Below are 57,671 nucleotides of genomic sequence, written 5' to 3'. Positions count from 1 at the left end.
AACACTCGGCGCCGCAATGCGGCTACTGCACTCCCGGTATACTCATGTCAGCTAAAGCGCTGCTTAATCGCAATCCCCACCCAACCGAACACGAAGTGCGCGAGGCTATAGCTGGCAACCTTTGCCGCTGCACAGGATATGTCAATTACGTCAAGGCAATTTTAGACGCTGCTGAAAATCAATAAAGAAAGGGATGGGAACATTGAGCGAAAAACATTCCTATGTAGGGAAAAGCCTTCAGAGAACTGATGTACTGGATAAGGTGACCGGGCGCGGCAAATTTGCCGGCGATCTCAAATTTTCAAACATGCTGTATGGAAAACTTATTCGCAGCACCCATGCCCACGCGCGAATTTTAAATATCGACACATCCGAAGCGGAAAAACTGCCTGGTGTAAAGGCCATTATTACTGCCAAAGACGTGCCCTCGATAAAATTCGGACTCAGCCCAGCACGCTATGACGAAACTATATTTTGCACCGACACAGTCAAATTTTATGGTGATAAAATAGGCGCTGTGTGTGCGGTTGACGAAGATACAGTATATGAAGCACTCAAGTTGATTAAAGTCGAATACGAAGTGCTGCCGGCCGTATTTACTCCCGCTGAGGCGGCAGAAGAAAGCGCTCCGCAAATATTCGAAGAATATCCGCGTAACCTCAACACAGAAATTCATCAGCATTTCGGTGATTGCGACAAAGCACAGGAAGAAGCCTATTACGTGCGCACCGACCGCTTCCAGGGACAGCGCACGATACACGGCGTTATCGAACCACACTGTACGATTGCCTACTGGGAAGGGAAAAGAGTAATTATTCATGCAGCCCACCAGTCAGTACACTATATGCAGCATCACCTGGCCCGGATTTTTGGAATGAAAGAAGGCGACATTCGCGTAATCACCCCCTTTGTGGGCGGCGGTTTCGGCGGTAAACTAGATGTCAGCGGCCTGGATGTTTCAGCCGTTATCCTTTCCAAAATGACCGGCCAGCCGGTCAAAATGTCTTATGACCTGGAAGAAGTATGGTTAAACGGCCGAGGCCGCCACGGCATGGATATGGAATACACCACCGGTGTAACTAAAGAAGGAAAAATCCTATTCGTGAAAAATGAAATTATCCTGGACGGCGGTGCATACTCCGGTCTGGGTGTAGCCTCGTCTTACTATGCGGGAGCCCTGCTGACCGTATTATATGATTTCGATAACTACAAGTTTGACGCATACCGGTACGTAACCAACCTGCCGCCCTGCGGGGCACAAAGAGGACACGGGCAGCCGCACCCGCGCTACGCTTTTGAAAGCCACCTGGATCACATCGCCGAAGATATCGGTATAGACCCGATCGAGATGCGTATAATTAATGCCCGCAAATCCGGTGATGTAACACCAAACGGATACGAATTAAAGTCATATTTCTTGAAAGAAGCAAATGAACTGGCTCGGGACGCCTCCGGTTGGAAAGACAAGAAAGGTAAAATGGCCAAGGGCAGAGGCATTGGCGTCGGCAACGGCGGTTTCGTTTCCGGAGCCGGTTTCTGTCAGTACCGGACCGACCTGCCGCACTCGATAGGCATGATCAAAGTGTATGACGACGGGACCCATGCGATCGTATATTCCAATGCAGTCGATATTGGTCAGGGCAGCGACACGGTGCTTAGACAGATGGCCGCTGAGGGGATGGGTTATCCATTTGACGACATCACAATCGTGTCCCATGACACCGACCTGGCTACCCTTGATTTTGGCGCTTACGCAAGCCGGCAGACCTTGATGGCCGGTTGGGCGGTAAAAAGAGCGGGAGAAGATGTCAAGAAAAAGATTCTTGAGATGGCGGCGGAAATGATGATAGTCAAGGAGGACGGCGGTTACCGCTCTGGCAAGTTGATGCCGGAAGAACTGGATTGCAGGGAAGGCATCGTATTTATGAAGCAGGAACCGGCTCTTAGATTAACCTTTGCTGAAGTGGCACGTGCTTACTTTGTGAAAAACGGCTTATTGATCGGACGCGGCTACTACCACCCCGGCAAACTGGGCGGCGCGCACAAAGGGGCGGCGGTGGGCACATCCCCGGCTTACAGCAGCGCGACCCAGATTTCTGAAGTGATTGTTGATGAAGAAACCGGTCTGGTAAAAGTTCTCAATACGTGGGACGTGCACGACAGCGGCGTCGCAATCAACCCGAATTTACTGCATGGCCAGGTGCACGGCGCCTTTGCCATGGGCATTGGTGAGACCCTCTGGGAAATAGTAACATTTGATAAAAATGGAAAACTCCTCAACGGAAACTATGCTGAATACCGGCTGCCGACCGCACTGGATATGCCGCCGGTGCATTCATTGCTTTTGGATACTTTCGAACCCAACGGGCCTTACGGAGCGAAAGAAGTTGGCGAGGGCGCCACAACTCCGACCCTGGGTTGTATTGCCAACGCTGTATACGACGCCACAAAAGTCCGGGTATCCAGCCTGCCGCTTACTCCGGAGAAGGTCTGGCGTGCCATGAAGGAAAAAAGAGAACGGGAAAAATAATCCGGGCACCTGCGCTTTTGACGGTATTTGATAGCCAAAGGCGGACATGCCGGCGGAGAAACACCCTGAAAAAGAGCCTTACCAGATCTGAAAGGTTGAAGAACTATGCCTAAAAATGATAACATTTCGGCAATTGTCCTTGCTGCGGGGTATTCTTCACGGATGGGGAATTTTAAGCCTTTGTTGCAATTAGGGCCTTATAGAGCTATAGAACACGCCGTCCTGTGTTTTCAACGGGCGGGGATAGGTGACGTAAGGGTGGTGGTAGGCTTCCGGGCGGAAGATGTCGAGGAGATAGTCAAACCGCTGGGTACTGGTGTTGTTTTTAATCCTGATTTTCCGCTTGGGATGTTCTCCTCCATCCAGGCCGGAGTCAGGACCCTTGAGCCGAGTGTACAGGCTTTCTTTATGTTGCCGGTGGACATTCCGCTAGTTACGCGTACAACAGTTGAGAAAATACTGGATTGCGGCCGTCCGTATCAGCATGGTGTTATTTACCCCGTTTTCAACGGTAGGCGGGGCCATCCTCCTCTTATAACGACAAGATATAAGGATGAGATCATGAGCGGCATTGATCAGGGCGGCTTGCGGGGAATACTGGCCTTGCATGAGCACGAAGCTTTTAATATAGAGGTGGATGATGAGACTGTATTGCTGAATATGAACACGCCGGAAGATTATTATAACCTGCTAAGTTATCTTTAAATGAGGTAATTTATAACAAAACTGCAGGGGGCTTTAAAATGAATCAAAAAGAAATTGATGAAATCAATAAAACTATACCTTTCGTAGATGCGAAAATATTATGGAAAAAAGATTATGGGTGGACATCGCAATATTGGGAAAAAATGCATAAAACGGGCTGGAGAATGGTTCAATCAAAAGAAGATCCGGAAATTATTATTATTCAAGATGAAAATGGGACAAATTTGTTTTCCGCTCATGACAGGATAACTTTGCTGCAGCTATTGCTTAATTGCTTTAGTAAAGCGTGAAGAAACCGGTGGCGGAGATTCTAGCGTCAATTCCATAGTCGCAAAAAAGGCTGTGACGGCCATAATATTTTTATGAACATTAAAAACCGATCACCAGTTGCGTCAAAACTGACTTATGTTTGTTGACTGCAACGGCAAATATAATGACTGGCGTTGAATAAGCATCTGCCCCATTTCGCAGTGGCAGAGGACTTCTTCGGCGCCATCTTTTATTGCATAGCAGTTGACCTCCCTAATGTAAGTATATTTTTAGACAGGTGTCTTTTGTAGGTGGCGCTTCCAAAGATATTGACATGCCAGACGATTATCTGTCAGCCAACCGGTTCTAATTCATTTTTGCCGCGCGTTAGAAAAAAGGTTTATGCAGCCGGCAGGAGAATTTTTAATGTATATAAAATTAATGTATATAAAATTATGAATAGAGAACACGCATATTATTGAATATGTGTTTTAGCAAAAATGAATTGGGAAGGACAGGAAAATTTGAGCGATTCCAGACCTATCGGCTTATTTGATTCCGGATTGGGAGGACTTACCGTATCAAGGGAAATATTCAACCTGATGCCTGATGAATCAATAGTTTACTTCGGGGATACTCTGCATGCGCCTTATGGATCACGCAGAACACAGGAATTAATTAATTTTGCCGATCAAATAATTGCTTTTCTGGTAAGTTGTAATGTGAAATATATTGTCTTTGCCTGCAATACTAATTCTTCGCTTTCTCTTCGGGTTATGAGAAAAAGGTATTCAGTTCCCATGAAAGGCTTGATTGAACCGGGAGCGAAACTGGCTGTAAGCTCCACTGTGAATAAAAGAGTCGGAATTATCGCAACGGAGGCGACTGTAAACAGCCGCGCATACCAGCGTGCAATCAATTCATTGAATCCGTCTGTTTCTGTTTTTGCCCAGGCTGCTCCGCTTCTGGTGCCTCTGGTAGAGGCCGGGATGCCGGAAACCCGGGAGGCGTTTGAAGCTGTATGTGAATATACGGAACCATTAAAATCAGCTGATATAGATACTTTAATCCTTGGCTGTACTCATTATCCGTTTCTTTACGAACATTTCCGGAAATGCCTTGGTCCTGAAATTATTTTTGTTGATCCCGCCGCTGCAACAGTTCTAGAATCAAAGGAAGATATGGACAGTCTAAATATGTTAAAAAGATCATCGAAAGGTAATCCCAGTCACCGTTATTTTGTGAGCGGGGACCCTTCCGATTTTGCTTTTAAAGCTGAAAAACTGGGATGCGGCCGGATTAATGCTGAACGTGCAGTACTGGATAAGAGCTGAAGGTGATTGCTGGCGCCGATGAACAGAGGTAAAATAGGGATTACAACAACCATACCTGTTGAAATTGTTTATGCCGCCGGATATGTTCCGGTTGATCTGAACAACCTGTTTATAAATGATCCTGATGCCTTAGCGCTTGTCGAACAGGCTGAAATAGCGGGGTATCCGCGTAATACCTGCGCATGGATAAAAGGCCTTTACAGTATCGCGTTAAAACACAAGGATATACGGACAGTTATTGCAGTTACCCAGGGTGATTGCAGCAACACACATGCCCTTATGGAAACACTCCAATTGGAAGGTGTAAAAGTTGTCCCTTTTGCATATCCTTTTGACCGTGACAGGGATCTTTTAAAACTGCAGATAGAGAAACTGATGTCCTTTTTTGGAGTAAATGATCAGCAGGTTAATCCGGTTCGCGAAAAGCTCAATAAAATCAGGCGTAAGGTATGGAGAATCGATCAACTTTCATTTACCGAAAATTTGATCAGCGGCTGGAGCAACCATTATTATCAGGTCAGCTGCAGCGATTTTAAAAGCGATCCTGAAACATTCGAAAAGGAACTGGATAATTTTTTAGCGGATTTGGAGGGGGCAGTTCTGCAAAAGCCCGGAATCAGGCTGGGTTATGCCGGTGTGCCGCCGATAATGGATGATTTGTACAGCTACGTGGAGGAAAAGGGCGCCCGAGTTGTTTTTAACGAAACACAGCGTCAGTTTACGATGCCGTTTGAAACACAAGATTTGGTTGAACAATATCGTTTATATACTTACCCGTACGGTATTTTTTTTCGTTTGCAGGACATTCTGCAGCAGATCGAAAAACGTAAATTAGACGGCCTTATCCATTATGCCCAGGGTTTTTGTTTCAGACAGATAGAAGACATGATCATCAGAAAAAAAATAAATATTCCGGTGCTTACCCTGGAAGGGGACAAGCCCAATCATTTGGATGCGCGGACACGGACGAGAATCGACGCCTTTTTAGAAATGATCGGCCAGTCTAAATAATATATAATGAATAAAGGGGAGGAATGCATGTGAAAAAAGTTGTCTTAGCGTACTCCGGTGGTCTCGATACTTCTATAATTATTCCATGGCTTAAAGAAAATTATAATTGTCAGGTAATCGCCATGGTTGCCGACCTGGGGCAAGGCGACGAGCTTGACCGGATCGAGGAAAAGGCGGTTAAGAGCGGCGCCAGCAAAGTTTATGTCCAGGATGCAAGAAAGAGATTTATCGAGGAATATATTTTCCCGGCCCTAAAAGCCGGAGCAATATATGAAGGCAGATACCTTTTGGGCACTTCCCTGGCCCGTCCTTTAATCGCCCAACTGCTGGTGGAAGTGGCCGAAAAGGAAGGGGCCGAAGCGATTGCCCACGGCGCAACCGGCAAGGGCAACGATCAGGTCCGCTTTGAACTGGGCGTTAAAGCGTTAAACCCGCGTTTAAAGATAATTGCGCCCTGGCGTGAATGGAATATAACCTCCAGGGATGAAGCGATAGATTACGCCAACGCAAGAGGCATTCCCGTGCCCGTAACGAAGGAGCGGCCATACAGCATGGATCGCAACCTCTTGCACCTCAGCCATGAGGGAGGACTTCTTGAGGATCCGGCCAATGAAATGCCTGATGATGTCCTGATGCTTACTGTGCAGCCGGAAAAAGCGCCCGATAATCCCACCTATCTGGAAATCAATTTCGAACGCGGAGTGCCCAAAAAGGTCGACGGTATAGAGCTTGATCCCGTTTCTCTGTTTGAAAGATTAAACCTGATCGGCGGCGCCAACGGAGTTGGCGTGGTTGATATGGTAGAGAACCGTCTGGTAGGAATTAAATCACGCGGCGTCTATGAAACGCCGGGCGGAACATTGCTTTTTATTGCGCACAGAGAGTTGGAAAGCCTTTGCCTGGACAGGACGACCATGCATTTTAAAGAAATAGTGGCTTCGAGATACTCCGATCTGGTTTATGAAGGGGTATGGTTCGCGCCTTTAAAAGAAGCCCTGGACGCCTTTGTGGAAGATACTCAAAAGACAGTTACCGGAACGGTGCGCCTTAAATTGTATAAAGGCAGCTGTACACCGGCGGGGTCTTCTTCGCCTTATTCATTGTACGATCCGGAACTGGCCACTTTCGGGAGCGATCAAGTTTATAACCAGGCGGACGCCACCGGATTTATCAATATTTTCGGTCTGCCTTTAAAAGTAAGGGCGCTGATGGAGGAGAAAGCTGGCTTGAAGAGTGGGAAGAAATAAGAAAATTCTTGTTGTGTTCGGCACCAGGCCGGAAGCAATTAAAATGGCGCCGCTGATCAAAGAACTGGCCCGCTATCCTGAAGAGATCACCTGTCTTGTCGCTGTAACGGCCCAGCACCGGGAAATGCTTGATCAGGTACTTGATCTTTTTGTCATCCGGCCGGATTACGATTTGAATATCATGAAATCCGGACAAAGCCTTTTTGAGATTACCTGCAGGGCTCTTTCCGGTCTGCGGGAAATATTAAATAAAGAGCGCCCGGACCTGACGCTTGTTCACGGAGATACAACAACCACCTTTGTTTCAGCGCTTGCAGCCTATTATTTGCAGATACCTGTAGGGCATGTAGAAGCAGGCCTTCGTACGGGGGATAAATATGCCCCCTTTCCGGAAGAGATTAACAGACGGCTTACTGCGGGAATAGCCGACTTGCATTTTGCGCCGACCAGCCTGGCCAGGGACAACCTTTTAAAAGAGGGCGTCAGCAGGGAAAAAATTTTCGTTACCGGAAATACTGTAATTGATGCGCTCTTTTTAACGTTAAAGGACAACTATCGTTTTAATAATAGTGCTTTAAACGGCATAGACTATAAAAACCGCAGAATAATACTTGTGACCACTCACCGGCGTGAGAATTTTGGCGGGCCAATGAAATCGGTCTACAGAGCGCTTAATACAATTGTTGATTCTTACCAGGACGTTGAGTTTATCTTTCCGGTACACAGGAACCCGATTGTTAGAAACGCCGTTGACGAATTGTTAAGCGGCCTTGATCGCGTGCACCTGGTTGATCCGCTTGAGTATGAACCATTTATTAACCTGATGAGCCGCAGTTACCTTGTGCTTACTGATTCAGGCGGGCTTCAGGAGGAGGCCCCGGCTCTGGGCAAACCGGTGCTGGTCTTAAGAGATGTTACGGAAAGACCCGAGGCTGTATGGGCGGGAACAGTACGTATAATCGGTACGCAATATGAAAAGGTTGTTTCCGAGGTCCGGCAGTTACTGGATGATCAACAGCATTACAAGAGGATGTCCGAGGCGGTAAATCCATATGGGGATGGGAAGGCTTCAGAACGCATCTGCCAGGCTATACTTTACTATTATGGATATAACAAGAAGCCTTTCTCCGAATACTGCGCCCGGTAAAATTTTAAAGCAAAAATTTTAGGTCTTTATGCAGGATTTGCGTATTACCCGTAGAAAATAATATAATTGTAATTGTGCAGGTATGTATTTATAGAATGAAAGAAAAAAAACGCCCTAAAGAGGGACAGGTTGCTCTAAACGACAAAAATAACGAATCAACAAAAAAGACATTTAACATAATAAGAATTTATGCGCTGGCTTCAACCCTGGGTTTTCAGGTCGCAGCGCCGATCGTGATTGGGATATTGGGTGGTCAATATCTTGACAGCAAATTGGGAACAGGGCCGTGGCTGATGATTGTATGCCTGTTCCTGGGGTTGGCGGCAAGTATAACCGGTCTCTTAAGGCTTGTAGAGAATATATTCGGGGAGGAGAAAAAGGAATGAGGGATCTGCCTTTTGAGCAACTGGCAGGCAGTACTCTAAAGGTTTGCGCATTCTTGCTTATTCCCTGTGGAATTCTTTTATCATTAAATTACGCGCCAAATGTAGCCTGGGGCTTGCTTATCGGGATCGGCACAGGCATGTGGAATACATATTTTATGGCCAGAAGATCAAAATTAATCGATCCCGGTGACGATTATTTTAAATTAAAGCTGCAGAAAAGTTTACTGACGGGTGTTTTAATCCGTCTTTTAACTATTTTGGCAATGTTTTGTTTGGCATATAGAATTTCGCCGGTAACGGCAATTGCCGCCAGCGCGGGTATGATCGCGGTCTGGGGCATTTTTACTGTTATTGCAGCCGGGGCTATGGCCAAACAGGCTAAAAAAGATTTACAGGTTTACAAACATAACTAATCTAAGTAGTCAGAGGAGATTTAGTTGTTGCAATAAACGCTGACTGCTTATATAGTTGTTAAGAATAAATAATTAATCTTTAGACAAAGGGGGTGATAATTGAGAATGTTGGAACATACTGAACATGCTTTAAATTTCTGGGGATTTCAGCCCGCCGGGTCCTGGCATTGGGGAATGATTGGCAATTTTTCAATTGATGTTAACCCAAAAACACTTATTGTAACATGGCTGACAATGATCTTGGTAGCTCTCTTTACCGTTGCTGCAACGCGTAATTTATCCTTAAAAAAGCCGAATGGAATACAAACAATTTTTGAAATGTACTATGATTTCGTTATCGGCCTTGTCAAGGAGCAAATTAGTGACCCTGCAAAAGTAACTGCATTTATGAGTATCCCGCTGACGTTTTTTATTTTTATTCTATTTTCCAATTTACTGGGGTTAATTCCCACACTTACGTCACCCACAGCTGATTTAAACACAACTGTGGCGTTTGCTTTAACTACGTTTATTATTTTTGAATTTCTTGGTATCTATTACCAAAAGGGAAAGTTCTTTAAACATTTTCTACAGCCATTTGTGTTTTTCCTGCCCATCAACATTATGGAGGATGTATCAAAACCAATCACCCTGTCCTTCCGTCTCTACGGAAACATTTTTGCGGGTGAAATGTTACTCCTCGTCATCATGACAATGATGCCGCCAATTATTAATTGGTGCGGCGGTTTTATTCTTCCGGTAATCTGGTTGGCTTACAGTATTTTTGTAGGCGGGATTCAGGCTTTTATTTTTACTATCTTAAGTACGGTTTATGTGGCTCAAAAAGTCAGTGATTCAGGCCACTAAAAATTTCAGGTCTTACAGAAAGGAGGGAGAGAGATGGAAGTAGGAGCAGGTGCTGCCATTGGAGCTGCTATAGCAGTAGGATTAGGCGCATTAGGCGCAGGAATTGGTGACGGTCTGGCAACATTCGCAGCCGTGTCGGGTATTGCCCGTCAGCCGGAAGCGCAGGGCAAACTTATGACGACCATGTTTATCGGTATCGGTCTTGTTGAAGCTATTCCTATCATTGGTGTGGTTATTGCCTTCATGCTTTTTGGTAAAGTTGGCGCCTAATTATTTATGCAACTAACAGGGAACGGCATAGCGGGCGTTTAATATCCTGCTATTGCCTTCCGTTTGTTAGGAATGTTCCTCAAGAAAGCAAAGGGGGGAGAATACTTGTTAGAGTTTAACACCACCCTTTTAGTCCAGATTGTCAACTTCATAATTCTGCTTATATTTTTGAGACTGGTTGCCTTTAAACCTATAGCCGGATTGCTTAAAGCCCGTCAGGAGCTTATAGCTAACAATATTGCTACGTCTGAAGAGCAAAGAAAAGAGGCGGAGGAACTGCATGAGCAGTACCTGGCAGAAATGCGGAAAGCCCGTGAAGAAGCGCAGGCTATAATTGCCCAGGCTACAAAAGTAAGCGAGGGCCAGGCTCAGGAAATCATCGCGGCAGCGAAGGAAGAGGCTAACAGGGTAAAGGACGGCGCTCTAAAGGAAATAGAGCGGGAAAAGGAAAAAGCCGTTCGCGAATTAAAAGATCAGGTTGCAGTGTTGTCTGTCATGGTAGCCGGGAAAATTATCGGAAAAACTATGACAGCCGATATACAGCATGATATGGTAGAACAGTTCATCAGGGAGGCAGGGGATCTGCCGTGCTAGAAGGAGCTGTTGGTTCCAGGTATGCCGGAGCTCTGTTTGAGATTGCAGAGCGGGACGGCAATATAGACAAGCTGGAACAGGAACTGGATAATATTCGGGATACAATTAAGGGTTCACGTGATTTGGAAAAAGTCATGTTTTACTCACAGGTTGATCCCAGTGAAAAAAAAGCTATTCTGAAAAGCATCTTTAAAGACCAAATCTCCGGTATAACATTTAACTTTTTATTTCTTTTAATAGATCGGCAGAGAGAGACCTTTTTGAATAGCATAGTATCAACTTTTAAAGGACTGGCCTACAAAGCCCGCAATACGGAGCAGGTTCAGGTCACAAGCGCAGTTGAGCTGAACGGAAAAGAAAAGGCGGACCTTGAAAAGTCCCTTGAAAAACTCACCGGGAAAAAAGTCCAGTCCAGCTATAGCGTGGATCCCCTTTTGATCGGCGGAGTGATGGTAAGAATAGGGGACAGAATAATAGACGGAAGCGTCCGCAATAAATTGGCTAGCGTAAGAGAGCACTTAAGACAAATCAGCTAAAAGGGATTGAGGTGAAAAGAGCAAATGAACTTGCGACCGGAAGAGATCAGTTCGATCATTCGGCAGCAGATAGAAAATTATGAAGCCAAGATTGAAATGCAGGATGTTGGCATGGTCATCCAGGTTGGTGACGGAATTGCCCGTGTTTACGGGATCGAGAACTGTATGTCGATGGAGTTAATCGAGTTCCCTGCGCCACAGGAGGGCGCCGAGCCAACGCTGGGAATGGCTTTAAACCTGGAAGAAGACAATGTTGGGTGCGTGCTTTTAGGAGCATATACACACATCAAAGAAGGAGACATGGTTAAAAGGACCGGCAGGATTGCCTCTGTTCCTGTAGGAGACTCATTGATCGGACGTGTTGTTAACCCGTTGGGACGTCCGCTGGACGGAAAAGGTCCCATAACCAGTGATAAGTTTCGGCCAATCGAACGTATTGCTCCTGGTGTTATGACCCGCCGGGGTGTTAACCAGCCCATCCAAACCGGACTAAAAGCCATTGACTCGATGATTCCTATCGGACGCGGCCAGCGGGAATTAATCCTTGGCGACCGCCAGACTGGAAAAACAGCTATCTGTGTTGACACAATAATTAACCAGAAGGGCAAGGATGTTATTTGCATTTATATAGCAATCGGACAGAAAGCCTCCACCGTGGCAGGTGTAATCCAGACTTTATCTGACCACGGCGCGATGGATTTCACCATTGTGGTTTCAGCCACAGCGTCCGATCCTGCTCCTCTTCTTTATATTGCTCCATATTCAGGAGTCGCCATGGGCGAGGAGTTCCTGGATGAAGGCCGCCATGTCCTGGTTGTTTACGATGATCTGTCCAAACAGGCGGTTGCTTACCGTGAACTTTCATTGCTTCTGCGCCGCCCGCCTGGCCGTGAAGCATATCCTGGCGACGTGTTTAATCTGCATTCACGCCTGCTGGAGAGAGCCTGTAAGTTAAACGACAGTTTGGGAGGCGGTTCTATAACGGCTCTGCCGATTATTGAAACCCAGGCTGGCGACGTTTCGGCATATATTCCTACAAACGTGATTTCGATTACTGACGGCCAGATTTACCTTGAGCCCGACCTGTTTAACGCTGGTGTACGGCCGGCTGTTAACGTAGGTCTGTCGGTATCAAGGGTAGGTGGATCCGCTCAGACAAAGGCTATGAAACAGGTTGCCGGACGTCTGCGTATTGAATTGGCCCAGTACCGTGAGTTGGCTGCATTCGCTCAGTTTGGTTCAGATTTGGACAAGGCCACCCAGGCCCGTCTGACCCGCGGCGAGCGGATGGTTGAACTGCTTAAACAAAACCAGTATGTGCCTATGGCTGTCGAAGAGCAGATAATGGTTATCTACGCAGGTATTAACGGCTTCCTTGACGACCTTCCGATAGAAAAAGTATTGCCTTTCGAAGCCGGATTTATAAAATTTGTCCGGTCCACAAAGCCTGAGATAGGCGATACAATTTCTAAGACGGGACAGTTGGGCGGCGACCTGGAAGGAAAGTTGAAGTCTTGCATCGAAGAGTTCAAAAAAACCTTTTAGCTTAGTTAAACAACTGGCTTAAAAGGCCAAGGTGGTGAAATATATAGATGCCTAGCACGCGGGATTTACGGCGGCGGATAAAAAGTATCACAAGTACCCAGAAAATAACAAAGGCAATGAAAGCTGTATCCGCGGCCAAAATGCGTAAGGCGCAGGATCAAGTCATAGCTGCCCGCCCCTATTCAAGGCGTATGAAAGAGGTTTTAGGCAGAATTTCCACTTACGCAAAGGGTGTCAAGCTCCCCTTGCTGGAAGAAAGGGAACCTAAAAATGTAGCATTTATTCTGATTACAGCCGACAGGGGGCTTTGCGGAGGATTCAACGGCAACCTGATCCGGAAAACAGCGGAACAGGTACGCAGTTATCCAAATGTTAATTTGATCACTGTGGGACGCAAAGGACGGGACTTTTTCCGGCGCCGGGGTTATAACATCGCCGGGCAGTATCTAGGCTTGGGGGAAACCATCAGATTTACCCAGGCGCAGGAAATTGCCAGATTCGTGATGGAAAAATATATTTCCGGCGAGTTTGACGTTGTTTATATGGTATTTAGTGAATTTATCAACGTCCTGGTTCAACGTCCCGTTGTGATCAGACTTTTGCCTGTTGAACCCCCTGAAGAAGTTTCAACAGGCATTGTTGACTATATTTTTGAGCCCTCAGCCGAAGGAGTGCTGGCGGATCTGCTGCCGCTTTATGTGGAAAACACTGTTTATTACGGCTTACTGGAGTCCAAGGCCGGTGAGCAGAGCGCCCGCATGACAGCTATGGATGCGGCAACCAAGAATGCCGGAGAAGTGATTGACAGGCTTACATTAGCCATGAACCGGGCACGTCAAACCGCAATAACCAAGGAAATAACCGAGATTGTCGGTGGGGCGGCTGCCCTTGAATAAAACCACGAGGAAAGGGGAGAGACCAAAAGGACATGAACGTTGGTGAAATAGCACAGGTTATTGGCGTAGTTGTAGATATACGTTTTCCTCCCGGCCAGGTGCCAACAATTTATAACGCTCTTAAAGTAGAGCGGGAGCAGGGAGAACTAATCCTCGAAGTAGCTCAGCACCTTGGCAACAACTGTGTCCGGACAGTGGCCATGACAAGTACCGATGGCTTGGTCCGGGGTATGAAAGTTATCGACACCGGCAAACCTATTACCGTGCCGGCAGGCCGTCCTGTTTTAGGCCGCCTGGTTGACGTACTTGGCCAACCAATCGATGGTAAAGGTGAAATTAAAAGCGATGTTTATTACCCGATTCACCGTCCCGCTCCGACAGTTGCCGACCAGGTAACCAGGGCGGAACAGTTGGAAACAGGTTTGAAGGTTGTCGACCTGTTAGTGCCGTTCCTGAAGGGTGGTAAAATTGGTTTGTTCGGCGGCGCCGGCGTCGGCAAGACGGTCGTCGTTATGGAGCTAATCAACAATATCGCCAAAGCGCACGGAGGCGTTTCGGTATTTGCGGGCGTAGGCGAACGTACCCGTGAAGGAAACGACCTTTATAATGAAATGTTGGAATCGGGAGTTCTGGATAAAATCACCATGGTGTTCGGACAGATGAACGAACCCCCGGGAGCACGTTTAAGAGTTGGACTGACTGGTCTGTGTCTTGCTGAATACTTCCGTGATGAAGAGGGAACGGACACACTGTTATTTATTGATAACATTTTCCGTTTTACCCAGGCAGGCTCGGAAGTTTCCGCCCTGTTGGGCAGGATGCCTTCCGCAGTTGGATACCAGCCTACTCTGGCTACCGAAATGGGTTCCTTCCAAGAGCGTATTACATCGACCACAAAGGGTTCCGTTACATCGGTCCAGGCTATCTATGTGCCGGCCGACGACTTGACTGACCCTGCTCCGGCTACTACATTTGTCCATTTGGATGCGACTATCGTGCTTTCACGTGCGATTGCTGAATTAGGACTGTATCCGGCTGTGGACCCGCTGGATTCCACATCCCGTATTCTTGATCCGCATATTGTCGGTGATGAACATTACGAAATTGCCCGCAGACTGCAAAAGGTACTTCAACGTTACAAGGAGCTTCAGGACATCATCGCAATCCTTGGAATGGAAGAACTGGCGGACGAGGACAAGCTTATTGTTGCAAGAGCCAGAAAACTTCAGCGCTATCTGTCTCAGCCCTTCAGCGTTGCGGAAGCTTTTACGGGTATGCCGGGTGTGTTTGTGCCTATAAAAGAAACCATTAGAGGTTTCAAGGAAATTCTTGATGGCAAGCACGATGATTTACCTGAAGAGGCATTTTTCATGGTCGGCGTAATTGAAGATGCGGTTGCAAAAGGGAAGAAGCTGTTAGAAGGAAGTGCATAATATGGCTGGAAAAACACAACGCCTGGAAATTGTCACTCCTGAACGCAAAGTGTACAGTGAAGATGTTGATTTTGTAGTTGTACCAGGTTCAGAAGGTGAAATGGGCTTTCTGCCGGGACACTCACCTTTAGCCAGCAGTTTAAAAATTGGAGTTCTCAGGGTTACCAAAGATGGCGGTAAGCCTTTACGGATTGCCATTACGGGCGGTTTTGTCGAGGTAATGGACAGCCGTGTGACCGTTCTTACCAATGCTGCCGAACGGGAAGATGAGGTTGATAAAAAACGCGCGGAGGCTGCCAAGCAAAGGGCCGAGCAGCGTCTTGCAGCCAGAGCAGCGGATTTAGACGTAATAAGGGCAGAGCTGGCCTTAAAAAGAGCCCTGAACAGGCTAAAATTATTCGAATAAAATATTTAACCTAGCTTAATTGAAATAAGCCTTGATGCTGCACTCATCATGGCTTATTTTTTTTTCTCCAAAAGGATTTCAATGTTTAAAGTTTATAAATAACATATAATACTATCTATGGTATAATTATGTAATATATTATACGAGGAGGTGTGAGTATCCGAAGGTTTTTAATAGGAATTATTTTGCTGATCGTTGCTTTGTTTTTGGGATTGCCTTATTTAACAAACCTTTTTTCTCCAGTACAAATAAAAAAGCAGCAATCCTTGGTCAAGTTATATATCCATGATCAGGATAAGATTGTTAATATCGCGCTTGATGATTACGTACTGGGGGTGGTAGCCGCTGAAATGCCGGCGTCTTTTCCGCTGGAAGCTTTAAAAGCGCAGGCGGTAGTTGCCAGGACTTATATATTAAAGCGTTTAAATTCAGGAGGTCTTATTAATCCCGATCATGCAGGCGCTGATATCTGCGATGATCACAGGCATGGGCAGGCTTGGATTTCCAGGGAGGAAATGAAAAAGCGTTGGGGTTCTTTAAGCTATTATTATTACTACAATAAGATATCTCAAGCTGTGAAGGATACAAAAGGACTTGTCATAGTATATAAGGGTAACATTATTGATCCGGTTTACCATTCTTCCTGCGGAGGGAAGGGGACGGAAAATGCGGAAGAGGTCTGGCATTTTGGAGAGCCGTACCTTGTTGGCGTTTCATGCCCGTATTGCTCTGACCCAATGCCGGTGCAAAGTACTTTTTTACCGGCTGCAAAAGTTGATTCGCTTTTAGGACTAAACACAGGTTCTCTTCCGGCAGCGGGTAAACTGAGTGGAAATGCAGGATTATCCGTACCTGTAATGAATGTGTTAAGATACACTAATTCAGGCAGGCCCAAACAAATAAAAATTGGAGATAAGATATTTTCGTCCGTAACGGTTCGAGACCTGTTAAACCTCCGTTCCGCAGATTTTGAAATGAAAATGCAAAATGGGGAACTGGAAGTTACAACCCGCGGATATGGCCACGCGGTGGGAATGTGTCAATACGGAGCAAAAGGTTTTGCGGATCACGGCTATGACTTTGAAAAAATAATAAAGCACTATTATAAAGGCGTTAACATCGTAAAACTTCCGGACCGGTAGTATAAAATATTTTAATCTGGATTTTTCTTTACCTATAGGGTATTTCCACGTTTCCGGCGCATATAATTTTTTAGTAGCTTTTTGCTGGGAAGGTGGGGGCGATGCAGGAGTATATCCAGAAAAGAGTGCTGGAAATCTGTGCTTATATACTTGAAACAAAGGCAACCGTTCGCCAGGCGGCGTCCGCGTTCCAGGTCAGTAAGAGCACCGTCCATAAGGATATGACAGAACGGCTTTCTTCATTAGATAAGTCTCTTGCCCGCAGGGTAAGGGCAATTCTTGAACATAATAAGGCTGAGAGGCATTTGCGGGGTGGGGAAGCTACCAGAAAAAAATACAAAGAAACGGTTTAAGATTATTTATTAATCGGATTGCAGAATTGAAAAGCCGTATATTTAACTTGCTCCAGGGCTATATTATGCTTAAATTCTAAAGGCAGGGAGTGAGTAAATATGTCTGAGCAGCATCCCATAGAAGGTTTGATGAAGACAGCTATGGAAAGCATTAAAGAAATGATTGACGTTAATACAGTAATAGGTGATCCAGTAGAAACTCCTGACGGTACAATAATAATTCCCATTTCAAGGGTAGCTTTTGGTTTTGGGGCTGGCGGCGGCGAGTTTGAACATGATGTTCATGAAAAAAGCGTTGACGAACAAAAACCCTTTTTCGGCGGCGGCAGTGGAGCAGGTGTTTCAGTGCAGCCGGTTGGGTTTTTGGTAGTTGGACATGGCAGTATCAGGTTGCTCCCGGTGGAGAATAACGTACTTTTTGACAGGCTTATCGATCTTGCGCCACAGGTTTTAGAGCAGATACAGTCAATTCTAAATGAGAAAATAAAAGGAGCGCAAAAAAACAATTCATCAACACTGCAGCAGGAGACAACTATTAATACAACACCTCCTTTATAATATATATGATTCCTCCTTTTAATCGGTTTCGGCCGATCTTTTTTTTTGCCCAAGAAACTTTATAAGCCACCTGCCAGGCAAAGTTCTATCTTGTCCACAATCTGCATAAGATTAGGGAAAACAGTGAATAGCCGTGCAATGGTGGTGTGGTCAGGTTGGTTAATTATATCTGGTTTGGCATGATCATTCTTAGTATTATTGTCGCGGGTACGAATGGGCATATAGAGGTGATTACCAAAGCAGCGCTTGAAGGCGCCGGCGAAGGGGTTAAAACTTCTTTGCACCTGATTTCCATTATCGCTTTTTGGCTGGGTTTGATGCGTATAGCTGAAGCTGCCGGTCTCGTTCGGATAGTTGCCGGAATTATGCGTCCCCTGACGAGGGTATTATTTCCCGATCTCCCCAGGGATCACCCTGCCCTTGGCGCAATAATTATGAACCTGAGCGCAAACATACTGGGCCTGGGAAATGCCGCAACACCAATGGGACTGATTGCCATGCAGGAACTGCAAAAACTAAACAGTGAGCCAAAAACTGCCTCACCGGCTATGTGTACTTTTTTAGCTCTAAATACATCTTGCCTGACATTGATACCTTCAACGATCATAGGTATCCGCCTGCTGCATAATTCAAGCGATCCGACTTCTGTCGTAGGGACAACTATTTTTGCAACAGCCTGCGGAATGATTGTTGGTATCTCTGTTGATCGCCTGATGCGTTTTATTTACCGTATCCAGGGGAGGTAAGTAAAATGTATGAGGTTATAGCAGAAATTTCTCGTTGGGCAATACCGTTCGCTATTTTTTCCATACTGCTCATTGCATCTATTAAAGGATTGCAGGTATTTGAGTTATTTGTCGAGGGCGCAAGTGAGGGATTCACCACTGCAATTAAAACTATTCCTTATCTGGTAGCCATGCTTGTGGCTATAAATATTTTCAGGGCTTCAGGAGCGATGGCTATTATTGTAAAGTTAATATCTCCGTTCTTAAATTATCTTAGTTTTCCTGCTGAAGTTTTAACACATGCCCTGATGAGACCCCTTTCCGGAAGCGCAGCTCTCGGTATCGCTACAAATATTATCTCGACTCATGGACCGGATAGTTTTATTGGTCAGCTGGTTTCAACAATGCAAGGCAGTACTGATACGACCTTCTATGTGCTTGCCCTGTATTTTGGATCAGTTGGAGTCACAAAATACCGCTATGCCATAGTTGCCGGCCTGGCCGCAGATTTTACAACGCTGGTTGCGTCTGTTTATATTGTTAATAAAATATTTGGCATTTAATTCCCGACATAACAAGATCTTTTCAAGAAATCTTGAGTATGCCGCTGGTTTCGCACCGCGATCTAAGTAACCGAAGCTTCACCTGGCTCTGCAGCGGCACTTAAGCAATATCGCTCACCTGTGAACAACGACGTCCCTTAAACCCTCGGGCCCGGTCAAAACTTAAGCGCTTAAGCGCCTCAAACAATTCCCTCGCTTATCCTCGGGTTCACTCGTTCTTTGAATGAAGGCTTAAAATCGCACTTAAGGCATTGCCCTCACTTTCTAGCGGTATGGGTGTCAAACTGAAAATTAGCGGAGGGATAAATCGGGGCGTAATTGGGATGCCTTTCTTAAATATACATGTCTTATTTCCTGCTGCGGCAGTTCTGTGTTTACGTGCAGTAATACCCTGATGCACATTCTAAGTTTTCCTGGCGCATTCATCTCATTCATGCAGAGCAGGGGTACATAACTCCAACCCATTAATTCACGGGCGGCCTCTGCGGGAAATGCGGCATCAAGATCGTTTGTTACGGTAAAAATAATGCTGGCAATATCCTCACTTACAATATTATTTTCTTTAGCTATTACTTTAAGCAGCTCAAAAGTTGCTTGCAGAATTTCCTCACGGGCATTTATTTCAACTGTTGTTGCTCCCCTGATACCACGGACAGTTGCAGACAAGATATTTGCTTCTCTCCTTATATTAACGTAAGTTATGTGTGTGTTCGAAACGGAGACGGTAATCTCTTACTTCTTCGGCAATGGCAAATAATAGTCTTTCTAAATCGTTGCGGTGAAGAGAAAGCGCATTTGGAGAACTTATTTCAACTTTTCTAAAATCCTCACGCATCGTAAACCTAATCAGGTCTTCCAGTGAATCTACGGTCAACTGAAGGATAACAGGCGCATAGGCAACTTCAAAACCGCTGCTTTCCTCATAAATTGTATAAATTTCAATACCCAGATCTATATCGTCAATATGTATACCCTGGATGGGTACGTTTCGCAGTAAAGTAACCTGTTGTTCCCTGGCTTCTTCAGCAGCTTTATCCATTGTTTTACCGCCGAATAAAAATCTCCCCGGCCTGGCCACGCCTTTTATATCCAAGCGTACCTTTGCCTTAATATCCCGGTCGGTACCATCACCGGCCTGCGTGCTTGCCATGCCAAAACCTCCAATTGAGTTCTATGAGACATTATTTGCCACTGTATCGATTATTGATTGTATTTAGACTTTTCGCCACAGGTAAGAAATTTCCTGCAAAAATTCAATCTACTAAGACAAAATACCTGCTGATTTTTTTAATTGCTCAATTTCTTCTAATGTAAGAAAACGGTGTTGACCAGGTTTTAATCCATTAATTTTAAGTTGGCCGATGCTGATACGCTTAAGACGTTTTACAGAATGCCCGATTTGATCGCACATTCTCCTGATCTGTCTTTTGCGGCCCTCATATATTGTAATCTTAAGCAATGATCCGTATTTTGTATTTCTCTGCAGGCTGACCTTGGCGGGAGATGTCCAGCCGTCAGAAAGCAGTATGCCTTCAGTCATCATTGAAAGTTCTTCACTTGAAGGATTTCCTTCAACCCAGGCAAGATATGTTTTGGGTATCCGGTGACTGGGATGTGTAATCAAATAGGTTAGCTGTCCGTCGTTAGTTAAAAGAAGCAATCCTTCGCTGTCGTAATCAAGCCGTCCAACCGGAAATAAACGGTGGGGAATGTCTTTAATCAGGTCGGTTACTTTGCGCCTGCCTTGTGGGTCATGGAGGGTAGTAACATAATTCCTTGGCTTGTATAATGCAAGATAAATCTTTGCTTCTGTTTCTTTTATAGTCTTTCCGTTTATTTCAACCTTTGCTTCGGAGGGATCAACAAGAATACCGGGGCGTGTTACTGTTTCTCCGTTCACCTTTACCAAGCCGGAAGCGATAAGCTGCTCGCAGCGCCTGCGTGAAGCTATTCCTGTCCTGGCCATATATTTATGCAAACGTTCCATCAGTGCACCTCAATACTATATCTGACGCATTCCAAGTGAGCACAGGAGTACCGTCCCCTTGTGTCAACATTCCAAGTGAGCACAGGAGTACCGTCCCCTTGTGTCTACAATACTATATCTGACGCATTCCAAGTGAGCACAGGAGTACCGTCCCCTTGTGTCTCCGCACCCTTGTGTCTATATCTGACGCGTTCCCGAAGTGTAGCCCTGATCTTCTTGCAAAGGTTGTTTCTTGATTGCCTCCCGGGCAAGTTCGTCGCAGCGGTTATTATATAAGTTTTCATCGTGACCTTTTACCCAGACCCAGGTAATTTTGTGCTTTTCGGCAAGGTTTAAAATTCTTATCCATAAATCAACGTTCTTCGCCGGTTGATCACGGGTGCGCTGCCATCCGTTTTTTTTCCATTTTTTTATCCAACCTTTGTTTACAGCGTCGATTATATACCTGCTGTCGCTGTATATTTTAACCTCGCAGGGTTTATTTAAAGCTTCCAAACCTATAATTACGGCGATTAATTCCATTCTGTTGTTTGTCGTTTGACGGTATCCGCCTGAAATTTCTTTAATGTTATCCTTATATTTTAAAACTATACCGTAACCACCGCTTCCCGGGTTGCCGCTGCAAGCGCCGTCCGTGTAGATTTCTACTTCAGGAAGTTGTCCCATTATCAGCCACGCCCATTCAGTTTTCTCTATTATATAACAATTTAACATAATTTCACAGTCTAACATATACATTGTCTTCTTATACTTAACTGAATAAACTGCTGTTATTTTCTATGTGGTTCGTTTATTTGTACTGGACAGCGAGATTAAAATATGATATACAAAATTTAAAATTAATAATTTTTGCCAGGGCGCCTCTGTCCTGGAAGGCAGAGGGTAATAGGGAACCAGGTTGAAATCCTGGACGGTCGGGCCACTGTGAATGGGGAGCCGCCAAACGAAAAGCCACTGAGTTAATTCGGGAAGGCATTTGGCTGTAATGATCCTAAAGTCAGGAAACCTGCCCTGGTAGTCCGGTATATTTTATCGCTTCCACGTAAAGAGCGGCGCCGTGAGCGGGGTATTTTATACTTCAGTTATCTCATCTGGGACGCTGAAGTATTTTATTTTGAGGTCTTTTAAAATGAGTAAGAAAGTATTTTTATACACAATAATTATGTTTTCAGTTATACTGCTTTTGGCAGCAGCTGTATTAATTACGCAATTATCAGACCATAGAAGTTTAAATAATATAAAAGCAACGGATGAATTACCTGGAAAAGAAAAAACCGGTTTGCCTGCTGCGCCTGAGAATAATGTTCAAAGCACGAAAAAAATAAAAACAACATCAGAAGATAACGTAAATAGTATAAAAAGTGAGCGCGCTGACCAAAAATCAATTTCTGCCGCTGTTGACAAAAATAAAACTGCAGACACCGCTGACGACGATTTGGTATTAACAGTCAGCATAGCAGTGGTTGGTAAAAACAAGGAAATAATTTACGCACCGTCAAAAATAAGTATCGCGGCCGGAGAAGCAGAAAGTGTTACTGTTCTAAATGTCCTTGATGCCACCGGCTTAAATTATGAGACCTCGTCACGTTGGCCGGAACTTGTCGAATTTATCGGAGGACTGGGGAATAAAGGCCAATCAGGTTGGATGTATACTGTAAATGATCAAATTCCTATGGTTTCGGCGGCGTCTAAAAAGGTCCTGGAGGGTGATCGGATTATCTGGTGGTACAGCGAAGATATTAGAGCTAAATTTCCAGTCTGGGAGGATCTAAACGTAATTAATCGATCTACCCCTTAAGAAGAATCTTAAAAAAGCGGCCTAAAGCCACAAAGCCCATAATGAATCGATATTAATAAAGGGGCGCATGTTTTGTGAAAAAAGTAATTTTTTTAATCATAATATCTTTATTTATTGCCTTTCCAGCCCAAGTCCGGGCAGGAACTGATTTGCATGAAAAAATAATACAAGCCGCCAGATTTTTAGAATCTGTAAAAAATGAAAGCAATTCGCCATTCTCTTATATAGCAATCGCGTGTACGGGTAAAAATGAATCTGCCGGCGCCAAAAAGGCTTGCGAAAATCTTGAGGAATTGCTTGTTTCGGGAGACATAAATAATTACTCTGTTCTGACCATGTTACTGACTTCCGTAAAAGGCGATCCGTATAACTGCGGCGGTAAAGATTTGGTGCAGATACTTCAGAGTGCACAGCTGAAAAGCGGAAAATTTGCCGACTCCATAACAAACGGCGGGGAAGAACTTGTCAGCGCGCATGCCTGGGCAATTATCGCTCTAGCCTGTGCGGGCGCAAAGCCTGAGGAACCTGAAAAAGCAATTCAGTGGCTGGCTGACAGGCAGCATTCCGACGGTTCATTCAACTGGTCCGCAGCTGATTTGGCCACATCCGATGTTGACTCAACAGGTATGGCGCTCACCGCGCTTGGCGCTTTAGGGCAGAAAAAAGACAGCCCGGTTGTTGAAAAAGCAGTTAACTACTTAAGTAATGTCCAGAAGGAAAATGGGGGATTTGAATCCTGGGGGATCATGAATTCTGAGTCATGCAGCGCTGTGATTCAGGGTTTGATTGCAGTAGGTGTTGATCCTGGCGCCGGCGCATTTAAAAAGCCTGGCGGAAATCCGGTTACCGCGCTGCTCAGATACCAGCTTCCCGGCGGATGTTTCGAGCATATAAAAGGCGGTGGAGGTGATGAGATGGCTACACAGCAGGCATTAATTGCGCTTACGGATGTGTACAGCAGGAAGTCTTTTGTTGAACGGCTGACGGGGATGTTAATTTGATTATTTTATTGGGGCAAACAGAACTTCTTGTTAATAACCGTCGAATTCAAATGAGTGTAATACCGCTGATGCACAATGATCGCGTTTACCTCCCTCTCAGGTATATCGCAGAGGCCCTTGAATATGACGTCAAATGGGATGAAAACAACCGTATTGTTTGTTTGGAAAGCAGATAAGAATGGATAAAAAAGGGCCGGATACTTTTAAAAGCTATTACTTTAAAAATCTGCATCCTGCCGCTGCTCTGGTTTATTTTATGTCTTTATTTCTGGTTGCCCTGTTATTTTCACATCCTCTTTACCTGACAGCAGTTTTTATGGTAACAGTCCTGGCGATTGTATCAGCCCGGGTGTTAAAGTTTTGGAAAGCCTATTTAAAATTCAGCCTGTATATGGCCCTGCTGATTGTACTGGTAAACCCGTTGGTCTCACGCGCCGGAAGCACTGTCTTATGGTCTGGCCCACAAATTCCTTTCCTGGGCGGCATTATAATTTCTCTGGAAGCAGTTTTCTATGGTCTGGCGATGGGACTACGCCTTCTTGTCGTTTTAAGTGTTTTTTGTCTTTGTAACAATGCGGTGCGCCCCGATCAGGTTCTGCGCCTCTTTTCAAGATTCGCTTATAAACCTGCTCTGATAATTTCCTTAGGAACCCGGTTAATACCACGTATGAAAAAAGAGTTTGAAAACATTCAGGATCTGCAAAAAACCAGGGGTTTTGATTACGCCTCTCTTAACTTTACGGGAAGGTTTACATTATACTGCCAATCTGTAAACACTTTAATATATACATCTCTGGAAGGCGCCTGGCAAATTGCCGAAGCAATGCACAGCAGGGCTTTTGGGAGCGGGCCGCGTTCTAAGTATGAGCGTAAGAAGCTGCGGCCGGGTGATTTGATCTGCCTGGCCGGCAGTTGCGCAGCACTGGCTGTTTCGTTTGCAGGCAAAGCGATGGGAGCGGGCAGCTACGCTTATTATCCAAAGATGGATTATCTCTTTGATGGATTGAGTTTTTTACTTCTAATTTTATCTGGTTTGCTTATTCCTGTTATTACCAGCTGGGGGTGGAATAACTGCCGCTATTTGAGATCCAGGATCTGACTTATTATTATCCCGATAAAAAAGACCCTGCCTTGAAAAAGATTAATCTTAAAATTGAAGAAGGAGAGTTTATTCTTGTTACGGGCGGATCCGGTTCCGGAAAGTCTTCTTTGGCCCGCTCGCTGGCAGGGCTTATTCCGGATTTCTACGGGGGAAAAATAGGCGGAAAAATCCTTTATAAGGGTTTAGACCTCCGTGCCATGGACAGACGCAAGCTTGCCAGAAACATCGGGATTATTTTTCAGGATCCCGAAAAACAACTGGTCATGAACAGTGTCGAGGCCGAAATTGTTTTTGGTCTCGAGAATATTGGGCTCGGATATAGTGAAATGGTCCGCAGGGTGGCTGAAGTAGTAGGTTTTCTTAATCTGTCGGAGATCAAAGACAAATTTACCGGAACAATTTCGGGAGGACAGAAGCAGAAGGTGGTTATTGCTTCTGTCCTTGCAATGCGACCGGAGGTGCTCGTTTTAGACGAGCCGGCCTCACAGCTGGATCCGGCAAACGCGGATGAGATTTTAACACTTGTCAGAAGTTTAAATGAAGAAGGAATAACTGTTATTCTCGTTGAACAGAGGCTGGAAAGATGTTTTAGTTATGCTGATCGCGTGGTTGTCCTTGATCGGGGAGAACTTCTGAAAAGTGGGACTCCGAAAGAAATTGCCTGCTGGGGATTGGATGGCAAGATGAATAATATCCCTCCGGTAGCCAAGTTTTTTGTAATCTGCGGGGCTCCCATAATACCCCTGGACATAAAAGAAGGGAGGACTTTTCTGAAAAAATACCTGCCGGAGCAGACATCTTCCTTTGTCCACCAGGCAAATAATGAACCGTTAAAACAAACGCACAAACAGGATGAAGTTCTTGAACTGAAAGATCTCTGGTTCAGTTACCCTGATGGAAAAACGGGGCTGCAGGATATAAGTCTTACAGTAAGAAAAGGGGAGATTATTGCCATACTTGGTGAGAATGCCGCCGGTAAGACAACTTTGCTGAAAATAATAGCTGGTTTAATAAAGCCGGGAAGGGGTTTTGTCAAAGTCTCAGGCAATAATCCAAACAAATATAAAGCTCAAGACATCGCTGGGATGATTGGATATATGCCGCAAAATACCGATGAATACTTTTTTTATGAAACGGTTGAGCAGGAAATCGGTCTTTCAAATAACAACCCCGGTGCTGCAGATGACAAACTGGCTAAGCTTACTGTTGACGAGTTGGGGGTCAAAGAATTATTCCAGTATAACCCGAGGGAATTAAGCTCAGGAGAGCGGGTAAGAGTAGCACTCGCTTCTGTTTTAGCCGGCCGTCCCGGCCTGTTGTTGTTGGATGAGCCGACCAGGGGCATTGATTACAATTTTAAAAACGATCTCGGCAAGGTGCTTTTAAGATATTCTGAAAACGGCACGGCAATAGTAATCGTTACCAATGATATTGAGTTTGCTGCGGAATACGCCCAAAGGATTATCCTGATGTTTGACGGCAGAATTGCAGGGGATGGCGCAAAACATGAAATACTGGGCGAGTCGATTTTCTTTTCAACCCAGATGAGCAGGTTATTCAGGGGATACAAAAAGAATATTTTAACTGTCCGGGAAGCGCTGGAACAAATAAAAAAATTATGCGAATAACAACCAGAGCAATATCTTTAACAATATCTGTAATGGTTATCATTGGAGCAATACTGATTTTATCCAGACAGGACTGGGGTTTGCTCTCCCTGGAGATCATTGTTATTGCCCTGTGTTTTTTTTATTGGGTTTGCGAGAAAAATTCGTTTTCAGCCAAGTATTTATCTGTTCTTGCAGCGCTAAGCTCAATAGCTGCGGTCAGCCGGATTCCTTTTGCAATAATACCGGGTGTTCAGCCGGCTACTTTTTTAGTAATTTCGACGGGATTAATTTTCGGACCACAGGCCGGTTTTTTAGTAGGCTCAACAGCGGCGGTCCTCTCGAATTTTTTTCTGGGTCAGGGTCCTTGGACACCATGGCAGATGTTCGCCTGGGGTATGGCAGGAAGCACTGCCGGTCTTCTGAAAATAATTTGCCCGAAAATTGGACGCACGGGTATTGTTTTTTTTAGCTTTTTCTGGGGATATCTATTTGGTTGGATTATGAATATTTGGTCCTGGACTGCTTTTATTTCACCGTTAAATATTAATTCATTCTTTACAGTTAATATAGCCAGCTTCTGGTTCGATACCTTTCACGCTCTGGGCAATGCTTTCTTTTGCCTGATTTTTAATAACAGCTTGGCAAAGATTTTAAAGCATTTTCAAAGGAAGCTTGAAATCAGTGAAATCATAGAAGAAGCTTAAAGTATGAAAACTCATCAACTAAGAGGGTCAATGCCCTTAGCGCAATAAGGCAAAAATAAGCGAGGTTGTTTTTTTGCCCCGTATATACTAAAATAATAATGTTTTTGGGAATTAATTAAGTAAAAACTTTCCGGGGGTCTTTTGATGATTCAAGAAGTAAGAGTGACAAACAGTCCTGACGCCGGCGACCCTGTGGGAAACGGTCTGCTTTACGATATCAACGCTTTTTTGGGTATAAATAGCATAGCAGGCATACGTACTGCAAAAATCTACAGATTTGAGAACATTGACGAAAAGCAGGCTGATCTTTTGGCGCAAAAGCTTTTAGCGGAAGAAGTATTTCAGCTGTATAGTTTAAATGCTCCGGTCCTGCAAGGGGCTCAGAGAGTTGTCGAAGTGGCCTATAAACCCGGCGTGATGAACCCTGAGGCAGCCTCTCTTTTAAAAGCAGCCTCAGATTTGGGAGTTTATGCCGACGCCGCCGGCTCAAGCAGGGAATATGCCTTTTATGGCGAAGAAATCAAAGAAAGTGATATCCGGGCCGTAATCGATCATCTCTTAGTAAATACGACTGTCGAAAGGGTTGTCGAAAAGGCGCCCTTATCACTAATAATCCGCGGCAATCCCACCAGTTCCGAGACTATTCCAGTTGCTCAGATGGACGATAGGCAGTTAATGGATCTTAGCAGCGAAAAGCTCTTTCTGAATCTTGAAGAGATGCGGTTAATCCAAAGCTATTTTAAAAAAGCCGGCCGCAATCCGACAGACTGCGAAATTGAGACTATCGCCCAGACATGGTCCGAGCACTGCAGTCATAAGACCTTCAAAGCAAAGCTGATCGTCAACGGGGAGGAAAAGACTCCCCTTTTAAAACGTCTTCAGCAAGCAACCAGCGAAACGCGTCATCCGCTCGTTCTCTCAGCATTTGCCGACAATTCGGGAGTAATGGATTTTTACGATGGATGGGCGATTTGCGGAAAAGTGGAAACGCACAATTCACCCTCTGCAATTGAACCGTATGGCGGGGCAATGACCGGAAGCGGAGGAGTCTTTCGGGACGTTCTTGGGACCGGGCAGGGCGCAAAAGTAATTGCTTCCACAGATATATTTTGTTTTGCTCACCCCGATACCCCGGGAGAAGAGATACCGCCAGGCTGTCTGCACCCGCACTACCTGCTGCGCCGGGTTGTAGCAGGAGTAAAAGATTATGGAAACCGCATGGGCATACCGACTAATAACGGATCAGTCCATTTTCACCGGGATTTTCGCGCCAAGCCGACCATAATAGTGGGGGCATACGGCATTTTACCGCGGGAAAGATGCGCAAAAGGGCAGCCGCAAGTTGGCGATCTCGTTTTGGCTATAGGAGGCCGCACAGGACGGGACGGCATTCACGGGGCAACTTTTTCAAGCGGAGAAATGACTGAAAGGACTACGGAAGTCAATTCCAGCGCAGTCCAGATCGGTCACCCGATAGAAGAAAAAAGGGTCAGCGACGCAATAATAAAGGCAAGCCTAGCCGGGTTAATCAGGGCTGTGACAGACTGCGGGGCCGGGGGGTTCAGTTCCGCGATAGGGGAAATGGGTTCGCAAACAGGTGTGGAGGTTGCTCTGGAAAAAGCCCCTTTAAAATACCCGGGACTCAAACCATGGGAAATATGGGTGTCGGAGAGTCAGGAAAGGATGGTCCTGGCGGTCGCTCCTGAGAATCTGGAAAGTGTTTTAGAAATCTGCAATTTGTTAAACGTTGAAGTTTCTGTACTGGGGCAGTTTAAAGACAGCAAAAAATTGGTTGTTACCTACCATGGAGAAACGATTTGTGATTTACAGATGAGCTTTCTCCATGACGGCCTGCCTCAAAGAGTAATGAAGGCTTCTTTTAAGAAAAAAGAATGTGCTGACAATAAGAGTATTCCCCTTCCCAATGATTTGCCTTTAGTATATCAACGGGTCATGGGTCATCCCAATGTTTGTTCAAAAGAGCCTATTGTACGCATGTATGACCATGGGGTTCAGGGCTCCTGCTGTTTGCCGCCCTTTGCCGGGATCTCCGGGGACTGTCCCAATGATTCAGTAGTCTTAAAACCGCTGCTTGGTTATCCCTATGGTATGGTAATCAGCCATGGCCTGAATCCTGTTTTAAATACAATAGATCCATATCACGGGAGTCTATGGGCGGCTGCGGAAGCGGTCTCTAATGCGGTCGCTGCCGGCGCCAATCCGGAAGAGATGGTTTTAATCGATAATTTTATCTGGCCGTTCCCTGATGAAGAATCACTGGGGGACTTGGACAGAGCGGTTGACGCGTGTGTAGATTTCGTACAGGCAACCGGGATGCCTTTTATCTCAGGCAAAGACAGTTTATCAAGCACTTATCGCGGCAGTGACGGGACACTGCTGAAAATACCTCCTGTCCTTTGCGTTTCAGTTTTTGGCAGGATAGCTGATGTACAAAAAACTGTCTCCGCTGATTTTAAGCGGACAGGCAGTTCAATCATACTTGTAGGAAAACGGGAACTGGAACAAATGGGGGGTTCGGCTTATTACGACCTTGAAGGATTGGAGGGTCCCCTTCCGGCTATTGATCTGAATACACTGGGTCTCACCTTTAAAAAACTTCATCAGGCAATAATAAAAGGACAAATTCTTGCCTGCCACGATATAAGCGAGGGCGGGGTTGCAGCTGCGCTTGCCGAAATGTGTTTTGGCGGCGGCATAGGCGCAACGATAACCATAGAAAATAAGACGAGGCCTGACTACTTTCTCTTCAATGAAACTGCAGGCTGCTTTCTTGTAGAGATGGATTCAGAAACAGATTACAACGCAGTATTTTCTGGTGTGCCGCATATAAAAATCGGCGATACAACAAGCAAGCGCGAAATCAGCTTTTTTGCCGGCGGCAGTGAACTGTTCAGGGTAGATCTCGGTCTTTTAATTGAACCATGGAAAGGTCTGATGCAAAAGGTATTCAATGCTTAAAAAACGGATGCATAAGGAGACAGGCCTGTATGAAACCAAGGGTTTGCATACTTAGAACAGACGGTACAAATTGTGATGAAGAAACTTTATACGCCTTTAATAAATCGGGCGGAGAAAGTGAACTTGTTCATATAAATATGCTCCGCAATGGAGAGAAAAAGCTGCTTGACTATCAGATTCTTGTTATTCCGGGCGGGTTTTCTTACGGTGACGATGTTCATTCCGGGAAAATTCTGGCTGTGGAATTAACCTCTTTTCTAAAAGAGAAACTGCAGGAATTTGTAACAGCAGGCAGGCCGGTACTGGGGATTTGCAATGGTTTTCAGGTGCTGGTCCGCACCGGGCTCCTGCCGGACGGGCAGGTTTCGGGAAAAATAAAGGCAGCTTTAATTCATAACGACAGCGGCCGTTTTGAGTGCCGCTGGGTAAAGCTTCTGATTGAAAAAACAAATTGTATTTTTGTTAAAGACAATGAAAGCAAGCAAATAAGCCTCCAGGTCGCCCATGGGGAAGGGAAATTCTATACAGATCCCGCCACGTTAAATGATATTGAGACTGCCGGCCGGGTAGTTTTTAGATACGCCGGCGAGGGATCTCTTCCGGCTGCCGGGTATCCCGCCAACCCCAATGGTTCGCTGAATGCTATCGCAGGTATTTGTGATTCGGCAGGGCTTGTTTTAGGCATGATGCCGCATCCGGAAAGATTTGTTGATCAAATCCAGTATCCCAACTGGCGGCGTGGAAACCAATTACAGCCTCAGGGAGAGGCTATCTTTCGAAATGCTGTAAACTACGCAAGGGAGATGTAAATACCGGTCCGTGGGGGAAATGGAATGGGAGAGCAGAATCCAGGTACTGAGCAAGGTATTTGCTGTTCGGGGACATCATTAATATCAGCCCTGCAATAGCAGGCCGCCTGGACAAAATATATGAAAAATTAACTCTTGACTAGAACATGTGTTCACTGGCATAATTAGATCAAACAAATGTTCGGTCAGGGGGTTTTTTATGTGTTAAGAGATATTCTGCTTGCAGATATGAACGCCTTCTTTGCCAGTGTCCATCAGGCCCTCCAGCCGGAACTCAGGGGAAAGCCCGTAATAGTGGGGGGTGATTCAGCCAAACGCCACGGCATCGTTCTGGCAGCCAGTTATGAAGCCAAGTCAAAAGGCATAAAAACCGGCATGACAGTCCACGAGGCCCGTATACTCTGTCCGCAGGCAGTCTTCATCAATCCCCAGCATCACCTTTATGTCCACTTTTCCACGCGCATTTTGCGTATTATGAAGGATTTTACACCTTTAGTCGAACCTTTTTCCATTGATGAGGCATTTCTTGATGTTACCGGCTGCCGCAGCCTTTTTGGCTCGCCTGTTGAAATCGCCAGGAAATTAAAAGGGCGAATCCGTAAAGAAACCGGCATAACATGCAGCATAGGTATAGGTCCGAACAAACTGCTGGCGAAAATGGCTGCCGGACTGCAAAAGCCTGATGGTCTGACCCTTCTGCATTATGAAGATGTACCCTTAAGGATCTGGCCCCTGCCGGTAAGACAGCTTTTCGGAGTGGGTCCCCGGTATGAGCGCCATTTAAACCTTTTAAACATCCACACTATAGGTGACCTTTCCAAATTTCCCGTATCCATTCTTAAACGAAAATTCGGTGTTTATGGTGAAGTGCTCTGGCACAGCGCCAATGGGATGGACAGCAGCCCTGTAGATCCCAATACTTTGGATATCACAAAAAGTATCGGCCAGCAAATAACCCTGCCGCGCGATTATGAAAGACGCGAAGATATAAAAGTTGTTATTTTGGAGCTCTCCGATTTGGTCGCGGAACGGGTCAGGGCAGGGGGCTATGTGGGAAGGACAGTCGTTTTGTCTTTAAAAGACAGCAACTTTGCCTGGCTGTCCAGAATGCATACTCTGCCTGAATTTACCGATCTTGCTTTTGATATCTCCAAGACAGGGCTGATAATCTTAAAAAAACACTGGCCCGATGGCTGGCCTGTGCGTATGGTCGGAGTGGCGTTGGCGGGTTTGACCTCTCAAAAAATGGAGCAGCTGACCTTGTTCGGTGAAAGGGAAAAGCTTAAGAAAACCGAAGAGGCGTGCGACAGGATCAGAAGCAGATTTGGCGAGAGGGCTGTTTTTAGGGCAGTTTCTCTTACGAGGGCGGGGATCAGGTATGCATGATAATAAGCTTTGGGAAGGACACAGGCTTATCCTGCCTGAGATGAGGGAGAAGGCCTTAATGTATTGCCGTGACTGCAGGTTTTTTGTGCAGGTGCAGGGCAGGGAGGAGGTCAGACGCGGCTGTTTGGCTGGTGTGCCCGCTTACGGAACCCTGCAGAAACGGGTCCCTTTGAAAATAGGTTATCTCGATCTGTTGAAGATAGCCGGGCCCGCGGGAGTAGATAAGATATTGGAAAACGGTAATCCGGACGCCCAGGCCTGCGGGTTGTTTATGCCGGCGTACAAGCCTAAACCTGGAGCAGTTCGCGAAGCATCCGCGCGTTTCGGACCGCCTGGCCGCGGTAATGGTTATTGAAGGCAACGAATACCTGCTTTGCCTGTTTGGCCAGCTCATTTATTCTTGGGGTCCATTCGCCTATTTCCTCCCGGGTATACAGGTAGTCATATCTTTCGTAAGATTCTTCATGTTTCCACCACTTGGCAAGATTGCGGCCGTGAAAACGGACATAAGCAACTTCACTGGCGCATATGGCTGTCTGGCCGACAAGTCCTTTTATATTTGGTTCATCCACACAGACATACCCTATTTCCAACATTCGCAGAAAATCCCAGGTAGCTTCTTTAACCCAGCTGTGGTGTCTGAATTCAACTACAAGAGGGATTGATTTTAAGAACATCCCCTTCAGGCCGGCCAAATAACGCCTGTTTTCCTCCTGATTATGAAAAGAGTATGGGAACTGCAGCAATACTGTGCCAAGCTTTTCTACTTGCAACAGGGGTTCTAAAGAATAACAGAATTTTTTTATATCTTCCGGAACGCTTTCCTGCCGCTCGTGGGTAAGTGTCTTGTATGCTTTTATGGTAAATATAAAATTTTCAGGAGTCCTTTTGGCTAGCGAGAGAAAAAGATTTTGCGAAGGCAGGTGGTAATAGGAAGAGTTTATTTCCGTAAAGGAAAACTCTTTCGCGTAAAATTCCAGCATTTTGTTTTTGCTGACTGCAGAAGGGTAGAAAGGCCCCCGCCAGTCGTCATAGCTATACCCTGAAGTACCGATAAGAATTGACATTTAAATTCTCCATTCCGGGATGATAAGCATTAATCTAAGGGTGCAATATTATTTACTCTACTCGTTGTTTGCAGCCGGAGGGGTTAATAATTCCAAGTTTTGTATTGCACGTGTTTCTTTTTCAATAATTTCGGAATCTTTTATTTCGTTTCCGGCTGCAGTTCCGTATTCCTTAAATTTACGTGCGCTGACCAGCACCCTGCTTTCCAGAGCGCCTACGGCCCTGTTGTATGCTTCGACTGAATTATCCAGGCCTTTTTTGAGATCGGAAAAATATCCGGCAAGGCCCCGTAACCTTTCGTATAACTGGTTGCCCAAAATGCTGATGGCTTTTGCGTTTTCGGTCAGCCTTTCCTGTTTCCAGCCATAGGCTACCGCATGCAAAAGAGCAATCAAGGTTGTGGGGGTAGCCATTACGACATGCTGTTCAACGCCGAACTCGATTAGTCCTGGTTCTTGTTCGAGCGCCGCGCTGAAAAAAGCTTCGCGCGGCAAAAACAAAACTACAAATTCCGGAGTGGGGTCAAACTGGCTCCAATATGATTTGCTGCCCAATTTAGCAAGGTGGGTGCGTATATTGCGCGCGTGTTCTTTAATTTTTTCATCTTTAATTTTTTCATCCTGAATTTCCAAGGACTCAATATAGGATAAAATAGGCGCTTTTGAATCGATGACGATGTTTTTATTATTGGGGAGTTTAACGACTAAATCAGGCCGGAGGCGGCCCTGTTCCGTATTTACTGATTCTTGTTCGATAAAGTCGCAGTATTCAACCATGCCGGCTATTTCGACTACTCTTTTAAGCTGAATTTCACCCCAGCGCCCGCGAACATTTGGTGTCCGGAGGGCATTGACAAGGTTAATTGTCTCAAGTTTGAGCCTTTCCTGTGTCCGGGATAATACTTCAACCTGTTTGGTAAGGCTCGTATATGCTTCCAAACGTGATTTCTCCAGTTCATTAATTTTAAGATCTACTTTTTCCAGGGAATCTTGAACGGGCTTGACAATTTCATTAACTGCTTTTTGGCGGGATTCAAGGTCATTTTTTGCTCTTTCCTGATATTTTCCCAGAGCTGTCGCGGCCAGTTCCAAAAAGGTCTGGTTATTGACACGCAGGGCATCCGCAGAAAGAGCTTTAAAAGCGCTGGAAAGGGATTCTTTTGCTTCCTCCAGCATCAAAAGCTTCTCTTTATTATCATTGTGTTCTTTTTCAAGAAGCGTTGTTATCTGGGCAATTCTTTCCTTTAATCCCGTGATATTTTCCCGGGCTTCGGACAGTTCGGAGTCCTTGTTTTTTAAGGCAAGCTCAAGCTCGTTGATCCTTCTGTTTTTTTCTTTAGACACTGTCGTTTTCTCAAAGATCAGAAAAACCAGAAAGCTTGTCAGAAAAATAAAAAGAAAAATGGTTAGAGTCTTTTCCATAAAGAATCCCTTTCAGTTAAAATCAGCCTGATAAAATATGAAAAACAGGTTTATTTATTAATTGTCGCGTCCGATAAATATATATAGAGGAAACGGTTTTAAGATGCAACAAGTTACAACGTAATTAATTTTATACTGAATAAATATAACACATTTCACGCCGTTCATACATATATATGAGATCTCATTCTTTATAGTTTATAAAAATGCAGAGTGTTCCCTAAAACAATGGCTTATGCAAACAAAATAAGGTCCCGTTCTTTCTGAGCGGGACCTCTTTCTGTCTGTTAAAAAACAGCCAAATGTTATCTTGCGTTGAGTAATTTAACGACTTCCCCCGGTATACTGTTAAGTGCAAGCAGGCATTCAGCGCCGCCCTTTTCATAAGCTACTCTCGGCATACCAAAGACTATTGAAGTAGCCTCATCCTGCGCTATTGTCCTGGCGCCCGCAAGACGCATGGCCAACATGCCTTCGGCTCCATCGCCGCCCATACCGGTAAGCATAATTCCGGCCGCGTTGGCGCCGGCGTATTTAGCGACTGACTGAAAAAGCACTTCCACACTGGGACAGTGGCCGTTAACCTCTTCAGTTGAATCACAGTTTACCTGGTAAATGCCTCCGGAACGGACAACTCTCATTTGACGTCCGCCCGGGGCAATCAGAACACGACCGTCCATTACACGATCTCCTGTTTTAGCTTCCATTACTTCCATGGCTGACAAACCGTTCAATCTTTCTGCGAAATGCTTTGTAAACCCGGCAGGCATATGCTGTACGATTACTGTACCCGGCATGGTTGAATGAAAGCTGCTGATAATAGAGCGAATTGCTTCAGTTCCTCCTGTGGATGCTCCTATGGCGATTACTTTGTCAGTTGATTCAGCAAGCGCCCGACTGGGCTTTTTTAAGGGAACCGGCTGTGAATTTCTATTGCTTATCAATACATTCAGATTCGTTAAAGCTGCAATCTTTACCTTGGTTCGCAGTTCATCCAGCATCATCGTTAAACCACGTTTAATATCAGTGTTCGGTTTAGTTACAACCTCTACAGCCCCGGCTTCAAAGGCGTCTAAAGTTATAGATGCGCCTTTCTTCGTTAATGCGCTGACTACCACTACAGGCAAAGGGTACTGCGGCATCAGACGGCGTAAAAATTCAATTCCGTCCATCCTGGGCATTTCTACATCCAGCGTAAGTACATCAGGTAGGAGACGGACAATTTTATCACGTGCAATATAAGGGTCCGCAGCGGTTCCAACGACTTCTATTTCCGGATCTTGAGAAAGCCCTTTGGCAAGTATTTCCCTGACCAGGGCAGAATCATCTACTATTAGAACTTTTATTTTTTTCATCAGCTGCTCACCTTTTTTAAATTTTTTGGTATATTGCGGGTTTTACGTAACTGAAAACTCCAAGGGAACGGTCTATTGTTTCTGTATGCCCGATGAATAGGTACCCGTCCGGCTCCAGGTAGCGGTGAAACCGTTCCAGAAGAGACCGGCGGGTTGGGCTGTCAAAATAAATCATTACATTCCGGCAGAAGATAACATCAAACTTGCCTTTAAAAGGGTAACTATCCTGGATCAGGTTCAGCCTTCGGAAGAGCACCTTGTTCTTTAAATTTTGATGAATCGTCCAAACGCCATCCCCGACTGAGACAAAATATTTCTGACGGTATGACGGCGGAACTGTTTCCAGTTGTTCTTTTGTATAATTTCCTCTAATTGCTTTATCCAGGGAACTGACTGAAATATCCGTGGCTAATATATAAAAAATTGATCCCTGGCTGATACTTTCTGAAATAACCATAGCGGCTGTATAGGGTTCTTCTCCCGAGGAACATCCTGCGCACCAGATCTTAAATTCTTTTTCATTATTTCTTTCAAGTGGTTTGACAATTTGGGGCAGCAAGGTTTCCTTAATAAAGCCAAAATGATCCTTTTCACGGAAAAAATAGGTATGGTTAGTAGAAATTCTGTCGATGAGCGTTAGAAGCGCGCTTCCGCTTGTTTCTCCGGCCACATACTGATAGTAATCCTTAAAACTTGTAAATCCGCCCTGCTGAAGCACATTCTGCAGTCTTCCGGTGATCAAAGTTTGCTTTTGTTCGTTCAGGCTAATTCCGAATTTATCGTAGATAAGACCGCCGATTAATTCGTATTCCTTTTGACTAAGCTGCATTTCGTTCAATTTCCCCTCAAGTATATTTTTTAAAAAGCAGACAAGGGGAGTTTACCCCTTGTCTGCTTTTAGCTTTAAGAAAAACTTAGAAACGGCCGAAGTCAGTGTCGTCCAAAGAAATTATTTCCTCAGGCCTTAATCTGGAAGCGGCTTTTTTTGTGCCGCCGTTGTTGTTGTTTTCCAACTTGAGTCCTGCCAGGGAGAATCCCTGATCCTGCGTCTGCTGGCTTTGAATCATCGACTGCAGCATCCGGAGCATTTCGGGTGTTATCCCTTGCGGCAGCGCGTTTGCTGCGGAACTGCCAAAGCTTTGTTTTCTAAGCCTGAACTTGCGCAGGGTCTGTTTTAACTGAATTGCCTGACTGGAAAGCTCTTCGCTCGCTGAAGCCATTTCCTGCGCGCTGGCCATGTTCTGCTGGGTTACCTTATCAACCTGATCAAATGCCTCGCTGACCTGGTCAATACCCATGGCCTGCTCCTTCGAAGCCGAGGCAAGTTCACCGATAACATCGGTGATCTTGGTTGATCCTATAGTTATTTCTTCAAGGGCCTTGGATGTTTCTTCGGCTATCTTTGTGCCGACTTCGGTTTTCTTAATCGAACTTTCAATCATTTCGGCTGTTTCCCTGGCAGCTTTGGCGCTGCGCTGGGCAAGGTTCCTTACTTCTTCGGCGACCACCGTAAAACCTTTGCCGTGTTTGCCTGCGCGCGCTGCCTCAACCGCGGCGTTAAGGGCAAGAAGGTTTGTCTGGAAGGCTACCTCGTCGATTGCCTTGATAATCTTGGATACGTTGGAGGCTGATTCGTTAATGTCATTCATTGCCTTGACCATGTTGGTCATCTGGTCGGACCCTTTTTCAGCGCTCTGTTTTGCCTGGACAGACAGCTGACTGACCAAAGAAGCGTTTTCGGAAGTCTGCTTGGTCTGCTTGGACATCTCCTGCATCGAAGAGGAGATCTCCTGAAGCGAACTGGCCGACTCTGTAGCGCCCTGGGAAAGCGACTGGCTTGAATCCGATACCTGCTGAGAACCTGCGGCAACCTGATCGGCCACCACAGTTACCTGGTTTAAAAGGTCATTCATACTGGATATTGTAGTGTTTAAAGCGTCTTTGATTAAGACGAAGTCGCCCTTGTATTCTCCTTCTACCGAAACATCCATGTTACCTTTGGCCATCTCCTGAAGGCATCTTACCGCCTCCTTTTTGATGATTCCATTCAAGGATTCAAGGCTTGTATTAAGCGAATCTTTAACGATGGTATAATCGCCTTTGTAGTCTCCGGTCATCCTCACGTCAAGTTCGCCCTCAGACATTGCTTTCAGACAAGTAATGGTTTCAGTAACCGGAACCGATACTGCGTCGAGCATACCGTTCATGCCTTCGATTATCTTGCGGTATTCGCCCGCATGCTGGGAAACGTCCGCCCTGGTTTCGAGTTTTCCTTCAACACAAGCCCAGGCCAGCATATTTGCATCTTCTGCGCATTTTTGAATGGATTCCATCGCCCTTGTGAAAGCAGGCATAAGCAGATCGTTTTCGCTTCTGCGGACTACTTGATGGTACTCATCCAGATCAGCAAGCGATCCGTTAGCGATATTAATTGTTGTATTTAGAATTTTCTCCATTCTGCCATGAACGCCGCTGACAGCAAAAGCGAGTTCATTCCAGACTCCGCTGTATTGCTTTTCTATCTTTTTGGTATAATCATTGACCGCCATTCTGCCGAGGACGTCGGTTAATTCGTTTACCGGTTCGGCCATCGAATCAAACAACTGGTTCATGACGAAAATTATCTTCAAGTAGGCGCCATCCAGTCCGGAGACATCTTTGCGTTTGGAGACATCTCCCGCCATGGCCGCCTGCGCGAGAGCTTCAATATCAGTAAAAACACCTTTTAATTTGCTTATCATGGTCATGAGCGACATCATCAGAATATCGTTTTCGGATCTGGCGCTGAAAGATACATCGAGGTTGCCATTGGCGATCATTTGGGCAGTAATGGCAATCTGCTCGGTTGCGCCGATCAGCATGTTCAGGTTGTTCTTAATTTCATTGAAATCACCTTTATATTCTTCAGTTATTTTCGGCGGCATGTCCCCTTTGGCTATCTGTTCGACATAATCGGCTGATATTTTCAGCGGTCTTACTATTTCGTCCACGGCGTCATTTGTTCCGCGCAGAATCTTGCGCCAGACACCCTGCACACGGTCCGGATTGGCCCTTTGGTCCAGTTTGCCTTCTTTGCCTGCGGTTATAACGACGCCTATTTCATCAACAAGGGCTCCGATTTCTTCGATAAATGAGTTCAGGTTGTTTTTAATTGTATTGAAGTCGCCCTTATACTCATCTGTAATTATAGGCGGTGTATTGCCCTGGGTAAAGCTGTCGATATACTCCGCCGCCAATTTCAAAGGAGTGGTGAAGGCGTCAAGAGTGTCGTTGAAGCCTTGGACTATTTTTTTGTATCCGGACATTTTATAGTTTTCGAGATTGCCTCTTGTCTCAAGATTGCCGTTGTTGGCAGCTTCCATTATCTTGCTGATTTCTTCAACTGCTTTTACCTCTTCAGAGATATCAAGCATGTATTCCATGCCGCCAACAATATTGCCGTTTCCATCCAGGATTGGTGAGGCTGTACAGCGAATGGGCAGATCTCCGGAGGAAAGGCTGGCTACTGCATCTCCTGTATATACTCCTTTCCCCTTTATCGCCCTGGCAACCTGGCAGTCATCCGTATTGCAGCAGCCCATGTTGAACAAGCCGTAACACTTTTGATCATAGCACGCTTCCTGTGTTTTTCCAACCAATAAAGACGCAGCACGATTTACAAAATAGACATTCAGATCATTATCAACTGCTATAACCGGTGTGGGGATTTCGTTAAGAACCTTTGCTTTCCTGTTTGTGACGCGCATATTCTTTTCCAGTTCTGTTATATCCCTGATTAAGCCAATAAAATAAGCTGCTTCTTTTTTGCCTTTCTCGGCAAAAACAGGTGTAAGGTCGCATTCCAGAGTAGCCTTCCTGTCATTAATAATTGCTCTGACTTCAAAGCTGGTTTTCTTGCCATCGGCCAACGCTTTTTCAAACAGGTTATCTTTTGTATTAATTAATGCAGTTACTGAACTGCCGGCTGTTTTGTCCTTTGTTTGTCCTGCCATGGCGGAAAGACACTGATTCACGTAGATGATATTGCTGTCCTTCCCTATAACCAAAACAGGAGTATCAAGTAAGTCAAATACGGAAAAGTCTTTCTGACTGTTTTCAGCCTTCTTACCGGTGTTCTTTTCAACTGCTTCTTCTGAACCGTTGTGCATTTATTCTTCCCCCTCATAAAGTAGTTTGTTGGCGTTGAGCAGAATTTTTACCTTATCGCCTACCTTGCCTAAACCCTGGATAAAATTGCTTCTTTCACTCCTCCTTATTTTGGGTGGCAGTTCTATTTCAGTTTTCGGTATGTCCAGAACCTCAGACACCCTGTCAACAATTAGCCCTACAGCCTGTTCATTAATATTTATGACAACAATACATGTGCGGTCATCGTAGGGACGTTCTTCTATATCAAAGCGCAGACGTACGTCCATAACAGGGATAACTTTACCGCGAAGGTTGATTACTCCTTTGATAAAACCTGGCATGTCCGGGACCTGGGTAATATTTTGAATGCCCACGATCTCTGTGACGTACCTGATTTCGATGCCGTATTCCTCTCTGCTCAGAATAAAGGTTAAAAACTTATCCTCCTGGGTGTCTTCATCGTCATAATCATCCTCCAGCAGATCTACTTCCAATCTTTCTTTAACACTCACAGTCCCACCTCAATTTTTTATTTATTTTCCACGGAAATTATTAAATCTTCAATGTCGAGAATCATACTGATATCTCCATCGCTTAAAATTGCGCAGCCTGAGATCCCTTTTGCATAACCAAGATAGGCCGGAAGTCCCTTTATGACAATCTGCTGCTGACCAATTAATTCGTCAACAAATAAGCAGCATTTATTTTCATCGCTGGCAACGATCATTAATATCCCGTCAGAAAGTTCCTGGTGCAAAGGTTCAATATCATAAAGTTCGTGCAGACGAAGGACAGGCAGAAGTTCTCCGCGGACGCTAACGATTTCCAACTTATCAGGTGTATATGTGATCTGATCCGCCCCGGCCTGAAATGATTCTTTTATAGAAACAATTGGAATTATATAACGGTTTTGCCCGACTTTTACAACCATTCCTTCAATTATGGCAAGAGTGAGCGGAATACGGACAACAAACATAGTGCCTTTTCCTGCCTTGCTTCGGACTTCCACCCGTCCCCGCAGTTTTTCGATATTTTTCTTGACCACGTCCATGCCGACTCCGCGTCCTGAGATATCAGAAACCTGTTCGGCTGTTGAAAAACCCGGTTCAAAAATAAGTTTCCAGATTTCCTCATCTTTTAAATCAGTGTCACCGCTATGGACTAAACCGCGTTCAACCCCCTTTTGCAATATTTTTTCCCTGTTCAACCCTTTACCGTCATCTTCTATGACTATCCAAACTTCACCTAACGAGTGCTTTGCTTCAATTGTCAAGCGGCCGGTTTCCGGTTTTCCAACGGCCTTTCTTTCTTCAGGTTTTTCTATTCCATGATCCATCGCATTACGGATCAGGTGCACCAGTGGATCAGAAATATGTTCTATTATTGTTTTGTCCACTTCCGTTTCCTCACCGATTATTTCCAGGTTGACTTTTTTATTTCCCTTATTAGCAAGGTCGCGTACCAGACGTACCATTTTACGGAATGTTCCGCCAAGGGGGATCATTCTCATGGACATAGATACTTCCTGAATCTCCCTGGTTATTTTATCTAACTGTGTTACCGTCTTTTCAATACCTTCCATTTGAAGGTCCCTTAAAGTTTGGTTGTTAACAACCATTGCTTCAGCAATAACAAGTTCTCCAATCAAATCCAGGAGTGTATCAAGTTTATCGACATCAACTCTGATTGCCTGCTGTTGCGCTTGCTGAGGCTGTTTTTCAGGCGCGGCGTTTTCCTTTCCGTTTTCGGCTGCCGGCGCCTTTTTTTCGGTTTCAGGCTGTGTTATAGTTTGAAGGCTTTGTTCTTTTTTACTCTCTGTATATTCTTCAGGTTTATTCACTGGCTGAACAGACGCTGTTTCGACTGGTTTTTCAGCAGCCGGAACGATAAGTTTTTCAAGGCGTTTGACCAGTTCGTCTATGCCCGGTATTTCAGGATCTTTACCATCATTAATTAACGCTACTGCGTTACGCAGCGCGTCAACAGCGTAGAGCAGGAAAGAAATTGTTATTGAGCTGCAGGCTTGTCTTCCTTCTCTAATTTCTCCAAGGATATTCTCAACGTGGAAACTTACTTTTTCTAGCGGCTCAAACCCGAGAAAACCAGCGTTGCCTTTAAAACTGTGAATGAAACGGAAGCAATTATTTGCCAGTTCAAGATCATCAGGCAATCCTTCCAATTGAAGAAGAACGTTTTCAGCTTCGTCTAGAAGCTCATTTGCCTCTTCTATGAAATGTTCTAGAATTTCATCACTGTTAAGAATATCTTCGGAGTCTTTTTCGGCAGGAATCTCATTGGCTTCGTTTATGGGACTATTCATTAGTTCTGTTTCTTCAGGAGCAGGTAAGACATTGTTTTCTCCTTTTTCAGTATCAACCTGGTTCCGGCAGGATAAAGAGTTAATTGTCCTTGTGAGTTCATTGCTTATTTTTTCAGCGCTGTCTTCAAAACCCGTATCGCTTTGACGTTCTTCCACTACATCCAGAATATTTCTAACCAGGTCAACGGCGCCAATCAGCAAATCAACATGTCCTGGTTTAATAGTTACCTCTCCTTGACGCAAAATATCCAACAACGTTTCTGCTTCATGCGTTACTCTGATTACATTATGGAGTTCAAGGAAAGAAGCCGAGCCCTTAACAGAGTGAAACAAACGAAAAACTGCGTTCAGGGCTTCCTGATCAATTTTCCCTGAATTAAGAGCGCTTTTTTCTATAACAATAATTTGTGGTTCCGCATCATCAAGAAGTTCGCGGCTATCGGCTATAAACAGGTTTAACATTTCCATTTTTTCAGCTAATAAATCGTTCACGGCTATTTCTTTCCTCCTGCCCGGGTTTACTTTAATAATCATTTAATACCTTAGAATAGGCGCCAAAAAGTAAAAAGAGAAATATCTCGTTTTTTAATAATCGGCACATGTTCTATTTTTCTAAACAACATAATGCGAGCATATTCGACATTATCTTCGTTTTATTCTCGGAGTGATGAAGCCTTTGAGATAAGCTATAATAATTTTTAATCACCGTATTTTACTTGTGGTGAGGAGGTTATATTTATTAAAGAAATACGTGTACGTTATGTAAACCGTGATCACAGGCGCCGTTTATACGGCGAGTGCGGCATGGTGATTGTACGGGCTAAAGGTCCCGGGCCGAGAAATATACTGGTCCGCCTTGACTCGGGCGAATTGGTGGTTGCGCCGTGGGGGAACTGGCGCAAAGCAGAAGATAAGCAAAGCTGAACGGTACTTTTTTCGGCCATTTTTACCCCGTATTTCTTGAATGAAACTGGATAAGCTAGAAAAATAACAAATAGGGGGTAATCTAATGCTTTTTGTCAAGCCGGAGCAAATATCTCAAATGGGAGTTTTTGATAAATATGTGAAGAAACCAATACCTGTCTTAGCCAGACAAATGGAAGACACATTTTCAGTTGATACACTGGAAGGCAAGATGGAAGGAAAACCGGGGGACTATCTTATTATTGGGATAAAGGGAGAACTTTACCCCTGTGACAGGGATATTTTTAAAAAAACATATTCAAAATTATAAATAAATCGAGCATTAAGTTCCCGACATTATAAAGCCTTTTCAAGAAACATTAAGTGTGCCGCTGTTTTCGCACCGTGGATCTGTAACCGAAGCTTCAACGGGCGTTGCAGCGGCACTCAAGCAATATCGCTCATCTGTGAATAACGACTTTCTTTAAACCCTCAGATTTTAATTAAAACTCAGCGCTATGAGCGTCAAAGTATTCCCTTTAAACACCTAAATCGATCTCTTTTAAAACTTTTAGGTTCTCAAGAGAGCTTGCTTTAACCATGTGTTCTGAAACAGTATAGAGGACGTCATTAATATAAAGAGACCTTTTTATACCGTTTTCGTAGTAAGTATTTTGTTCGTTGATTATCTTTTCTTCTGAATGATTAACCCTACCTTTTAAGCTAATTCCGTTTTTTATGCTTATCCCGAATACGTATGCCCCCTGCCAGGCGTCACTAAGGATGTCTTCCCAAAAACCGTTTTTTGTTTGTACCTGCTCTTGATAAAATGAAACGGGCAGGACTAAAAGGTTTTTTGAACGGCTGAACAGGAAAGCGTGATGATCCTTTAGCGCCAGAGAGTCCGAACCTTCTTGATCAATAATGTATTTAGATATTTCTTTAGGATTTGCCGGATCGCTCACATCAAATAACCCTATTTTTAAATATGGTCCTCCTGTTCGGGGAAGAACAGGCATAGCCCGGAATTGGTCACCTAAAAGTTCATCTGCGGGAATGGGTTGCGACATAGACGATTCTTTGCCTATTCCAATAAGATGGTTTTCATCAAAAGGATGCAGATAATCCGAATAACCCGGAATCTTCAGCTCTCCAAGAACTTTGGGATTGTAAGGGTCTTTTAAATCAACCGTAAATAACGGGTCCATTTGCCGGAATGTGACAAGATATGCTCTGGGTCCAAAATACCGGACCGAATAAATTTTTTCCGAAGGGGCCAGCCCTTCCAGTCTTCCCGCAATCTTCATTTCCTGATCAAGTATATATATGTTGTTGGAGGTCGATAAAGGTTCGCCAAAGGTAAATCTTTGAGAAGTCGTTGCTGCTCTGAAGAATCCATTATATTCGTCCATGGAGAATTGGTTTAACACGTAACCCGGAATCTCACCTTGACGACTGAAAGTTATTCCGCCATTTTTGATGGAAAACCTCCGGATTACAGTTTTTCTGTTTTCCTGGTTTATTTTATTATTCAAGTCTCCAAATAAACTGTCCATTTTCTGTTCAAGGGTATTCACCTGCTGATCGCTAAAACTGCTTAAGTTTTCGTTAATAATTTTTTCAAGTCCGTCTATCTGTTTAACGGGACTTAAAGTTGAAAGTCCGTCTAATTGCCTGGCAGTATTATAGGGCAGAGCTTCCTTAAGGCTGCTGATTGTTTTTTGGACATAATTTTGCACGTCAGGAATTTTAGGACTTAACAGATAGATATTTTCCTGGGAGGAATAAATATTTTGGGATGAACCGGATAAGAATGTCTTACATGCCGCAGCCTCGTTGTTATTAAGAATATTAAATGACATCAGCAAGGTATACTGATTATAGTAGTCAGGATAATCAAAATAATATATGTCTTTAACGTTGATTGTTTCATTCTTAGTGTTAAAGCTGATTTCAGGTAGCCGGACTTGTTCCTCGCCGGATGCCGGCTCATATTCAACTGCCGGTGTGTTGGCAATTGCATAAACGTAATTCCCGACCATTCTTGAATTTATATAATTGCCTTTGAAGTCTATATCCCTCTCCAGAACAGGTTTCTCATGATCGGAAATATCGAAAACTTTAATTATTACACCTGGTTGGGAATGCCAGTCTCCAAGAATTACAGCCAGCTTGTTTTTATTTAAATAGATTTCATTTGGCGCCGCTTCAGCCGCAAAGCTTATTTTAGAAACGACCTTTGCTTTTTCAGCGGGATATGCATAAATAATGCTAATTCCCCGGCTGTTTGCAGCGTAAATATATTTGCCGTCACACTGCACCAAATCACCTTCTTCAACCCCGTCGACCTGATTATTGGTTGTTGAAAAATCTCTGGAACCTGAAGTTCCGCCTGATTCATCCTGCATCTGCAGGCTGGGCATGGAGATGTTTTCTTTCATTGCCCCGGTTAATAAAGGAAAATCATAGGAGAACATGCTGAATTTCTGCATGAACTTCCTGTTGCTGAGCAGGAAGTCTTTTAATTCGGAATAGGAATTAAATGTTTTCAGGTCGCTCTTTCCCATTTCTTCTGAATATATGGCTGGGCTGAACAAGAAGAAGAACGTCAACAATGCCGCAGCCAAAATAATTGATCCCTTCAGATGAAAATTTTTCATCGAAACAAACACCCCTTTTCAATTTGTATATAAAATAGACGAATGGAACACCCAATTTGTTCCTGCAAATTGCCCGTGCAGGAAAAATTGTAGAGAATATTAAAAAGGAAAACAAAGAAATAATTAACGCTCTTAAATCGCCTTAAAACGGATCAGCAGCCTGCTAAAAGGCGGAGGACGCCTTTTTCTAAGAGATATTGTTTATCCATCCGATGTAGAGGATTACAGCCTTTATTTTGACACTTTAATAGGCAATATGAAGCAATATGCCGGTGACAGGCCGGCCAGGGATTTGGAAGTTCATATAAAAGATAAATATTCAACCCTTGACTGGATTATGGAAGGACTCCTTCAAAAGGCTGGATTCAGCATTGAAAAAAAACAATACCGGGAAGAATACATAGCAGTTTATCTGTGCAGCAAGGTTTGAGGCAAAAAACTAAGTTAGATACCCCCTGGCCAGGGCGATCAGAAAGTCAGTCCTTAGTTTAAGGCTCGGTATATCAATCCTTTCATTTCTGCCATGGATAGTCTCTTTAACGCTCTGGTCATATCCGTCAGCCATGTGTCCAATTCCATACGATGGTATCCCGGCCAGCCGGAGATATCTGGAGTCCGTGGCGCCCGGGGAGATATAGGGAAGGCAGATTACTCCCGCTCCGGCGGCTTCCCTGGTTGTTTTCTCGATAAGCCGGTAATATTCCGTTTCCGATGTTGAAAAAGTAGGCTGGTGATAGTTAAAAACGTCGATTTCGATTTCCCTGCTTACAAATTTGCGCAGTTCGTCCCGTACATATTCCAGGTTCTGGCCGGGCAAAACCCTTATATCAACTTCCGCCTGGCACAGGCTGGGAACGATATTGATCTTTTCACCGCCTGAGATCATATTTGGGGAAACGGTCATCCTGGTCATTGACCTTAAAGTTTCCGACAGGTTCTTGTCTCCGAGGGAACTGATTATTTTATCCGCATTTTCCGGGCTAAGCGATGCTCCGAAGCCTTTTATTTTTGATAATTCCGTCAGCAGGCGCTTAACTTCAGGGATAAGAACTATCTCTGGCTTATAGCCGGAAAGAGCTTTAATTGAGGAAACCATTTTGACCAGCGCGTTCTCCCCCAGAGTTGGAATGGAACCGTGACATGCTTTTCCTCTTGAAATTAATCTGCTCCAGGCAGTGCCCTTTTCTCCAACCTGGATAAAGAAAACAGTGTTTGATCCTAACTGCACCGGTTCCTCTGCGCCTTCATTGATGGCGAAATCGCTGCGCAGCTTTTCAGGATACCGGTCAAGAAGCATTTTTACACCAAAGCCGCCCCCTTTTTCCTCGTCGGCAGTGGCTGCAAAAATCAGCGTTCCGTTAAGGGGCGTTTTGTTTTGTGCCAGATTAAGCATTGCGCTTGCCTGGGCAGCAGTGAGTCCCTTGCAGTCCAAGGCGCCGCGCCCGTGGACCGTATTGTCGTAAATACTGCCTGAAAAAGGGTCGTCGTCCCAGTCATCACCGGCCGGGACTACATCCGTATGGGATAAAAAAAGAAGTCTTCTGCCGCCTTCACCAAGGCGGGCGATAAAGTTGCCGCGTCCTTTTTCGGATTCAATGATCTCATTTGGAATACCTGCAGAATCAAAAATTTGTTTGAGATAAACGGCTGCAGCCGTCTCATTTCCAGGCGGGTTAACCGTATTTATTTTGATTAGGTCGGAAAGAATTTGTTCGGGTTTCAATTTTAGGACCTCCTTATCCTTTAAAGGCGCCTGCGGGGTAATGGATAAAGTTGAAGACAGATGATAAAGCGCCGCCTGCATTGATAAGTAATAGATCATCCGCCAGTTGACGTATTCTACCAGATAACCCCCCCCAGGGCCGGACCAATCGCCGGGGCGAAGAAGTAGAATTATTGAACTCCAGCCGGTATGCCTTTATGACGCCTGATTTTTTATATCAAAAATAATTTGCCGTGTCAATTAAACGGTTTGAAAGGGTACATAAAGCAGTTGCTTTTTTATGAAGCGGCTGGACTATATATTTTTTAAGACAAACCGATAACTATTTTAAGAACAGGATAGATCCCCATGCTGCTAATGCAGCGCAATCATTAAGATGAGAATTCATTGGATTTAATTCAACGGGTATTTTTAATAAAAGGTAATAGGAGTTGTTTAATATGAAAGCAAGAAAAAGAAAGACGGGTCTCGGCATACTGCCCAGCGTTCCCTGGGATACACATTTTTGTGCCTTTTACAAAACGAAACAAGACTTGGCGGATATTTTGATTCCCTATTTTACAGCCGGTTTGCAGAGTAATGAATATTGCATTTTGGTCACTTCCGGATTGCTTGATGCAAAAGAGGCTGAAACGTTAATTGGGGAGAGCATTCCTGATCTCAAATATTATCTGGAAAGAAAACAGATAGAAATTGTTTCTTATCTGGATTGGTATTTTGTTGATGATATTTTTAACCTTGAAAAGGCAATGGAGGTCCTGAATAAAAGACATAATCAAGCCCTGGCTTTAGGATTTGAAGGGTTAAGGATAGCCGGTGACATGTCCTGGTTAAGCAGTAAGCAAATCAAAGATCTTTGCAGTTATGAAAAAGATTCTAATAAAGATATCCTTAAAAATAAGATTCTTGCAGTATGTACTTATTCTTTAGATCATTGTCAGGTGAATCAAGCGTTAGACATAATAGTTAACTACCGGTATGCCTTAGTTAGACGCGATGGCTGCTGGGAGAAAGTCGAAAACTTTGAATACAGGAGAATGGACAAAAAATTACGTAAAGGTGTAGTTCGTTACTACGCAGAGCGCAGACGCGCCGAAGCTATTTTTAAGAATCTCTTTAACAATTTGCCGATGAGTATTTATCTGATCAAAGATGGGAAATTTGGTTTTATCAACCCGGTTCTTTTAAGGGAAACGGGTTACCAGGAGAGTGAACTGCTGGGTTCTAACGCTTTGAATCTGGTTTATCCTAAAGACAGGAAAGCGGTAAGGGAAAAGGCAATCAAGATACTAAAGGGAGAGAGTGTTTTCCCATACAAATACCGGTATATGACTAAAAACGGAGAGTTAAGATGGAGAGCAGAGACAGTTGCCGCCGTCTATTGCAAGGGGACAAGAATTATGCTCTGTACATCCATGGATATTACAGAAGTAAAAGAAATAGGGGAGCAGTTGGAATATTTGAGTTTACACGACTCCCTCACCGGTCTTTATAATCGCGCCTATTTTGAAGAAGAGATGCTCCGTTTTGGTGAAAGCAGGTTTTCCTCCATAGGAATAATTGCGTGTGATATAGACGGACTTAAGTTTATAAACGATAAGCTTGGACACAGTTATGGAGATAATATTCTTACTGCGGCTTCTCAAATGATTAAAAACGCTTTTAGGGCCGGGGACGTTGTGGCCAGGGTAGGGGGGGACGAATTTGCCGTCCTGCTTCCAAACTGCAGCGATGAAACTGTTAGATCCGCTTGTTCCAGGATCAAAAATAATATTGAGATTTATAACGAAAAAAATGTTCAACTTCCTTTAAGTATTTCCATGGGTTTTTCTGTTGGGAAGAGTAACTCCGGCGATCTCCGCAATCTTTTCAGGGAAGCGGAAAACAACATGGGCAGGGAAAAGCTTCACCGAAGCAGAAGCGCCCGAAGCTCAATTGTACAGGCGCTGATGAAGACATTGGAAGTAAGGGATTTTATTACCGAGGATCACGCCAAGAGAATGGAAGATCTCGTTACAGGTCTTGCAGAGATTGTTTCAATGCCTGACAATCAGATTACCGATCTGCGGCTTTTAGCCCAGTTTCACGATATAGGCAAGGTCGGCATATCCGACAGCATACTTTTTAAGCCCGGTCCGCTAACGGAAGAAGAGATTAAATCTATGAGACAGCATACCGAAATAGGCCATCAGATAGCTCTGTCTCTGCCGGAACTGGTACCGATAGCAGATTGGATACTAAAACACCACGAGTGGTGGAACGGCAAAGGTTACCCGCTGGGTCTTGCAGGGCAGGAAATTCCTGTTGAATGCCGCATACTGTCAGTTGTTGACGCTTATGACGCAATGACTAACGACCGGCCGTACAGGAAGGCGCTGCGTAAAGAGGATGCGTTAATGGAGCTTAGAAGATATGCCGGTATTCAATTTGATCCGATAGTGGTTGACTGTTTTCAAAGGCTTGTTGAGAATTAACGAAGCAGGGATCATTACCTTTTATGCGGACTTTTTTAATGAATTCTCAGATCAAGAATCCGAAGTTCCTTGATCTGGCTGCTTAAATCGACTCCTGTTTCAATGTTAACAGTCAGATTGCCATTCCTAATGTTTTCCTTTAATTCAGGGTATTCCGCGAAGAGAACCTGCAGGACATTTTAAACCTGGACAGGCGAATCTTTTGTATTCTGTCCAGGGTTCCCGGGTCTATATTATTTTCAATTACTTTTCCTACAATGGAGGCTGCTCTTTTTACGGAGGCTGCTCTTTTTACCATTGACGGTGAGCAGTTATACGATAAAAATGATTCCAGCGCAAAAGAAATTAAGCCTGCAAGAAGATGAGTTGCTCCGCTCATTAGTCCCCCATAATTTATGACTTTTTAACTATTATGCCGGTTATGATTGTGGAAATCGCAACGGTTGCAAATACTGTTATGGCGGCGTCAATGAACAATATATTTGTTATATTTATAATTGGGTTATAAATATAGACCAAAATAACAATAACTATGGCAACCCAGTGACTGGTACAGTAAGTGCAGCTCAACAGCGCTCCGAACCATTTGCTGCGTTTATAAGCCCAATCGCGCAAAAAAGAAAAGGGGCTGCCTCTTGTTAATGTAATAGATATAGATGAGACACACATTGAGATTATAATCAGGTTAAAAATCTTCTCAGCCAATGCAGTTCATCCCCTTACCGCCTGTCTTCCATCATCAGCAAACTTTCCTACTACAGTAAACCGGCGCAAGTCGTGACCGCCGGTTAAAATCACCTTACCGCATCTAAGCCAGGAATGAGCCACAAGACTCTGCTCATTCTTGCCCACTCCGAGATAAAGCGTATTGGCTATTCCGTATTGTCTGAGCATGATTTTACCGGTTATCGCCTGTACCAAGCACTTGCTTTCCCATGGAGTAAAGCGGCTCACTGATTCAACTATCCAGCCAATCCGCCTGGCTGCTTTTAGTCTAATAACATCTTCATTATCCGGCGATTCCTGCATATGTTTGCCGAGAGCAGGCGCCAGCCAGCGGAACGGCAGCGCTAAAATAATCAAACGCACCATTCCTGTCAAAAAAAAGGCCTCTGTAAACAATCCCTTTTCCCGCCATGGCAAAGCACAGAATTTAATAATGTTTTTTAGCAAAACAAACAAGTCCTTTTTGTAATTATGAAGGAACGTCATACTGAGGGCAGCGCCTCGTTTTCGTATAAACAAGCTAACGCATGAAATCTGCCGTCCCTGTTTTGCATTAAAGATTGGTAGTTGCCTCGTTCTACGATCTGCCCGTGCTCCAGCACAAGGATATTGTCGGCGTTCCTGATTGTGGATAAGCGATGAGCAATAACCAGGATCGTCATCTTGCCCCGCAGGTTTTCAATAGCTTGTTGAATACGCTTTTCGTTTTCAGTATCCAGGGAACTAGTGGCTTCGTCCAAAATCAGGACAGAGGGTTTCTTTAAAAGCGCTCTTGCCAGCACAACTCGCTGACGCTCTCCGCCGGACAGGCGTACTCCTCTGTCGCCTACAACCGTATCAAGGCCGTCGGGAAGACTGCTGATAAAGGAATCAACCGCAGCTAACCGTAAGGCTTCCCAAATTCTTTCTTCTGAAACATCCGGACAGACCCAGTGCATATTTTCCCTGATACTGGCATTAAATAAAAGAGCGTCCTGGGGAACATAGCCGATGGAATTTCTCCAGGGGAGTAAATTTTCCATCAGTGGTTCATCGTCTATTAAAATATCTCCCTTGCTCGACTTCAGCAGTCCGATCAACAGATCAACAATAGTACTCTTGCCAGCCCCGGAAACACCGACAAAAGCGGTAGTCGTACCTGCAGGAAGGATAAAATCCAGATCTTTAACGGCGTAGCCGGAACGGTTTGAATTATAAGCAAATGAAACATCACGAAACATAACTCCGTGATTCAGTTCTATCTTTTTTGATGTTCCGCCAGGCGGAAGGTTCTCTCTGGCGGCAAGACATTCATCTTCTAATTCCTTAGAAGCATGAAAAGCGGGCAGCATAATGTTTATGTTCTGCAGCCCCATTTGGAAAGAAGAGAGTTTTGGCCAGAGACGGGCCGCAATAACTGAGATTATGATGAAATCCTGGGGATTCAGCTTAAATATTTCAACAGCGCTAAACAAGAAAAGGCTTATAAAAACGGCTGCGCCTACTTTGTAGATCATGTCTGTCCTGGTTTGCAAATTATTGAACCTGGTCAGGTTCTTCTTCATCATTTCACGTGTTCTGATAAAGTTTTCGACCTGAGCAGCCTCAACACCATAGCTCTTGATTTCTTTTAAACCGTTTAAATGTTCTGTAAGATCAAACAGCAGGTTACTGTTTAAACTTGTAATCACCTCTCCCAACCTGCGGGAATCATTGGCAAAAGTCTGTAAAAACACAAACAATAATAAAGCGCTGATCAGCACCATTAAAGTAAGACCAGGCGCGATCATAAAAGCTATAGTAATTTGGATTAAAGAAATTATAGAAGTAGTTACCAGCTGTAAGAAATAATTCACACCGTAATAAACGCGCTCGAGCTCGGTAATGATGACATTTGTAATATCCGATTTCGTCTTTGATATTAACAGCTGCCATTCGGCGTATGCCACTGCTTTAAAGAGCCTGACGGATAAGGCGACAGCAAACGACTGCTGAATTTCGAACTTAATTATGGACTGAAGCCGCTGCAGCCAGCTCTGGCCAAAATTAAGGCTTATATATAACAGAAGCACCATTGTCAGGTTTAACGGCAAACCTATATTCTGAAAAAAATTATTCAGCAAAGAAGATAATCCGCTGCTTACTTCTATACCCGGAATGACGCCGGCCACCGTTAATAATGGTATAATCATTAAAACGCTTATACCTTCCATCATTCCAAGCGAAATCATCAGTATAAAATTAACCACGAACTTGATCCGCGATAGATTATATAACTCCCTGACATAAACGTAAATCAAAGCCATAATACTGATTCCTCGTTAACTCATGAATAAAAAAGCGGTTCGAGCTTAGCGCATGGTACTAGAAGATTATAATATCAATCTAGTAATTGCCATTATATCAGCTAAGCTAGAACCTGCAGTTACGCACGATGTACAGTAAACGAAACAATATATTGAGCTGAATTAACCAGCTCAATCAGCTAATAACTTGTAGTGTGTGTGGTCCTTGTGGCCCATTTGATCCATGCGGTAAATTTGGTAAATGTGGTCCATTTAGTCCGTGTGCTTGATAATTTTCTGTCGTTTTAGTTGAGATCTCGATTACTGTCGGTTCGGACCAGACCTTTTTCAAAGGAAGCACTTCCTTCCCCTACCTTTTATATAATAGAAACTATAATATTTCTCAATATGTGAATATAAGTCATTATAAATTCTTTTTGCCGGCTAATCAATATCTATAAGTCCCCGGTCATAAAGTTTGTTTACGAATGACAACACATCACGCCGGCAGATTGTTTCTTCCACAGTGTATTCTTTTACAAGAACATCCACTATTTCTTTTATTGTGTGAGGCGCTGCTAATAATTCCCATATTTGACTGCCGATAGCATTTAAACCATAATAGCTGCCTTTATCAATGTTCAACATGACTTTTTCTCCATCCAAATCGGCGGCCACAAGCCCTGCAGCCTGGGTTACAACGGTAACTTCACTGATTTCCTTTTTTGTTTCCATAATTATCCCTTTCTATAAGGCTTGCATTATCAGATCCTGTTTTCTGACCAGCGACTCTAGATCCTGTAAAACAAGGTTAACCTGTTCTTCAACTGAGATTACCCCTGCCGGTCTGGTCAGACGAGAAACAGAAACCTGTCTTGCTATTGCAACACATTGATTAAAATGCGCCGCTTTCAATCCCAACCCGTCTATTAACCATGGCCGATACGTATGGCTCATCAGCACTGCCAGCTTGTCAATACTTGCAAGCGGGCTGATAGCTGCGCTGCAGTCTTTTTCAACTTCCAGTTCATATACCGCGCCAAGCGGCGCAGGTGATTGCCAATATCCTTTCAGCGCAGGCACTGCAAACTTATCTGCAATATTATTGGAATAAAACGGTGTCAGGTTGGCAATGTCGACATCCATGGTTTCTGCGCTATCGCGCCATAGTTTTTGTTGAGGATAGGCTGGATGTACCCAGGGGGTACCTTCATTGTCCAATGTTACCGCTGCAACATCATCTGTTAAAAAAGAATAACCTCTTTTTCTGAAGGCAGTTAACAAAGTTGATTTGCCGGCGCCTGAAATTCCGGTAAAGATAACACAGTATCCATTGATAATTATAGCGCTGCCGTGAATGGGTAGAATTCCACGCTGCATCATCAGCGCGCCAAATGTAGTGCCCAGAAGAAAAAGCCTTACTGAACTTTCTTCCGATTTCTCCGCAGTTTCCACAACGATATTGTTTCCATTAGTTACATAATAACAAGCCACCCCGGGGATATGTAGTAATAACTTGTTTTTTTCAGCTTTATAACTCTCAAATCTGTCAAAGTCAACTGCGAAGCTATCCGGCGCCTGACCTAATCTGATCGTGACCTCCGGCATTCCGGGCAGATCAACCGCCACCAATTCCGGCAGCAAAATATCAGATGAGATATGCAGTCCAAAAACACTATAATGGTAACTTACGCTTCTTTTTTTTCTGTTAAACACAATTTTGCTCATTGTTGAACCCAACTTTTACACTGTGAATTTTAAAAAGCTTTAAAAGTATTATCGGCTAGTTCAATCATGTTATAAATACTTGTCTCTCCAATTTTTATTCCATTTTATATTTGTCCTTGGAATAGCTGTAGGCGTCGGAATGATATTCCATGTCTCTCTGTGTATAAAAACTCCAGTATAATATAAATAAAGATTTTACTTATATTAACATAAATAAATATTTTATTCCAGACATTTTTCCGGCTTAATTAGAAAATTTACATAGATTTAACAAATAAAAAAACAAAAAACACCCTCGTCTTGGTACAATAGGACTTGACGAAGAACATTCTAAAATGGCAAAAGGATGCCCATATGGTAATTCATGGTATATATAAAAATTTCGTTTTAATACTTAATAAAAACTATCATCTAAACGAATTATTTATAAAGAAGACTTGCTGTTCATGAGAGGTTTCTCCAAATACTTACAAATTCATATTGTAATAGTCCCCAAGATTATTTATAATACCAAAGAAAGGTATTTTTTGTTACGACATTTGCTAGTAATGCACCAACAAGAAGGTATGAACCGGCAATATTCTTGTTCCGATCTAAATATTTGGCGAATAAGGAGGCACTATATTGAGCGATCGGGATCTCTCAAATAATTCTGATGATCAATTAACTGATTTAAGAGCCATATTGAAGGTTATTAGAAAATACTTCATACTTATCACTATTTTTACTCTGCTTTTTGCAGGCGCCGGCTATTATTACAGTTTTTATATCTTAAAACCATACTATAACGCAAAAACTTTATTACTGGTAACCCAGGCAACCGACACGGTGAAGTCACAATCCAGCCGGGAAGACAACCTGAATTCCATTATCAACTATGTCAACCGGACACCAATCTTGACAATGAATACTTATGTCGGTGTAATCAAGAGCGAAGCGTTAATGACGAGAGTTATTAGAAAAATGGATTTGCTTAAGATGGGTTACACACCCCGCTATCTGGCCAGTCAGATCAGTACGACAGTGACAAAGGATTCCTACCTAATCGAAGTAACTGTCAATAACAGTAATCCTGATTTAGCGGTCAAAATAGCCAATACTCTAAGCCGTGAACTCATAGCCATGATGACGGAAAGGAACAAGGATTTAATAGACCGTTCCGTCAAGTATCTACAAGACCAGGCGGAAGCAATCAAAGAAGAACTTCAGAAAACTATAAGTCCATCGGAGAAAGATCGTCTTAATAATATCCTGGCTCTTTTATCCGAGGGAATTACAAATGCTCAAATTGCCCGCAACCTTGATTTTGGGGGAGCCAACCTGGTTGTAGTTTCCCCCGCCATGGGTCCTTATTTAGTTATACCCGAAAGGATAAAAATCATAATTGTGGCATTGATTCTTGGATTAATGGTTTCTATGGGTATATCTTTTATCATCGAATTAATGAAAGATACAGAGAAACCAGAGAAACCAGGAAAGACAAAAAAAGAAAGAGAAGGTTAGCGACGAATAAAAATTTTAGTCTCAGATATATGCTTTTTTGGATAATCACATCCGGCAAGATTATAAACATCTGGAAAGACTTCAATTAGGAAAAAAGTAGGGTGTTTATTTTGAAAAACTACACCAGAATTATTTTACTCGTATTGTTTGACGCATTACTGTTGAATATAGCGCTGGCTATAGCGGTTATCCTGCGGTCCAGCAACGGCTACGAAACTGCCCTGCAGCAATTAATGGCCTATTTTAAGCTCGCCCCTGTCATTATAATAGCGTTTCTGCCAGTTTTTTATTTTTTTAAGCTATATAACCGGGTCTGGGCCTATGCAAGCCTGGGAGAGATGATGGCTATTATCCAGGCAGTCACCTGGGGAAGTTTGGGCACTGTAATTGTTACCTATTTCTTTTTTTCGCCTATACCAAGATTTATCGTTATTGTGCATTGGGCTTATGCCATCCTGCTGGTGGGAGGGTCCAGGATGGTTCTGCGCATTAATTATGAACGCCAGAAGAGCAGTAAAACCATACCCAGCAAGCGGACCTTGATCATCGGCGCAGGTGACGCCGGAGCGATGGTAGTAAGAGAAATGAAAACTCGCAACAGTGATATCCTTCCGGTGGGATTTATAGATGATGATAGTAATAAACACAATTTAACAATAATGGGTCTGCCTGTTTTGGGTAAAAGGGAGCAGATTCCAGATATCGTCAGGAAATATAAAATTGAGTTGATCGTTATCGCTATGCCTTCAGTAGGCGCTTCCGCAGTACGCGATATCGTGGAGATATGCCGCAGCACAAAAGCTGAGCTGAAAATCTTGCCAGGCGTGTACCAGATTATCGAAGGACAGGTATCGGTAAGCAGCCTCAGGCCTGTACAACTGGAGGATCTTTTAAGGCGGGAGCCAGTTCAGGTTGATCTGAAGGAAATAGCCGGATACCTTAAAAAAGAGACAATACTTATCACCGGCGCCGGAGGTTCCATCGGCTCCGAGTTATGCAGGCAGGTTGCAACCTTCGGCCCAAGCAAGCTTATACTTTTGGGCCATGGCGAAAACAGCATCCATAAAATATGGATTGAATTACATTTTGGACATTTCATCGGAAGAGCGGCGGGGAGGGGAAGAGGGTAGACC

The 57,671-nt window shown here is 44.2% G+C and carries 55 protein-coding genes, 1 pseudogene and 1 riboswitch (1 of these 57 running past the window's edge); of the genes and pseudogenes, 37 read left to right on the top strand and 19 right to left on the bottom strand.

The genetic code is table 11. From position 1 onward, the window contains the following. The 23 genes from DEH07_10375 to DEH07_10265 all read left to right on the top strand — a co-directional run. On the top strand, window positions 1-185 hold the final stretch of the coding sequence (locus DEH07_10375) for a (2Fe-2S)-binding protein (GenBank protein HBY04901.1). 313 nt of this gene lie to the left of the window's left edge; 185 of the gene's 498 nt are visible here — the last part of the coding sequence; its start codon lies off the left edge, out of view; the stop codon is at window positions 183-185. Between the two features lie 17 nt (window positions 186-202). Further along, complete coding sequence (locus DEH07_10370) at window positions 203-2,530, top strand: 4-hydroxybenzoyl-CoA reductase subunit alpha (protein HBY04900.1); 2,328 nt, start codon at window positions 203-205, stop codon at window positions 2,528-2,530. Between the two features lie 105 nt (window positions 2,531-2,635). Then, window positions 2,636-3,235 carry a nucleotidyltransferase family protein gene (locus DEH07_10365; GenBank protein ID HBY04899.1) on the top strand — a complete coding sequence of 200 codons (600 nt, stop codon included), beginning with the start codon at window positions 2,636-2,638 and terminating at the stop codon, window positions 3,233-3,235. Between the two features lie 38 nt (window positions 3,236-3,273). After that, a complete protein-coding gene (locus DEH07_10360) occupies window positions 3,274-3,525 on the top strand; it encodes a hypothetical protein (GenBank protein HBY04898.1) in 252 nt (83 codons plus the stop codon). 483 nt (window positions 3,526-4,008) lie between these two features. Continuing rightward, window positions 4,009-4,818 (top strand): glutamate racemase, encoded by an 810-nt coding sequence (locus DEH07_10355; GenBank protein ID HBY04897.1) that lies wholly within the window; start codon window positions 4,009-4,011, stop codon window positions 4,816-4,818. 18 nt (window positions 4,819-4,836) lie between these two features. Continuing rightward, complete coding sequence (locus DEH07_10350) at window positions 4,837-5,829, top strand: 2-hydroxyglutaryl-CoA dehydratase (protein ID HBY04896.1); 993 nt, start codon at window positions 4,837-4,839, stop codon at window positions 5,827-5,829. 29 nt (window positions 5,830-5,858) lie between these two features. After that, window positions 5,859-7,076: an argininosuccinate synthase gene (locus tag DEH07_10345; protein HBY04895.1), complete on the top strand. Its 1,218-nt coding sequence runs from the start codon at window positions 5,859-5,861 to the stop codon at window positions 7,074-7,076. Window positions 7,077-7,119: 43 nt separating this feature from the next. Beyond that, the gene (locus DEH07_10340; GenBank protein ID HBY04894.1) at window positions 7,120-8,223 is read left to right on the top strand and encodes a UDP-N-acetylglucosamine 2-epimerase (non-hydrolyzing); all 1,104 of its coding nucleotides are present in this window, start codon (window positions 7,120-7,122) and stop codon (window positions 8,221-8,223) included. Window positions 8,224-8,318: 95 nt separating this feature from the next. Continuing rightward, entirely contained in the window at window positions 8,319-8,609 is a 291-nt protein-coding gene (locus DEH07_10335; protein ID HBY04893.1) for a hypothetical protein, read from the top strand. Then, entirely contained in the window at window positions 8,525-9,022 is a 498-nt protein-coding gene (locus DEH07_10330; GenBank protein HBY04892.1) for a hypothetical protein, read from the top strand. The genes DEH07_10335 and DEH07_10330 overlap by 85 nt, the downstream gene beginning before the upstream one ends. Before the next feature lie 105 nt (window positions 9,023-9,127). Beyond that, entirely contained in the window at window positions 9,128-9,868 is a 741-nt protein-coding gene (atpB, locus tag DEH07_10325) for an ATP synthase F0 subunit A (protein ID HBY04891.1), read from the top strand. A gap of 33 nt (window positions 9,869-9,901) precedes the next feature. After that, window positions 9,902-10,138, top strand: coding sequence for a hypothetical protein (locus tag DEH07_10320; GenBank protein ID HBY04890.1), 237 nt, complete (start codon window positions 9,902-9,904; stop codon window positions 10,136-10,138). Between the two features lie 72 nt (window positions 10,139-10,210). Then, window positions 10,211-10,732: an ATP synthase F0 subunit B gene (gene atpF, locus DEH07_10315; GenBank protein HBY04889.1), complete on the top strand. Its 522-nt coding sequence runs from the start codon at window positions 10,211-10,213 to the stop codon at window positions 10,730-10,732. Continuing rightward, entirely contained in the window at window positions 10,726-11,268 is a 543-nt protein-coding gene (locus tag DEH07_10310; GenBank protein ID HBY04888.1) for a F0F1 ATP synthase subunit delta, read from the top strand. The genes atpF and DEH07_10310 overlap by 7 nt, the downstream gene beginning before the upstream one ends. 24 nt (window positions 11,269-11,292) lie before the next feature. After that, window positions 11,293-12,813, top strand: coding sequence for a F0F1 ATP synthase subunit alpha (locus tag DEH07_10305; protein HBY04887.1), 1,521 nt, complete (start codon window positions 11,293-11,295; stop codon window positions 12,811-12,813). Between the two features lie 47 nt (window positions 12,814-12,860). Further along, a complete protein-coding gene (locus tag DEH07_10300) occupies window positions 12,861-13,709 on the top strand; it encodes a F0F1 ATP synthase subunit gamma (GenBank protein HBY04886.1) in 849 nt (282 codons plus the stop codon). Window positions 13,710-13,741: 32 nt separating this feature from the next. Further along, window positions 13,742-15,142 (top strand): F0F1 ATP synthase subunit beta, encoded by a 1,401-nt coding sequence (gene atpD / locus DEH07_10295; GenBank protein HBY04885.1) that lies wholly within the window; start codon window positions 13,742-13,744, stop codon window positions 15,140-15,142. Window position 15,143: 1 nt separating this feature from the next. Continuing rightward, the gene (atpC, locus tag DEH07_10290; protein HBY04884.1) at window positions 15,144-15,548 is read left to right on the top strand and encodes a F0F1 ATP synthase subunit epsilon; all 405 of its coding nucleotides are present in this window, start codon (window positions 15,144-15,146) and stop codon (window positions 15,546-15,548) included. 158 nt (window positions 15,549-15,706) lie between these two features. After that, window positions 15,707-16,690 carry a stage II sporulation protein D gene (spoIID, locus tag DEH07_10285; GenBank protein HBY04883.1) on the top strand — a complete coding sequence of 328 codons (984 nt, stop codon included), beginning with the start codon at window positions 15,707-15,709 and terminating at the stop codon, window positions 16,688-16,690. Between the two features lie 101 nt (window positions 16,691-16,791). Continuing rightward, the gene (gene spoIIID, locus DEH07_10280) at window positions 16,792-17,043 is read left to right on the top strand and encodes a sporulation transcriptional regulator SpoIIID (protein ID HBY04882.1); all 252 of its coding nucleotides are present in this window, start codon (window positions 16,792-16,794) and stop codon (window positions 17,041-17,043) included. Between the two features lie 99 nt (window positions 17,044-17,142). Continuing rightward, window positions 17,143-17,601, top strand: coding sequence for a sporulation protein YtfJ (gene ytfJ / locus DEH07_10275; GenBank protein HBY04881.1), 459 nt, complete (start codon window positions 17,143-17,145; stop codon window positions 17,599-17,601). Between the two features lie 155 nt (window positions 17,602-17,756). Then, window positions 17,757-18,347, top strand: coding sequence for a spore maturation protein (locus tag DEH07_10270; protein HBY04880.1), 591 nt, complete (start codon window positions 17,757-17,759; stop codon window positions 18,345-18,347). Between the two features lie 5 nt (window positions 18,348-18,352). After that, entirely contained in the window at window positions 18,353-18,889 is a 537-nt protein-coding gene (locus DEH07_10265) for a spore maturation protein (GenBank protein HBY04879.1), read from the top strand. Between the two features lie 291 nt (window positions 18,890-19,180). Here the strand turns inward: DEH07_10265 and aroH are convergent, their stop codons facing one another. From aroH to DEH07_10245, 4 genes are all read right to left on the bottom strand, one after another. Continuing rightward, on the bottom strand, window positions 19,181-19,555 hold the full coding sequence (aroH, locus tag DEH07_10260) for a chorismate mutase (protein HBY04878.1): 375 nt from the start codon (window positions 19,553-19,555) through the stop codon (window positions 19,181-19,183). A gap of 22 nt (window positions 19,556-19,577) precedes the next feature. Further along, a complete protein-coding gene (locus DEH07_10255) occupies window positions 19,578-20,039 on the bottom strand; it encodes a hypothetical protein (protein ID HBY04877.1) in 462 nt (153 codons plus the stop codon). Between the two features lie 111 nt (window positions 20,040-20,150). Continuing rightward, window positions 20,151-20,879: a pseudouridine synthase gene (locus DEH07_10250; protein ID HBY04876.1), complete on the bottom strand. Its 729-nt coding sequence runs from the start codon at window positions 20,877-20,879 to the stop codon at window positions 20,151-20,153. A gap of 174 nt (window positions 20,880-21,053) precedes the next feature. Continuing rightward, window positions 21,054-21,542 (bottom strand): ribonuclease HI, encoded by a 489-nt coding sequence (locus DEH07_10245; GenBank protein HBY04875.1) that lies wholly within the window; start codon window positions 21,540-21,542, stop codon window positions 21,054-21,056. A 172-nt stretch (window positions 21,543-21,714) separates the two neighbouring features. Next, a riboswitch (cobalamin riboswitch) is annotated at window positions 21,715-21,905 on the top strand. Between the two features lie 100 nt (window positions 21,906-22,005). Here DEH07_10245 and DEH07_10240 point away from each other — a divergent pair. The 10 genes and pseudogenes from DEH07_10240 to DEH07_10195 all read left to right on the top strand — a co-directional run bounded on the left by DEH07_10240 (window position 22,006) and on the right by DEH07_10195 (window position 32,542). Continuing rightward, a complete protein-coding gene (locus DEH07_10240) occupies window positions 22,006-22,674 on the top strand; it encodes a hypothetical protein (GenBank protein ID HBY04874.1) in 669 nt (222 codons plus the stop codon). Window positions 22,675-22,748: 74 nt separating this feature from the next. Continuing rightward, window positions 22,749-23,675, top strand: a complete 927-nt coding sequence (locus tag DEH07_10235; protein ID HBY04873.1) for a hypothetical protein — start codon at window positions 22,749-22,751, stop codon at window positions 23,673-23,675. Continuing rightward, the gene (locus tag DEH07_10230; GenBank protein HBY04872.1) at window positions 23,672-23,851 is read left to right on the top strand and encodes a hypothetical protein; all 180 of its coding nucleotides are present in this window, start codon (window positions 23,672-23,674) and stop codon (window positions 23,849-23,851) included. The genes DEH07_10235 and DEH07_10230 overlap by 4 nt, the downstream gene beginning before the upstream one ends. A gap of 2 nt (window positions 23,852-23,853) precedes the next feature. Next, complete coding sequence (locus DEH07_10225) at window positions 23,854-24,774, top strand: energy-coupling factor transporter transmembrane protein EcfT (protein HBY04871.1); 921 nt, start codon at window positions 23,854-23,856, stop codon at window positions 24,772-24,774. Beyond that, window positions 24,747-26,405 carry an ABC transporter gene (locus DEH07_10220; protein ID HBY04870.1) on the top strand — a complete coding sequence of 553 codons (1,659 nt, stop codon included), beginning with the start codon at window positions 24,747-24,749 and terminating at the stop codon, window positions 26,403-26,405. Before DEH07_10225 ends, DEH07_10220 begins: the two co-directional genes overlap by 28 nt. Next, window positions 26,396-27,091, top strand: a complete 696-nt coding sequence (locus DEH07_10215) for an ECF transporter S component (protein ID HBY04869.1) — start codon at window positions 26,396-26,398, stop codon at window positions 27,089-27,091. Before DEH07_10220 ends, DEH07_10215 begins: the two co-directional genes overlap by 10 nt. 144 nt (window positions 27,092-27,235) lie before the next feature. Then, the gene (gene purL / locus DEH07_10210) at window positions 27,236-30,070 is read left to right on the top strand and encodes a phosphoribosylformylglycinamidine synthase subunit PurL (GenBank protein ID HBY04868.1); all 2,835 of its coding nucleotides are present in this window, start codon (window positions 27,236-27,238) and stop codon (window positions 30,068-30,070) included. A 29-nt stretch (window positions 30,071-30,099) separates the two neighbouring features. Further along, on the top strand, window positions 30,100-30,879 hold the full coding sequence (purQ, locus tag DEH07_10205) for a phosphoribosylformylglycinamidine synthase I (GenBank protein ID HBY04867.1): 780 nt from the start codon (window positions 30,100-30,102) through the stop codon (window positions 30,877-30,879). 201 nt (window positions 30,880-31,080) lie between these two features. After that, window positions 31,081-32,265, top strand: a complete 1,185-nt coding sequence (locus DEH07_10200; protein HBY04866.1) for a DNA polymerase IV — start codon at window positions 31,081-31,083, stop codon at window positions 32,263-32,265. A gap of 28 nt (window positions 32,266-32,293) precedes the next feature. Then, window positions 32,294-32,542 (top strand): annotated as a pseudogene (locus DEH07_10195) (hypothetical protein). Window positions 32,543-32,552: 10 nt separating this feature from the next. Here the strand turns inward: DEH07_10195 and DEH07_10190 are convergent. The 7 genes from DEH07_10190 to DEH07_10160 all read right to left on the bottom strand — a co-directional run bounded on the left by DEH07_10190 (window position 32,553) and on the right by DEH07_10160 (window position 43,091). After that, window positions 32,553-33,332 carry a DUF72 domain-containing protein gene (locus tag DEH07_10190; GenBank protein ID HBY04865.1) on the bottom strand — a complete coding sequence of 260 codons (780 nt, stop codon included), beginning with the start codon at window positions 33,330-33,332 and terminating at the stop codon, window positions 32,553-32,555. Window positions 33,333-33,389: 57 nt separating this feature from the next. Continuing rightward, the gene (locus tag DEH07_10185) at window positions 33,390-34,754 is read right to left on the bottom strand and encodes a DNA recombination protein RmuC (GenBank protein ID HBY04864.1); all 1,365 of its coding nucleotides are present in this window, start codon (window positions 34,752-34,754) and stop codon (window positions 33,390-33,392) included. A gap of 305 nt (window positions 34,755-35,059) precedes the next feature. Continuing rightward, window positions 35,060-36,109: a chemotaxis response regulator protein-glutamate methylesterase gene (locus DEH07_10180; protein ID HBY04863.1), complete on the bottom strand. Its 1,050-nt coding sequence runs from the start codon at window positions 36,107-36,109 to the stop codon at window positions 35,060-35,062. Window positions 36,110-36,125: 16 nt separating this feature from the next. After that, window positions 36,126-36,938: a chemotaxis protein CheR gene (locus tag DEH07_10175; GenBank protein HBY04862.1), complete on the bottom strand. Its 813-nt coding sequence runs from the start codon at window positions 36,936-36,938 to the stop codon at window positions 36,126-36,128. Window positions 36,939-37,023: 85 nt separating this feature from the next. Further along, on the bottom strand, window positions 37,024-40,257 hold the full coding sequence (locus tag DEH07_10170; GenBank protein HBY04861.1) for a hypothetical protein: 3,234 nt from the start codon (window positions 40,255-40,257) through the stop codon (window positions 37,024-37,026). Continuing rightward, the gene (locus DEH07_10165; GenBank protein HBY04860.1) at window positions 40,258-40,719 is read right to left on the bottom strand and encodes a chemotaxis protein CheW; all 462 of its coding nucleotides are present in this window, start codon (window positions 40,717-40,719) and stop codon (window positions 40,258-40,260) included. 47 nt (window positions 40,720-40,766) lie between these two features. Beyond that, a complete protein-coding gene (locus DEH07_10160; GenBank protein HBY04859.1) occupies window positions 40,767-43,091 on the bottom strand; it encodes a chemotaxis protein CheA in 2,325 nt (774 codons plus the stop codon). Between the two features lie 508 nt (window positions 43,092-43,599). On the opposite strand from DEH07_10160, the gene DEH07_10155 reads away from it, so the two are divergent. Further along, the gene (locus tag DEH07_10155) at window positions 43,600-43,791 is read left to right on the top strand and encodes a hypothetical protein (protein HBY04858.1); all 192 of its coding nucleotides are present in this window, start codon (window positions 43,600-43,602) and stop codon (window positions 43,789-43,791) included. Between the two features lie 208 nt (window positions 43,792-43,999). On the opposite strand, the gene DEH07_10150 is transcribed toward DEH07_10155, so the two are convergent. Both DEH07_10150 and DEH07_10145 read right to left on the bottom strand, forming a co-directional pair. Continuing rightward, window positions 44,000-46,120, bottom strand: a complete 2,121-nt coding sequence (locus DEH07_10150) for a hypothetical protein (GenBank protein ID HBY04857.1) — start codon at window positions 46,118-46,120, stop codon at window positions 44,000-44,002. A 439-nt stretch (window positions 46,121-46,559) separates the two neighbouring features. Further along, window positions 46,560-47,942: a hypothetical protein gene (locus tag DEH07_10145; protein ID HBY04856.1), complete on the bottom strand. Its 1,383-nt coding sequence runs from the start codon at window positions 47,940-47,942 to the stop codon at window positions 46,560-46,562. A 341-nt stretch (window positions 47,943-48,283) separates the two neighbouring features. Here DEH07_10145 and DEH07_10140 point away from each other — a divergent pair, with 341 nt between their 5' ends. Beyond that, window positions 48,284-50,317: a hypothetical protein gene (locus DEH07_10140; GenBank protein ID HBY04855.1), complete on the top strand. Its 2,034-nt coding sequence runs from the start codon at window positions 48,284-48,286 to the stop codon at window positions 50,315-50,317. A 139-nt stretch (window positions 50,318-50,456) separates the two neighbouring features. On the opposite strand, the gene DEH07_10135 is transcribed toward DEH07_10140, so the two are convergent. From DEH07_10135 to DEH07_10110, 6 genes are all read right to left on the bottom strand, one after another. Then, window positions 50,457-50,696 carry a hypothetical protein gene (locus DEH07_10135; protein HBY04854.1) on the bottom strand — a complete coding sequence of 80 codons (240 nt, stop codon included), beginning with the start codon at window positions 50,694-50,696 and terminating at the stop codon, window positions 50,457-50,459. A gap of 14 nt (window positions 50,697-50,710) precedes the next feature. After that, on the bottom strand, window positions 50,711-51,022 hold the full coding sequence (locus tag DEH07_10130; GenBank protein ID HBY04853.1) for a hypothetical protein: 312 nt from the start codon (window positions 51,020-51,022) through the stop codon (window positions 50,711-50,713). A gap of 6 nt (window positions 51,023-51,028) precedes the next feature. Beyond that, window positions 51,029-51,490, bottom strand: coding sequence for a lasso peptide biosynthesis B2 protein (locus DEH07_10125; GenBank protein HBY04852.1), 462 nt, complete (start codon window positions 51,488-51,490; stop codon window positions 51,029-51,031). Window positions 51,491-51,525: 35 nt separating this feature from the next. After that, window positions 51,526-53,328, bottom strand: coding sequence for an ABC transporter ATP-binding protein (locus tag DEH07_10120; GenBank protein HBY04851.1), 1,803 nt, complete (start codon window positions 53,326-53,328; stop codon window positions 51,526-51,528). Between the two features lie 423 nt (window positions 53,329-53,751). Next, window positions 53,752-54,042 (bottom strand): lasso peptide biosynthesis PqqD family chaperone, encoded by a 291-nt coding sequence (locus DEH07_10115; protein HBY04850.1) that lies wholly within the window; start codon window positions 54,040-54,042, stop codon window positions 53,752-53,754. A gap of 12 nt (window positions 54,043-54,054) precedes the next feature. Continuing rightward, window positions 54,055-55,035: a hypothetical protein gene (locus DEH07_10110; protein ID HBY04849.1), complete on the bottom strand. Its 981-nt coding sequence runs from the start codon at window positions 55,033-55,035 to the stop codon at window positions 54,055-54,057. A gap of 621 nt (window positions 55,036-55,656) precedes the next feature. Between DEH07_10110 and DEH07_10105 the strand changes: the two genes are divergently transcribed. Together DEH07_10105 and DEH07_10100 are read left to right on the top strand one after the other, a co-directional pair. Next, window positions 55,657-56,538: a hypothetical protein gene (locus tag DEH07_10105; GenBank protein ID HBY04848.1), complete on the top strand. Its 882-nt coding sequence runs from the start codon at window positions 55,657-55,659 to the stop codon at window positions 56,536-56,538. A gap of 101 nt (window positions 56,539-56,639) precedes the next feature. Further along, a complete protein-coding gene (locus DEH07_10100; protein ID HBY04847.1) occupies window positions 56,640-57,668 on the top strand; it encodes a hypothetical protein in 1,029 nt (342 codons plus the stop codon). Window positions 57,669-57,671 lie beyond the last annotated feature (3 nt).

Source organism: Desulfotomaculum sp. (assembly GCA_003513005.1).
Taxonomy (GTDB): Bacteria; Bacillota; Desulfotomaculia; order Desulfotomaculales; family Nap2-2B; genus 46-80.
This window is presented reverse-complemented; position numbering and strand designations above follow the sequence as displayed.

What these genes read in the sequence shown, in the direction of transcription:
- DEH07_10365 (HBY04899.1), top strand. Translation starts at nt 2,636, where the DNA reads ATGCCTAAAAATGATAACATTTCGGCAATTGTCCTTGCTGCGGGGTAT.
- DEH07_10360 (HBY04898.1), top strand. Translation starts at nt 3,274, where the DNA reads ATGAATCAAAAAGAAATTGATGAAATCAATAAAACTATACCTTTCGTA.
- DEH07_10350 (HBY04896.1), top strand. Translation starts at nt 4,837, where the DNA reads ATGAACAGAGGTAAAATAGGGATTACAACAACCATACCTGTTGAAATT.
- DEH07_10340 (HBY04894.1), top strand. Translation starts at nt 7,120, where the DNA reads ATGGCGCCGCTGATCAAAGAACTGGCCCGCTATCCTGAAGAGATCACC.
- DEH07_10335 (HBY04893.1), top strand. Translation starts at nt 8,319, where the DNA reads ATGAAAGAAAAAAAACGCCCTAAAGAGGGACAGGTTGCTCTAAACGAC.
- DEH07_10330 (HBY04892.1), top strand. Translation starts at nt 8,525, where the DNA reads ATGCCTGTTCCTGGGGTTGGCGGCAAGTATAACCGGTCTCTTAAGGCT.
- atpB (HBY04891.1), top strand. Translation starts at nt 9,128, where the DNA reads ATGTTGGAACATACTGAACATGCTTTAAATTTCTGGGGATTTCAGCCC.
- DEH07_10320 (HBY04890.1), top strand. Translation starts at nt 9,902, where the DNA reads ATGGAAGTAGGAGCAGGTGCTGCCATTGGAGCTGCTATAGCAGTAGGA.
- atpF (HBY04889.1), top strand. Translation starts at nt 10,211, where the DNA reads ATGTTCCTCAAGAAAGCAAAGGGGGGAGAATACTTGTTAGAGTTTAAC.
- DEH07_10305 (HBY04887.1), top strand. Translation starts at nt 11,293, where the DNA reads ATGAACTTGCGACCGGAAGAGATCAGTTCGATCATTCGGCAGCAGATA.
- DEH07_10300 (HBY04886.1), top strand. Translation starts at nt 12,861, where the DNA reads ATGCCTAGCACGCGGGATTTACGGCGGCGGATAAAAAGTATCACAAGT.
- atpD (HBY04885.1), top strand. Translation starts at nt 13,742, where the DNA reads ATGAACGTTGGTGAAATAGCACAGGTTATTGGCGTAGTTGTAGATATA.
- atpC (HBY04884.1), top strand. Translation starts at nt 15,144, where the DNA reads ATGGCTGGAAAAACACAACGCCTGGAAATTGTCACTCCTGAACGCAAA.
- spoIIID (HBY04882.1), top strand. Translation starts at nt 16,792, where the DNA reads ATGCAGGAGTATATCCAGAAAAGAGTGCTGGAAATCTGTGCTTATATA.
- ytfJ (HBY04881.1), top strand. Translation starts at nt 17,143, where the DNA reads ATGTCTGAGCAGCATCCCATAGAAGGTTTGATGAAGACAGCTATGGAA.
- DEH07_10265 (HBY04879.1), top strand. Translation starts at nt 18,353, where the DNA reads ATGTATGAGGTTATAGCAGAAATTTCTCGTTGGGCAATACCGTTCGCT.
- DEH07_10255 (HBY04877.1), bottom strand. Translation starts at nt 20,039, where the DNA reads ATGGCAAGCACGCAGGCCGGTGATGGTACCGACCGGGATATTAAGGCA.
- DEH07_10245 (HBY04875.1), bottom strand. Translation starts at nt 21,542, where the DNA reads ATGGGACAACTTCCTGAAGTAGAAATCTACACGGACGGCGCTTGCAGC.
- DEH07_10240 (HBY04874.1), top strand. Translation starts at nt 22,006, where the DNA reads ATGAGTAAGAAAGTATTTTTATACACAATAATTATGTTTTCAGTTATA.
- DEH07_10225 (HBY04871.1), top strand. Translation starts at nt 23,854, where the DNA reads ATGGATAAAAAAGGGCCGGATACTTTTAAAAGCTATTACTTTAAAAAT.
- DEH07_10215 (HBY04869.1), top strand. Translation starts at nt 26,396, where the DNA reads ATGCGAATAACAACCAGAGCAATATCTTTAACAATATCTGTAATGGTT.
- purL (HBY04868.1), top strand. Translation starts at nt 27,236, where the DNA reads ATGATTCAAGAAGTAAGAGTGACAAACAGTCCTGACGCCGGCGACCCT.
- purQ (HBY04867.1), top strand. Translation starts at nt 30,100, where the DNA reads ATGAAACCAAGGGTTTGCATACTTAGAACAGACGGTACAAATTGTGAT.
- DEH07_10190 (HBY04865.1), bottom strand. Translation starts at nt 33,332, where the DNA reads ATGTCAATTCTTATCGGTACTTCAGGGTATAGCTATGACGACTGGCGG.
- DEH07_10185 (HBY04864.1), bottom strand. Translation starts at nt 34,754, where the DNA reads ATGGAAAAGACTCTAACCATTTTTCTTTTTATTTTTCTGACAAGCTTT.
- DEH07_10180 (HBY04863.1), bottom strand. Translation starts at nt 36,109, where the DNA reads ATGAAAAAAATAAAAGTTCTAATAGTAGATGATTCTGCCCTGGTCAGG.
- DEH07_10175 (HBY04862.1), bottom strand. Translation starts at nt 36,938, where the DNA reads ATGCAGCTTAGTCAAAAGGAATACGAATTAATCGGCGGTCTTATCTAC.
- DEH07_10170 (HBY04861.1), bottom strand. Translation starts at nt 40,257, where the DNA reads ATGCACAACGGTTCAGAAGAAGCAGTTGAAAAGAACACCGGTAAGAAG.
- DEH07_10160 (HBY04859.1), bottom strand. Translation starts at nt 43,091, where the DNA reads ATGATTATTAAAGTAAACCCGGGCAGGAGGAAAGAAATAGCCGTGAAC.
- DEH07_10155 (HBY04858.1), top strand. Translation starts at nt 43,600, where the DNA reads ATGGGAGTTTTTGATAAATATGTGAAGAAACCAATACCTGTCTTAGCC.
- DEH07_10150 (HBY04857.1), bottom strand. Translation starts at nt 46,120, where the DNA reads ATGAAAAATTTTCATCTGAAGGGATCAATTATTTTGGCTGCGGCATTG.
- DEH07_10145 (HBY04856.1), bottom strand. Translation starts at nt 47,942, where the DNA reads ATGATCTATTACTTATCAATGCAGGCGGCGCTTTATCATCTGTCTTCA.
- DEH07_10140 (HBY04855.1), top strand. Translation starts at nt 48,284, where the DNA reads ATGAAAGCAAGAAAAAGAAAGACGGGTCTCGGCATACTGCCCAGCGTT.
- DEH07_10135 (HBY04854.1), bottom strand. Translation starts at nt 50,696, where the DNA reads ATGAGCGGAGCAACTCATCTTCTTGCAGGCTTAATTTCTTTTGCGCTG.
- DEH07_10120 (HBY04851.1), bottom strand. Translation starts at nt 53,328, where the DNA reads ATGGCTTTGATTTACGTTTATGTCAGGGAGTTATATAATCTATCGCGG.
- DEH07_10115 (HBY04850.1), bottom strand. Translation starts at nt 54,042, where the DNA reads ATGGAAACAAAAAAGGAAATCAGTGAAGTTACCGTTGTAACCCAGGCT.
- DEH07_10110 (HBY04849.1), bottom strand. Translation starts at nt 55,035, where the DNA reads ATGAGCAAAATTGTGTTTAACAGAAAAAAAAGAAGCGTAAGTTACCAT.